This is a genomic window from Streptomyces sp. NPDC057287, assembly GCF_042667905.1.
In the GTDB taxonomy this organism is placed as follows: Bacteria; Actinomycetota; Actinomycetes; order Streptomycetales; family Streptomycetaceae; genus Streptomyces.
Map to the genome: position 1 here is coordinate 1 of NZ_JBHUYV010000029.1, position 53,957 is coordinate 53,957.

42 protein-coding genes are annotated in these 53,957 nt (G+C 70.6%); 17 read left to right on the plus strand and 25 right to left on the minus strand.

All coding sequences use genetic code 11. From position 1 onward, the window contains the following. Window positions 1-95: 95 nt before the first annotated feature. The 3 genes from ACFUNE_RS35815 to thyX form a co-directional block, all read right to left on the minus strand. Window positions 96-1,781 carry a ribonuclease J gene (locus tag ACFUNE_RS35815; RefSeq protein WP_383576852.1) on the minus strand — a complete coding sequence of 562 codons (1,686 nt, stop codon included), beginning with the start codon at window positions 1,779-1,781 and terminating at the stop codon, window positions 96-98. Between the two features lie 129 nt (window positions 1,782-1,910). Beyond that, window positions 1,911-2,810, minus strand: a complete 900-nt coding sequence (gene dapA, locus ACFUNE_RS35820; RefSeq protein WP_383576854.1) for a 4-hydroxy-tetrahydrodipicolinate synthase — start codon at window positions 2,808-2,810, stop codon at window positions 1,911-1,913. 152 nt (window positions 2,811-2,962) lie between these two features. Further along, window positions 2,963-3,700, minus strand: coding sequence for an FAD-dependent thymidylate synthase (gene thyX, locus ACFUNE_RS35825; RefSeq protein ID WP_383576856.1), 738 nt, complete (start codon window positions 3,698-3,700; stop codon window positions 2,963-2,965). Between the two features lie 175 nt (window positions 3,701-3,875). Here thyX and ACFUNE_RS35830 point away from each other — a divergent pair, with 175 nt between their 5' ends. Both ACFUNE_RS35830 and ACFUNE_RS35835 read left to right on the plus strand, forming a co-directional pair. Continuing rightward, the gene (locus ACFUNE_RS35830; RefSeq protein WP_383576858.1) at window positions 3,876-4,115 is read left to right on the plus strand and encodes a hypothetical protein; all 240 of its coding nucleotides are present in this window, start codon (window positions 3,876-3,878) and stop codon (window positions 4,113-4,115) included. A 93-nt stretch (window positions 4,116-4,208) separates the two neighbouring features. Further along, complete coding sequence (locus ACFUNE_RS35835; RefSeq protein WP_383576860.1) at window positions 4,209-4,760, plus strand: hypothetical protein; 552 nt, start codon at window positions 4,209-4,211, stop codon at window positions 4,758-4,760. 55 nt (window positions 4,761-4,815) lie between these two features. Here ACFUNE_RS35835 and ACFUNE_RS35840 read toward each other — a convergent pair whose 3' ends face one another. From ACFUNE_RS35840 to eccD, 6 genes are all read right to left on the minus strand, one after another. Beyond that, window positions 4,816-5,268, minus strand: a complete 453-nt coding sequence (locus ACFUNE_RS35840; protein WP_383576862.1) for a hypothetical protein — start codon at window positions 5,266-5,268, stop codon at window positions 4,816-4,818. Window positions 5,269-5,281: 13 nt separating this feature from the next. Continuing rightward, the gene (dapB, locus tag ACFUNE_RS35845) at window positions 5,282-6,034 is read right to left on the minus strand and encodes a 4-hydroxy-tetrahydrodipicolinate reductase (RefSeq protein WP_383576864.1); all 753 of its coding nucleotides are present in this window, start codon (window positions 6,032-6,034) and stop codon (window positions 5,282-5,284) included. 22 nt (window positions 6,035-6,056) lie between these two features. Continuing rightward, window positions 6,057-7,436, minus strand: a complete 1,380-nt coding sequence (locus ACFUNE_RS35850) for a M16 family metallopeptidase (RefSeq protein ID WP_383576866.1) — start codon at window positions 7,434-7,436, stop codon at window positions 6,057-6,059. Next, window positions 7,433-9,646 (minus strand): polyribonucleotide nucleotidyltransferase, encoded by a 2,214-nt coding sequence (locus tag ACFUNE_RS35855; protein WP_383576954.1) that lies wholly within the window; start codon window positions 9,644-9,646, stop codon window positions 7,433-7,435. The genes ACFUNE_RS35850 and ACFUNE_RS35855 overlap by 4 nt, the downstream gene beginning before the upstream one ends. A gap of 269 nt (window positions 9,647-9,915) precedes the next feature. After that, the gene (rpsO, locus tag ACFUNE_RS35860; protein ID WP_015611843.1) at window positions 9,916-10,206 is read right to left on the minus strand and encodes a 30S ribosomal protein S15; all 291 of its coding nucleotides are present in this window, start codon (window positions 10,204-10,206) and stop codon (window positions 9,916-9,918) included. Window positions 10,207-10,396: 190 nt separating this feature from the next. Then, window positions 10,397-11,899, minus strand: coding sequence for a type VII secretion integral membrane protein EccD (gene eccD, locus ACFUNE_RS35865; RefSeq protein ID WP_383576868.1), 1,503 nt, complete (start codon window positions 11,897-11,899; stop codon window positions 10,397-10,399). A 244-nt stretch (window positions 11,900-12,143) separates the two neighbouring features. Here eccD and eccCa point away from each other — a divergent pair, with 244 nt between their 5' ends. The 3 genes from eccCa (at window position 12,144) to ACFUNE_RS35880 (ending at window position 18,942) form a co-directional block, all read left to right on the plus strand. After that, window positions 12,144-16,112 (plus strand): type VII secretion protein EccCa, encoded by a 3,969-nt coding sequence (eccCa, locus tag ACFUNE_RS35870; RefSeq protein WP_383576870.1) that lies wholly within the window; start codon window positions 12,144-12,146, stop codon window positions 16,110-16,112. Window positions 16,113-16,403: 291 nt separating this feature from the next. Further along, window positions 16,404-16,997, plus strand: a complete 594-nt coding sequence (locus ACFUNE_RS35875; protein ID WP_383576872.1) for a hypothetical protein — start codon at window positions 16,404-16,406, stop codon at window positions 16,995-16,997. A gap of 874 nt (window positions 16,998-17,871) precedes the next feature. Beyond that, the gene (locus ACFUNE_RS35880) at window positions 17,872-18,942 is read left to right on the plus strand and encodes a (+)-(1(10)E,4E,6S,7R)-germacradien-6-ol synthase (RefSeq protein WP_383576874.1); all 1,071 of its coding nucleotides are present in this window, start codon (window positions 17,872-17,874) and stop codon (window positions 18,940-18,942) included. A 344-nt stretch (window positions 18,943-19,286) separates the two neighbouring features. On the opposite strand, the gene ACFUNE_RS35885 is transcribed toward ACFUNE_RS35880, so the two are convergent. The 6 genes from ACFUNE_RS35885 to eccB all read right to left on the minus strand — a co-directional run bounded on the left by ACFUNE_RS35885 (window position 19,287) and on the right by eccB (window position 26,493). Then, complete coding sequence (locus ACFUNE_RS35885; RefSeq protein ID WP_383576876.1) at window positions 19,287-19,586, minus strand: WXG100 family type VII secretion target; 300 nt, start codon at window positions 19,584-19,586, stop codon at window positions 19,287-19,289. 63 nt (window positions 19,587-19,649) lie between these two features. Continuing rightward, window positions 19,650-20,003 (minus strand): WXG100 family type VII secretion target, encoded by a 354-nt coding sequence (locus tag ACFUNE_RS35890; protein WP_383576878.1) that lies wholly within the window; start codon window positions 20,001-20,003, stop codon window positions 19,650-19,652. 76 nt (window positions 20,004-20,079) lie between these two features. Continuing rightward, entirely contained in the window at window positions 20,080-21,336 is a 1,257-nt protein-coding gene (locus ACFUNE_RS35895; protein WP_383576880.1) for a S8 family serine peptidase, read from the minus strand. A 1,752-nt stretch (window positions 21,337-23,088) separates the two neighbouring features. Beyond that, window positions 23,089-23,538, minus strand: coding sequence for a hypothetical protein (locus tag ACFUNE_RS35900; RefSeq protein WP_383576882.1), 450 nt, complete (start codon window positions 23,536-23,538; stop codon window positions 23,089-23,091). Between the two features lie 163 nt (window positions 23,539-23,701). Further along, window positions 23,702-24,952 (minus strand): type VII secretion-associated serine protease mycosin, encoded by a 1,251-nt coding sequence (gene mycP / locus ACFUNE_RS35905; protein WP_383576884.1) that lies wholly within the window; start codon window positions 24,950-24,952, stop codon window positions 23,702-23,704. Window positions 24,953-24,963: 11 nt separating this feature from the next. Continuing rightward, window positions 24,964-26,493: a type VII secretion protein EccB gene (gene eccB, locus ACFUNE_RS35910; protein ID WP_383576886.1), complete on the minus strand. Its 1,530-nt coding sequence runs from the start codon at window positions 26,491-26,493 to the stop codon at window positions 24,964-24,966. A gap of 183 nt (window positions 26,494-26,676) precedes the next feature. On the opposite strand from eccB, the gene eccE reads away from it, so the two are divergent. From eccE to ACFUNE_RS35955, 9 genes are all read left to right on the plus strand, one after another. Then, window positions 26,677-28,017: a type VII secretion protein EccE gene (eccE, locus tag ACFUNE_RS35915; RefSeq protein ID WP_383576889.1), complete on the plus strand. Its 1,341-nt coding sequence runs from the start codon at window positions 26,677-26,679 to the stop codon at window positions 28,015-28,017. Then, window positions 28,014-28,724, plus strand: coding sequence for a hypothetical protein (locus tag ACFUNE_RS35920; protein ID WP_383576891.1), 711 nt, complete (start codon window positions 28,014-28,016; stop codon window positions 28,722-28,724). The genes eccE and ACFUNE_RS35920 overlap by 4 nt, the downstream gene beginning before the upstream one ends. 85 nt (window positions 28,725-28,809) lie before the next feature. Then, on the plus strand, window positions 28,810-29,043 hold the full coding sequence (locus tag ACFUNE_RS35925) for a DUF397 domain-containing protein (RefSeq protein ID WP_383576956.1): 234 nt from the start codon (window positions 28,810-28,812) through the stop codon (window positions 29,041-29,043). Between the two features lie 395 nt (window positions 29,044-29,438). Then, the gene (locus ACFUNE_RS35930) at window positions 29,439-32,453 is read left to right on the plus strand and encodes an SCO5717 family growth-regulating ATPase (protein WP_383576893.1); all 3,015 of its coding nucleotides are present in this window, start codon (window positions 29,439-29,441) and stop codon (window positions 32,451-32,453) included. Window positions 32,454-32,650: 197 nt separating this feature from the next. After that, window positions 32,651-34,525 (plus strand): ABC transporter substrate-binding protein, encoded by a 1,875-nt coding sequence (locus tag ACFUNE_RS35935; RefSeq protein ID WP_383576895.1) that lies wholly within the window; start codon window positions 32,651-32,653, stop codon window positions 34,523-34,525. A gap of 3 nt (window positions 34,526-34,528) precedes the next feature. Further along, a complete protein-coding gene (locus tag ACFUNE_RS35940; RefSeq protein WP_383576897.1) occupies window positions 34,529-35,620 on the plus strand; it encodes an ABC transporter permease in 1,092 nt (363 codons plus the stop codon). Further along, window positions 35,617-36,537, plus strand: coding sequence for an ABC transporter permease (locus ACFUNE_RS35945; RefSeq protein ID WP_383576899.1), 921 nt, complete (start codon window positions 35,617-35,619; stop codon window positions 36,535-36,537). The genes ACFUNE_RS35940 and ACFUNE_RS35945 overlap by 4 nt, the downstream gene beginning before the upstream one ends. Beyond that, entirely contained in the window at window positions 36,534-37,595 is a 1,062-nt protein-coding gene (locus ACFUNE_RS35950) for an ABC transporter ATP-binding protein (protein ID WP_383576901.1), read from the plus strand. Before ACFUNE_RS35945 ends, ACFUNE_RS35950 begins: the two co-directional genes overlap by 4 nt. Beyond that, on the plus strand, window positions 37,592-38,593 hold the full coding sequence (locus tag ACFUNE_RS35955; RefSeq protein ID WP_383576903.1) for an oligopeptide/dipeptide ABC transporter ATP-binding protein: 1,002 nt from the start codon (window positions 37,592-37,594) through the stop codon (window positions 38,591-38,593). Before ACFUNE_RS35950 ends, ACFUNE_RS35955 begins: the two co-directional genes overlap by 4 nt. Before the next feature lie 20 nt (window positions 38,594-38,613). Here the strand turns inward: ACFUNE_RS35955 and ACFUNE_RS35960 are convergent, their stop codons facing one another. From ACFUNE_RS35960 to rimP, 10 genes are all read right to left on the minus strand, one after another. Next, window positions 38,614-39,741, minus strand: a complete 1,128-nt coding sequence (locus ACFUNE_RS35960; protein WP_383576905.1) for an XdhC family protein — start codon at window positions 39,739-39,741, stop codon at window positions 38,614-38,616. Window positions 39,742-39,818: 77 nt separating this feature from the next. Then, window positions 39,819-40,772, minus strand: a complete 954-nt coding sequence (locus ACFUNE_RS35965) for a bifunctional riboflavin kinase/FAD synthetase (RefSeq protein ID WP_383576907.1) — start codon at window positions 40,770-40,772, stop codon at window positions 39,819-39,821. A gap of 43 nt (window positions 40,773-40,815) precedes the next feature. Continuing rightward, window positions 40,816-44,370 carry a trypsin-like peptidase domain-containing protein gene (locus ACFUNE_RS35970; RefSeq protein ID WP_383576909.1) on the minus strand — a complete coding sequence of 1,185 codons (3,555 nt, stop codon included), beginning with the start codon at window positions 44,368-44,370 and terminating at the stop codon, window positions 40,816-40,818. A gap of 213 nt (window positions 44,371-44,583) precedes the next feature. Next, complete coding sequence (truB, locus tag ACFUNE_RS35975) at window positions 44,584-45,480, minus strand: tRNA pseudouridine(55) synthase TruB (RefSeq protein WP_383576911.1); 897 nt, start codon at window positions 45,478-45,480, stop codon at window positions 44,584-44,586. Further along, window positions 45,477-45,935 (minus strand): 30S ribosome-binding factor RbfA, encoded by a 459-nt coding sequence (gene rbfA, locus ACFUNE_RS35980; RefSeq protein ID WP_056792836.1) that lies wholly within the window; start codon window positions 45,933-45,935, stop codon window positions 45,477-45,479. The genes truB and rbfA overlap by 4 nt, the downstream gene beginning before the upstream one ends. Before the next feature lie 25 nt (window positions 45,936-45,960). Continuing rightward, on the minus strand, window positions 45,961-46,257 hold the full coding sequence (locus ACFUNE_RS35985; protein ID WP_376376543.1) for a DUF503 domain-containing protein: 297 nt from the start codon (window positions 46,255-46,257) through the stop codon (window positions 45,961-45,963). A 199-nt stretch (window positions 46,258-46,456) separates the two neighbouring features. Further along, window positions 46,457-49,591 (minus strand): translation initiation factor IF-2, encoded by a 3,135-nt coding sequence (infB, locus tag ACFUNE_RS35990; protein ID WP_383576913.1) that lies wholly within the window; start codon window positions 49,589-49,591, stop codon window positions 46,457-46,459. 148 nt (window positions 49,592-49,739) lie between these two features. Next, a complete protein-coding gene (locus ACFUNE_RS35995) occupies window positions 49,740-50,018 on the minus strand; it encodes a YlxR family protein (protein ID WP_383576915.1) in 279 nt (92 codons plus the stop codon). Window positions 50,019-50,163: 145 nt separating this feature from the next. Further along, window positions 50,164-51,204, minus strand: a complete 1,041-nt coding sequence (gene nusA / locus ACFUNE_RS36000; RefSeq protein ID WP_383576917.1) for a transcription termination factor NusA — start codon at window positions 51,202-51,204, stop codon at window positions 50,164-50,166. Window positions 51,205-51,206: 2 nt separating this feature from the next. Beyond that, window positions 51,207-51,704 (minus strand): ribosome maturation factor RimP, encoded by a 498-nt coding sequence (rimP, locus tag ACFUNE_RS36005; RefSeq protein WP_383576919.1) that lies wholly within the window; start codon window positions 51,702-51,704, stop codon window positions 51,207-51,209. Between the two features lie 171 nt (window positions 51,705-51,875). Here rimP and ACFUNE_RS36010 point away from each other — a divergent pair, with 171 nt between their 5' ends. From ACFUNE_RS36010 to ACFUNE_RS36020, 3 genes are read left to right on the plus strand one after another with little or no spacing between them, the layout of a single operon-like run. Further along, on the plus strand, window positions 51,876-52,400 hold the full coding sequence (locus tag ACFUNE_RS36010; protein ID WP_383576921.1) for a hypothetical protein: 525 nt from the start codon (window positions 51,876-51,878) through the stop codon (window positions 52,398-52,400). Further along, the gene (locus tag ACFUNE_RS36015; RefSeq protein WP_383576924.1) at window positions 52,397-52,891 is read left to right on the plus strand and encodes a ferritin-like domain-containing protein; all 495 of its coding nucleotides are present in this window, start codon (window positions 52,397-52,399) and stop codon (window positions 52,889-52,891) included. Before ACFUNE_RS36010 ends, ACFUNE_RS36015 begins: the two co-directional genes overlap by 4 nt. A 28-nt stretch (window positions 52,892-52,919) precedes the next feature. Then, entirely contained in the window at window positions 52,920-53,834 is a 915-nt protein-coding gene (locus ACFUNE_RS36020) for an aminoglycoside phosphotransferase family protein (protein ID WP_383576926.1), read from the plus strand. The last annotated feature ends 123 nt before the right edge of the window (window positions 53,835-53,957 follow it).

A 53,957-nucleotide genomic window follows, 5' to 3' on the forward strand; every position in this document is an offset into this window, starting at 1 on the left:
GTCCGGGGGTCTGGGAAACCGTCGGGGGGGGGGGCCCCCACCCCCCCCCGGGCCCCCCCCCGCTCCTGGTTGGCGGCCTGCCGGCGGCCGTCGGGTCAGACCTCGACGACGACCGGAAGGATCATCGGGCGCCGGCGGTAGGTGTCCGACACCCACTTGCCCACCGTGCGCCGGACCAGCTGCTGGAGCTGGTGCGGCTCCATGACGCCGTCCTGGGCCGACTTGTTGAGGGCTTCCTCGACCTTCGGCACCACGGCACTGAACGCGGAGTCGTCGATGCCGGAGCCCCGGGCCTGGATGTGAGGACCGCCCACGATCTTGCCGGACGAGCTGTCGACCACGATGAAGACCGAGATGATCCCCTCGTCACCGAGAATGCGCCGGTCCTTGAGGGAGGTCTCCGTGACGTCGCCGACGGAGAGGCCGTCGACGTACACGTAGCCCGCCTGGACCTTGCCGACGATCTTCGCCTTGCCGTCGACGAGGTCGACGACGACGCCGTCCTCCGCGATGACGATGTGGTCCTTCGGCACGCCGGTCAGCGCGCCGAGCTCGGCGTTGGCCCTGAGGTGGCGCCATTCGCCGTGCACCGGCATCAGGTTCTTCGGCTTGCAGATGTTGTAGAAGTACAACAGCTCGCCGGCCGAGGCGTGGCCCGAGACGTGGACCTTGGCATTGCCCTTGTGGACGACGTTCGCGCCCCAGCGGGTCAGGCCGTTGATCACGCGGTAGACCGCGTTCTCGTTGCCGGGGATCAGGGACGACGCCAGGATCACCGTGTCGCCCGGGACGATACGGATCTGATGGTCGCGGTTGGCCATACGGGAGAGGGCGGCCATCGGCTCGCCCTGGGAGCCCGTGCAGACCAGGACGACCTCGTCGTCCGGCAGGTCGTCCAGCGTCTTGACGTCGACGACCAGGCCCGCGGGAACCTTCAGATAGCCCAGGTCACGGGCGATGCCCATGTTCCGGACCATGGAACGTCCGACGAAGGCCACCCGGCGGCCGTACTCGTGTGCGGCGTCCAGGATCTGCTGGATGCGGTGCACATGGCTGGCGAAGCTGGCCACGATGATGCGCTTCTGCGCGTTGGCGAACACCGTGCGCAGGACGTTGGAGATGTCCCGCTCCGGCGGCACGAAGCCGGGGACCTCGGCGTTCGTCGAGTCGGAGAGGAGGAGGTCGATGCCCTCCTCGCTCAGCCGGGCGAACGCGTGCAGGTCGGTGAGCCGGCCGTCCAGCGGGAGCTGGTCCATCTTGAAGTCGCCGGTCACGACGGCCATGCCCGCGGGAGTGCGGATGGCGACCGCGAGGGCGTCCGGGATGGAGTGGTTGACCGCGACGAACTCGCAGTCGAAGATCCCGATGCGCTCGCGCTGCCCCTCGGTCACCTCAAGGGTGTAGGGGCGGATCCGGTGCTCCTGGAGCTTGGCCTCGATGAGCGCGAGGGTGAGCTTGGAGCCGATGAGAGGGATGTCCGGCTTCAGCCGGAGCAGATAGGGGACGGCACCGATGTGGTCCTCGTGGCCGTGCGTGAGGACGATGCCCTCGACGTCGTCCAGACGGTCCCGGATGGTGGTGAAGTCCGGCAGGATCAGGTCGATGCCCGGCTGCTCCTCCTCGGGGAAGAGGACGCCGCAGTCGACGATGAGCAGACGGCCGCCGTACTCGAAGACCGTCATGTTCCGGCCGATCTCGCCCAGGCCGCCCAGCGGGGTGACCCGCAGACCGCCCTTGGGGAGCTTCGGCGGGGTGCCGAGTTCAGGATGCGGATGACTCAAAAGACTCTCCTTACCACGCACGCCACGTACCGCTGAGGGCACGTGGCGCGCGTGTATTCGTGCACTTGCTGTTGTCAGGTGGTGTTTCCGCCGCGAGTGTCCTCGCGTATTCAGTTGTGAAGTCCGTGGTTAGAGCTGTACCCCACCGGCAGCCAGATCGATCTTGAGCTGGGCCGTCTCCTGTGCGGTGAGTTCCACCAGAGGGAGGCGCAGCGGGCCGGCGGGCAGGCCCTGCAGGGTGAGCGCGGCCTTGGTGGTGATCACGCCCTGGGTGCGGAACATCCCGGTGAAGACCGGGAGCAGCTTCTGGTGGATCTCCGTGGCCTTCTGCACGTCGCCGCCGAGGTGCGCCTCGATGAGCGCGCGGAGCTCCGGGGTGACGACGTGGCCGACGACGGAGACGAATCCGACGGCGCCGACCGAGAGCAGGGGGAGGTTGAGCATGTCGTCGCCGGAGTACCAGGCGAGGCCGGACTGGGAGATGGCCCAGCTGGCACGGCCCAGGTCTCCCTTGGCGTCCTTGTTGGCGACGATCCTGGGGTGCTCGGCGAGACGCACGAGCGTCTCTGTGTCGATCGGCACACCGCTGCGGCCGGGAATGTCGTACAGCATCACCGGGAGCTCCGTGGAGTCCGCGATGGCGCCGAAGTGGCGGAGGAGGCCCTCCTGCGGCGGCTTGTTGTAGTACGGCGTGACCGCGAGGAGGCCATGGGCGCCGCTGCGCTCGGCGGTGCGTGCCAGCTCGATGCTGTGCCGTGTGTCGTTCGTACCGACGCCCGCGACGACGTGGGCGCGGTCTCCGACGGCTTCCAGCACAGCCCGTACGAGCTGGTCTTTCTCCGCGTCGCTGGTGGTCGGGGACTCGCCCGTGGTGCCGTTGATGACCAGGCCGTCATTGCCTGCGTCCACCAGATGGGTGGCGATCCGCTGGGCGCCGTCGAGGTCGAGTGCGCCGTCCGCCGTGAACGGCGTGACCATAGCGGTGAGGACCCTCCCGAAGGGGGTCTGCGGAGTGGAGATCGGAGCCATGGGTAACACGCTACTCGTTGCTCGGAGCGTCGTGCCCCCTCGGGGGGACGAGGAAGAGGAGCCCGGCACTGCCTGCTCGGGGGTTCAAGCAGTGCCGGGTCCGTTTGATCAGCCTAGATGAACTTCACGAAACGCCGCAATACGGACACCGCCTACGGGGCGACCCGTCCGTTTTTGTTGAAGGCGGCATGAGTGAGCGGCATCAGGCTCTGCCAGTGCTGTTCCATCTGCTCCCCGACCATCTCGATCTCGCGCTGCGGGAACGACGGCACCTTGGCCAGCTCGTGCTGCGTACGCAGTCCGAGGAAGTGCATCAGCGACCGGGCGTTGCAGGTGGCGTACATCGTCGAGAACAGGCCGACAGGGAGCACCGCGCGGGCGACCTCACGCGCGACCCCTGCTGCGAGCATCTCCTGGTACGCGTCGTACGCCTGGCGGTACGAGTCCTCCATGGCACGGCTGGTGAGCTCGTGCTGCTCCGGGGACCCCTCGACGAATTCGTACTTTCCGGGGCGCCCCTGCTGGATGAGCTTGCGGGACTCCCCCGGGACGTAGAAGACCGGTTCGAGCTCCCTGTAGCGGCCCGATTCCTCGTTGTAGGACCAGCCCACGCGGTGCCGCATGAACTCGCGGAACACGAAGATGGGGGCGCTGATGAAGAAGGTCATCGAGTTGTGCTCGAACGGGCTGCCGTGCCGGTCCCGCATCAGGAAGTTGATGAGCCCCTTGGAGCGCTCGGGGTCCTTCGTGACCTCTTCCAGGGACTGCTCCCCGGCCGTGGACACACGGGCTGCGAACAGCACGTCGGAGTCGCTGGCCGCAGATTTCACCAGGTCAACGGTGACATCGCTGCGGAAGTGGGCCTTGGTGGGCTCGGGGGTGTCGGTCACCGGCGGGGGTCCTTCCAATTGCGTCGCTCGGGCGGCGTCCACTCTACGGGCCGTGGGGCGGAGTCCTGTCGGCGGGAAAATCTGGACCGGTTCGGCGATTCGGGGCACCGATCGGGCCTCTCGTACGTCTGACTCATTAGCAGCACCCGTCACAGAGTTCAAGGAGATCTTCCTCATGTTCCGCCGGCGTGAATCCGTCCCGTTCTCGTTCGTTGCCGAGGCCGACCGATTCCGCAGTAATGTCACTCCGCCTCCCCGCCAGCGCGCCAGTCGCTCCCAGCTGGCCTCCCGGTCCCTCGTAGGGCTCACGCTGATCGCCGGTTTCGCCGGATCGCTGCTCTTCGGGCTCCCCGCCCTCGACACCGACCGGACGCCGTCGCACGGTCAGACGTCCGAGGCCTCCCAGCACCGCTGACCCGTACGGGCCCCCTGGGGTGGTCGGCCGGGGGGCTGCTCGGTAGCCTCACCGGGCACAGCAATCGAGCGTGCTTGTGAGTGAGGATCAGTCGTGCCCCTGCCCTTCCTGACGGCCGACCGCGTATTCGACGCGGACGCAGAGGACATCGCGCTGCCGTTCGACGACCACGACAGCTGGCGGCGGCCCTACCGCCCCGGCCCGTGGCGGGTCGCGGCGGCGGCCACCCTGCTGCTGCTGTCGTCCTTCGTCCTGCTCGCCGCGATGATCATCGCGTTCGCCGGGTCGCTGTCCAGTGCCGCCGCGTGCTTCGCGCTCGCCGCGGCGGTGATCGTCTGCGCACTGCGGCTGCTGCGGGTCGGCGCCTGGGTGAGCCGGCACGGCGTACGCCGGGTGGGCTTCTTCCGCACGACCACCGTGCGGTGGGGGGACGCCGCGGCGGTCCGCACCGTGCAGCAGCCGGTGAAATGGCTCGGCTTCCCGCGCACCGTCCAGGGACAGGCCCTGGTCGTGGTGCGCAAGGGCGGCCAGCCCCTGGCTCCGCTGGCCACCGACCACAACGCGGACTTCCTGGCCCGCGCCGAGGCGTTCGAGCGTGCCACGGACTCCATCGAGGCCTGGGGCGACGAGTACCGCACCGGCTGACGGCCGGGGCCTCCGTGGGGCCGCAGGGACCCTTCACAAGCCGGTACGGCGCCGCTCAGGCGCGTACCGGCTTGTCCATGTGCAGGGCGATGGCGCGCTGCATCGCCTTACGGGCGCGCGGGGTGTCCCTGGCGTCCTGGTAGGCGACCGCCAGCCGGAACCAGCAGCGCCAGTCGTCCGGGCTGTCCTCCGTCTCCTCCCGGCGCCGCGCGAACACGGCGTCGGCGGAATCGCGGTCGATGCGCCCGGACGGGGTGCGCACCAGCTCGTCGACGGGGAGACCGCCCTCCGCGTCCAGCGCGGCGGCCAGGGCGTTGGCCCTGCGGACGAACTGGGTGTTCTTCCAGAGGAACCAGACGCCGATCACCGGCAGGATCAGCACGGCCACGCCGAAGGTGACCGTGAGCAGTGTGCCGTGCCGGATGAGCAGCACGCCCCGGCTGCCGGCCAGGACGAAGTAGAAGACCAGGACGGCAGCGGTGACGACGTAGGTGAGCTTTGCGCGCATGGGTGGGGCCCAGTCAGTTCAGGTCGAGGAAGTGTTCCAGGCCGAAGGTGAGGCCGGGAGTGGTCACCACGCGGCGGGTGCCGAGCAGGATGCCCGGCATGAAGCTGCTGTGGTGCAGCGAGTCGTGCCGCAGGGTGAGCGTCTCGCCCTCGCTGCCGAGCAGGACCTCCTGGTGGGCGAGGAGGCCGCGGAGCCGGACCGAGTGGACCGGGACACCGTCGACGTCCGCGCCACGGGCCCCGTCCAGCGCGGTGGCGGTGGCGTCGGGCTGCGGCGCCGCCCCGGCCTTCCCGCGGGCCGCCGCGATGAGCTGGGCGGTGCGGGTGGCCGTGCCGGAGGGCGCGTCCGCCTTGTTCGGGTGGTGGAGCTCGATGACCTCGACCGATTCGAAGTAGCGGGCCGCCTGCTCCGCGAAGCGCATCGTGAGGACGGCGCCGATGGAGAAGTTCGGCGCGATGAGCACACCGGTCTCCGGCGATCCGGAGAGCCAGGTGTTCAGCTGCGCGAGCCGTTCGTCGGTCCAGCCCGTGGTGCCGACGACGGCGTGGATCCCGTGCCGGACGCAGAAGTCGAGGTTGTCCATCACCGACGAGGGCGTGGTCAGCTCGACGACTGCCTGGGCCCCGCTGTCGGTGAGGGCCTCCAGCTCGTCGCCGCGGCCGAGCGCCGCGACGAGCTCCATGTCGTCGGCGGCCTCCACGGCTCGTACCGCCTCGGAACCGATGCGTCCCTTGGCGCCGAGAACGGCCACGCGCAGCTTGCTCATGTGCTCTTTCCTTACGGAGTGATTAGGAGACCGCTTCGTGGAGACGGTCCGCCTGCTTGTCCTTCAGAGGGCCGATGACCGAGAGGGAGGGCCGCTGTCCGAGGACGTCGGCCGCGACGGCCCGGACCTCGTCGGGGGTGACCGCCGCGATCTTCGCCAGCATGTCATCGACGGACATCTGTTCGCCCCAGCAGAGCTCGCTCTTGCCGATGCGGTTCATGAGCGCGCCCGTGTCCTCCAGGCCGAGGACGGTGGAACCGGCGAGCTGGCCGACGGCGCGGCCGATCTCCTCGTCGCCGAGGCCGTCCGCCGCCACGCGGTCGAGCTCGTCGCGGCAGATCTTGAGGACGTCGTGCACCTGGCTGGGGCGGCAGCCGGCGTAGACGCCGAAGAGCCCGCAGTCGGCGAAGCCCGAGGTGTACGAGTACACGCTGTAGGCGAGGCCGCGCTTCTCCCGGACCTCCTGGAAGAGGCGGGAGCTCATGCCGCCGCCGAGCGCGGTGTTCAGGACGCCGAGCGCCCAGCGGCGCTCGTCGGTCCTGGCGAGGCCGGGCATGCCGAGGACGACGTGGGCCTGCTCGGTCTTGCGGTTCAGCAGTTCGACGCGGCCCGTTGCGCGCAGGGTGCGGGAGCCCTCGCGGGGCGCCGTGGGTACGGCGTCGGTACGGCTCAGGGCACCTGCGCGTTCGAACGCCTTGCGGACCTGGCGTACGACCGTGGCGTGGTCGACGTTGCCCGCGGCGGCGACGACCAGGTGCGTGGGGTCGTAGTGCTTCTTGTAGAAGCGGGCGATCTGGCCGCGGTTCAGCGCGTTGATCGTGTCGACGGTGCCGAGGACCGGGCGGCCCAGCGGGGTGTCGCCGAGCATGGTGTGCGCGAACAGGTCGTGCACGCAGTCGCCCGGGTCGTCCTCGGTCATCGCGATCTCCTCGAGGATGACGCCGCGCTCGGCGTCGACGTCCTCGGGGGCGATCAGGGAGCCGGTCAGCATGTCGCAGACGACATCGATGGCCAGCGGGAGGTCGGTGTCCAGGACCCGCGCGTAGTAGCAGGTGTACTCCTTCGCCGTGAAGGCGTTCATCTCGCCGCCGACCGCGTCGATCGCGGACGAGATGTCGAGGGCGCTGCGCTTGGCCGTGCCCTTGAAGAGGAGGTGCTCGAGGTAGTGCGTCGCGCCGTTCAGGGTGGGTGTCTCGTCGCGTGAACCGACGTTGGCCCAGATCCCGAAGGTGGCGGAGCGGACGGAGGGCAGCGTCTCGGTGACGACCCGGAGGCCGCCCGGGAGGACGGTACGGCGGACGGTGCCGATGCCGTTGCTGCCCTTGAGAAGGGTTTGGGTACGGGCGACGGCCCGCCCCTCCGAGGAGGGGCGGGCCGTCGTCACGGAACTACGGGACGTCACTTGTCGGTGTCGTCCTTCTTCTCGTCCTCTTCGCCCTCGACCACGGGGATGAGGGAGAGCTTGCCGCGCGAGTCGATCTCCGCGATCTCGACCTGGACCTTGGCGCCGACGCCGAGCACGTCCTCGACGTTCTCCACGCGCTTGCCACCGGCGAGCTTGCGGATCTGCGAGATGTGCAGCAGACCGTCCTTGCCGGGCATCAGGGAGACGAACGCACCGAAGGTGGTGGTCTTGACGACCGTACCCAGGTAGCGCTCGCCGACCTCCGGCATGGTCGGGTTGGCGATGGCGTTGATCGTGGCGCGGGCGGCCTCGGCCTGCGAGCCCTGCTGGGCACCGATGTAGATGGTGCCGTCGTCCTCGATCGTGATGTCGGCGCCGGTGTCCTCCTGGATCTGGTTGATCATCTTGCCCTTGGGGCCGATGACCTCACCGATCTTGTCCACCGGGATCTTGACGGTGATGATCCGCGGGGCGTTCGGGGACATCTCGTCCGGGACGTCGATGGCCTCGTTCATGACGTCCAGGATGTGCAGACGCGCGTCACGGGCCTGCTTCAGCGCGGCGGCCAGGACCGAGGCGGGGATGCCGTCGAGCTTGGTGTCGAGCTGGAGCGCGGTCACGAACTGCTTCGTGCCGGCGACCTTGAAGTCCATGTCGCCGAAGGCGTCCTCCGCACCGAGGATGTCGGTGAGGGCGACGTAGTGGGTCTTGCCGTCGATCTCCTGCGAGATCAGGCCCATGGCGATACCGGCGACGGCGGCCTTGAGGGGCACACCGGCGTTCAGCAGGGACATGGTGGAGGCGCAGACCGAGCCCATGGACGTCGAGCCGTTGGAGCCCAGCGCCTCGGAGACCTGGCGGATCGCGTAGGGGAACTCCTCGCGCGACGGCAGCACCGGCACGATGGCGCGCTCGGCGAGCGCGCCGTGGCCGATCTCGCGGCGCTTGGGCGAGCCCACGCGGCCGGTCTCACCGACGGAGTACGGCGGGAAGTTGTAGTTGTGCATGTAGCGCTTGCGGGTCACCGGGGAGAGGGTGTCCAGCTGCTGCTCCATGCGCAGCATGTTGAGGGTGGTGACGCCCAGGATCTGGGTCTCGCCACGCTCGAACAGCGCCGAGCCGTGCACGCGCGGAATGGCCTCGACCTCGGCGGCGAGCGTACGGATGTCCGTGACGCCACGGCCGTCGATGCGGACCTTGTCCTTGATGACGCGCTCGCGGACCAGCTTCTTGGTCAGTGCGCGGTAGGCACCCGAGATCTCCTTCTCGCGACCCTCGAAGGCCGGGAGGAGCTTCTCGCCCGCGATCTCCTTGATGCGGTCCAGCTCGGCCTCGCGCTCCTGCTTGCCGGCGATGGTGAGCGCCTTGGCGAGCTCGGTGCTGACGGCCTTGCTGAGCGCCTGCAGGACGTCGTCCTGGTAGTCGAGGAAGACCGGGAACTCGCCGGTGGGCTTGGCGGCCTTGGAGGCGAGGTCGGACTGGGCCTTGCAGAGCGCCTTGATGAAGGGCTTCGCGGCCTCGAGGCCCGCGGCGACGACCTCTTCGGTCGGGGCCTCGGCGCCGTCCTTGACGAGCTGGATGGTCTTCTCGGTGGCCTCGGCCTCGACCATCATGATCGCGACGTCGCCGTCCTCGAGGACGCGACCGGCGACGACCATGTCGAAGACGGCGTCCTCGAGCTCGGTGTGCGTCGGGAACGCGACCCACTGGCCCTTGATCAGGGCGACGCGGGTGGCGCCGATGGGGCCGGAGAAGGGCAGGCCCGCCAGGATCGTGGAGGCGGAGGCGGCGTTGATCGCGACCACGTCGTACAGGTGGTCGGGGTTGAGCGCCATGATCGTCTCGACGATCTGGATCTCGTTGCGCAGGCCCTTCTTGAAGGAGGGGCGCAGCGGGCGGTCGATCAGGCGGCAGGTGAGGATCGCGTCCTCGGAGGGCCGGCCCTCACGGCGGAAGAAGGAGCCGGGGATCTTGCCGGCCGCGTACTGCCGCTCCTCGACGTCCACCGTGAGGGGGAAGAAGTCGAGCTGGTCCTTGGGCCGCTTGGAAGCGGTGGTGGCCGACAGCACCATGGTGTCGTCGTCCAGGTACGCGACGGCGGAGCCGGCGGCCTGCTTGGCCAGGCGACCCGTCTCGAAGCGGATGGTGCGGGTGCCGAAGGTACCGTTGTCGATCACGGCTTCGGCGTAGTGGGTCTCGTTCTCCACTAGTGATTTCTCCATACTCGTCGTCTTTCGTCCTGCCGCCCGTGTGGCGGAGGACGGTGCGGAGAAGCGCACCGTGTGCGGGCCGGTCTTCGATCGAAGCTCCCGGGCGTTGCCCCGGGGGCCACTACCGAGGACCGGCGGCGGCCGTGGCGCGCCTCTCCTCGTTCTGGTGTCGTGCGTCCAGGTTACTGAGCCGGACCCGGGTCGCGCACGTACAGCAAAGGGAGCGGCCCCCTGGAATCGGGGTACCGCTCCCTCTCACAGCGTACTTACTTGGCGCCGCCGGCCGCACCGCGGCGGATGCCGAGGCGGTCGACGAGCGCACGGAAGCGCTGGATGTCCTTCTTGGCAAGGTACTGCAGAAGACGGCGACGCTGGCCGACGAGGATCAGCAGACCCCGACGGGAGTGGTGGTCGTGCTTGTGCGTCTTGAGGTGCTCCGTCAGGTCCGAGATCCGGCGGGAGAGCATGGCGACCTGGACCTCGGGGGATCCGGTGTCACCCTCCTTCTGGGCGAAGTCGGACATGATCTGCTTCTTCGTAGCGGCGTCGAGCGGCACGCGTACTCCTCATTGATGTTCGATGCGCCCACGAGTGCCCCTGGTCTGGATCTCAGGGGAGCTTCCATGACTCGGAGGCGAAGGTCCGATGAGCGCAGCCCTCAGGATGATCCCGGAGGCGCGTACACAAACGGCCGTCACACAGCGTACCAGCCGCTGCGACCCCGTCCGTCCGTCGCGCCGGGGCGGATCAGCTGGTGAGTGCGCGGATCGAGTGGTAGACGTCGAAGACGGCGAGGCACAGCGGCAGCAGCGTCAGGAGCACGAAGGCCTCGGCGACCTCCAGGAAGCGGCCCCAGAACGGGGTGACTCCCTTGCGCGGCACGATCAGCCCTATGGCGGTGATCAGGGCGGCGACGCCGGCGACCGCGGCGGTGAGCCAGATCGTACGGATGTCGAGTCCGGCGCCGTCCCCCTGGAGCGCCTCGCGGATCAGATCCACCGGCGGGTTGAGCGACAGCCCGAGACCGAGGAGCACAAGTGCGGCGAGGCCGGCTCCCAGGGCGCAGCCGACCTGGGCCGTGTAGCGGAACAGGTGGGCGCGCATCAGCATCGCGACCCCGGTGGCGAGTGCCAGCAGCTGACCCCAGATGCCGTCCGAGAAGCCCAGCACCGCGGCGGCCCCCACGGCCACCAGTGCGCACCCGCCGACCAGGCCGACGAGCAGTTCGTGGCCGCGCCGCGCCTGGGCGGCGATGCGGTCGGCGTCGACCGGTCCCTGCGGCGCGGGGTCGGACGTGCCGTAGTCGCCGACGGTGGTGCGGGGCGGCTCGAAGCCGATCGGGAGGCGGGCGAAGCGGGTGGAGAGCCCGGGCAGGAACGCGAGGAGCCCCACGGAGAGCGGCGCGCACACGGCCGCGGTCTCGGCGGGCTCCATGCCGGTCAGGATCGCGACGAAGGTCACCAGCACGCCGATGGTGGAGGCGAACACGAAGGCGACGAACGTGCCGTCCCCCTCGGGGGCGGCGATCATGAGGATCACCGAGGCCACCAGCACTGCGGCGCAGGCCAGCAGGAACTGGAGCCTGCCGATGCCCTGTCCCTCGCTGAGCGGCAGCAGCCCGGCACCGGCGACCGCGGCGTTGGCGAGCACGCCGATCCCCAGCGCGATGGACGAGCCCCGGTCCGCGTACACACGTGCGCGCACGCACGCCAGCGCCAGCAGGAGTACGGCGGTGACGGCGGCCAGGATGCCGGGCAGGCCGTTCATGTCGTGGTGGATGTCGGAGGTCCACAGCACGAAGCCGAGCAGGACCAGCAGGACCGACCCGCCGAAGAGCCCGGCCGTACGCATGAGGCTGTCGCCCCAGAGGGTCCGGTCCCGCGCGACGGCGGTGGCGACGGCGTCGGAGACGTCGTCGAAGACCGCGGGCGGCAGCGATTCCGAGAAGGGCCGCAGGGACAGCAGCTCGCCGTCGAGGATGCGCTGGCCCGCCAGTGTGCGTCCGCTGTCCAGGACGGTGCCGTCACGGCGCACCAGGTGGTAGCCGACCGGCGCGCCCTGGGCGGGGCTCTGCCCCGACAGCCGGAGGATCTCCGGGTAGAGGTCGGCGACGGCGATGTCCTCGGGCAGCGCCACGTCGACGCGGCTGTCGGGCGCGACGACCGTGACCCGGCAGAAACCGGTTCCGTTGCCGGCCGGAACTCCGGGACCCGGCCGACCGGATCCGGTAGCCGCCGTTTGGGCCGTCATAGTCACGTGCTGCTCCCCCTCATGCTTCTCCTGGACCTCCGGCACGCACCCCTTGGATCACGGGCTCGGACTCCGTCCCGAATGACCCATTTTTTTGCGGTAGTTAGCGGATGCGTACACGCGTCGCGACACCCTACCGCCCTCGGGTCACCGGGCACGCCAGTAGGATCCTCCCGCGGACGGAACCCGTCGCCACGGGGGCGCCGATAGGAACAGTTCCGTCCGGCAAGGGAATTGGTGAGCTGTGAGCCAGATTGTCGTCAAGCGCCCACCGCGGGCCCTCCCCTCCGAAGTTCCGGGCGAGCAGGTGCAGTTGCAACCTCCGCCCGAGTTGCCTCGCGGGCAGCAGGAGGGGGTGATGATGCAGCTGCTGCCGATGCTCGGCATGGGTGGTTCCGTCGTCTTCTTCTTCATGACGCCGAACCCGATCATGCGGATCATGGGCATGATCATGATTGCGTCGACGGTCGCGATGGCCGTCGCGATGATCATCCGCTTCCGCCGGGGCACCCAGGGCCAGCTCGCGGACATGCGGCGCGACTATCTGAAGTATCTGACGCAGACCCGTCGCGCCGTGCTGAGGACGGCCCGGGAGCAGCGCGACGCGCAGTTCTACCTCCACCCCTCCCCCGAGCAGCTGTGGGCGCTCGTCGCCGAGGGCAGCCGGGTGTGGGAGCGGCGCGTCGGCGACGCGGACTTCGCACACGTACGCATCGGCCTGGGCAGCCAGGAGCTCGCCACGCCCCTCATCGCGCCCGACACCGCGCCGGTCGATGAGCTGGAGCCGCTGACCGCCGGGGCGATGCAGCAGTTCCTGACGACCCACAGCACGCTGGACGGCCTTCCCATGGCTGTCTCGCTCCGCGCCTTCTACCACCTGACGATCAGCGGCGAGGCGGAGTCCGCGCGCGCCACGGGCCGCGCGATGGTCGGGGCGCTCGCCTCGCTCCACTCCCCCGAGGACCTGATCATCGCCGTCGCGACCGACCGTGACGCCGCCCCGCGCTGGGACTGGACGAAGTGGCTCCCGCACGTCCAGGTGCAGGGCGCGATCGACGGCGCCGGCAGCCGCCGCCTGATCAGCACCAGCGTCCCGGAGCTCGAGGAGATGCTCGCGGGCCGCCTCGACGGCCGGCCCCGCTTCCAGCCCGGCGGCCAGCCGCTCATGGACCAGCCCCACATCGTCGTGGTGCTCGACGGAGAGTCCGTACCCGCGACGTCCGCGCTCGCGTCCGCCGAGGGGCTCCAGGGCGTGACGGTCGTCGAGATCGTCACGGGCCAGGTCAACGGCGCGCGCGGCGGTCTCTCGATCGTGGTGGACCCCCACGCGCTGCAGCTGGAGTCGGGGCACGGCCTGGTCTACGACGGCGTCCCCGACCTGCTGAGCCACGAGGCCGCGGAGGCGCTGGCCCGCCAGTTGGCCCCGCTGCACGTGGCCTCGGGCGGCGACGACGACGAACCGCTGCTCGCCAATCTGGAGTTCACCGATCTGCTGAATCTCGGGGACGCGGCCTCGGTCGACGTGAGCCGGACCTGGCGGGCCCGCTCGCAGGCGGAGCGCCTCCGGGTGCCGATCGGTGTCGGCGAGGACGGCACCCCGGTGATGCTGGACCTCAAGGAGGCGGCTCAGGAGGGCATGGGGCCGCACGGTCTGTGTGTCGGCGCCACCGGCTCCGGCAAGTCCGAGCTGCTCCGTACGCTCGTACTGGGCCTGGCCGTCACCCACACCTCGGAGACGCTCAACTTCGTCCTCGCGGACTTCAAGGGTGGCGCCACCTTCGCCGGCATGGCGCAGATGCCCCATGTCGCAGCGGTGATCACCAACCTCGCGGACGACCTGACGCTGGTGGACCGCATGGGCGACTCCATCAGCGGTGAGCTCAACCGCCGCCAGGAGATGCTGCGCGACGCGGGCAACTACGCCAACATCCACGACTACGAGAAGGCGCGGGCCGCGGGTGCTCCGCTGCAGCCCATTCCCTCCCTCGTCCTGGTCATCGACGAGTTCAGCGAGCTGCTGACGGCCAAGCCGGACTTCATCGAGATGTTCGTGCAGATCGGGCGCATCGGCCGTTCGCTGGGCGTCCATCTGCTGCTGGCCTCGCAGCGCCTCGAGGAGGGGCGGCTGCGCGGCCTGGAGACCTACCTGTCGTACCGGATCGGTCTGCGGACGTTCTCCGCGGGCGAGTCCCGGGCCGCACTCGGCGTCCCCGACGCCTACCTCCTGCCCAACGTCCCCGGTTCGGGCTACCTGAAGTACGGCACCGACGAGATGGTGCGCTTCAAGGCGGCGTACGTCTCCGGTGTGTACCGCTCGGGCTCGCAGCCTGCGGTGTCCTCCGGCCCTCTGCCGGTGGACCGCAGGCCCGTGGTCTTCACCGCGGCCCCGGTGCCGGTGCGCTACGTGCAGCCGACGGCGCAGGCCGGTGTGCCCGAAGCGCGCAAGGCCGAGGACGACGCCCTGGCCGACACCGTGCTCGACGTGATCGTGCGCAGGCTGGAGGGCCGCGGGGCCTCCGCGCACCAGGTGTGGCTGCCCCCGCTGGACAATCCGCCGTCGCTGGACGAGCTCCTGCCCGGGCTCTCCGCCGTCGAGGGCCGGGGACTCACCCAGCCCGGGTTCGAGGGCTCGGGACGCCTCGTCGTACCGCTGGGTGTGGTCGACAAGCCGTACGAGCAGCGCCGCGACACGCTCTACCGGGACTTCTCGGGAGCGGCCGGCCACATGCAGATCACCGGTGGCCCGCAGTCGGGCAAGTCCACACTGCTGCGCACGCTCATCGCGGGCTTCGCCCTCACGCACACGCCCCACGAGGTCCAGTTCTACGGCCTCGACTTCGGTGGCGGCGGCATGGCCTCGGTCTCCGGCCTGCCCCATGTCGGAGGCATCGCGTCCCGGCTCGACCCCGAGCGGGTACGGCGTACGGTCGCCGAGGTGTACGGGATCATGGCCCGCCGCGAGGAGTACTTCCGCAGCGCGGGCATCGACTCCATCGCCACCTTCCGCAGGCTGCGTGCACGCGGCGAGATCTCGGTGACCGACCAGCCGTGGGGTGACGTCTTCCTGCTCATCGACGGCTGGGGCAACTTCCGCACGGACTACGAAGCCCTCGAATCGGCCGCCGTCGACATCGCGCAGCGTGGCCTCGGCTACGGCATCCACCTGATCGTCACGGCGTCGCGTTCGATGGAGGTCCGGGCCAACCTGAAGGACCACCTGATGAACCGGCTCGAACTGCGGCTCGGTGACGTCATGGACTCCGAACTGGACCGCAAGGCAGCCGTCAACGTGCCCCCGGGCGTACCCGGACGCGGCCTCACGCCGGAGAAGCTGCACTTCATGGCCGCGGTACCGCGGATCGACGGCATCAACTCCGACAGCGACCTCTCCGAGGCCACGGCGGCCATGAACCAGGAGGTCGCCCGGCACTGGACGGCGGCGCCGGCCCCGGCGGTCCGCCTGCTCCCCCGCGAACTCCCGGCGCACGACCTGCCGGCGGGCTACGCGCAGCCCGAGCGGGGCATCGCGTTCGGTATCGACGAGAACAACCTGGAGCCGGTCTTCCTCGACTTCGAGCGGGACCCGTTCTTCCTGGTGTTCGGTGAGAGCGAGTCCGGCAAGTCCAATCTGCTGCGCCTGCTCATCAAGCAGCTGACCGAGAGGTACGACGGGAGCACCGCCAAGTTCTTCGTCATCGACAACCGGCGAGCGCTCCTCGACGTCACTCCGGCGACGCACCTGGCGGAGTACGTGCCCATGTCCAACAACATGGAGCACCACGCGGACGCACTGTACGACCTGATGAAGCGCCGTACGCCTTCCCCGGAGGTCACGGCCCAGGAGCTGCGCGACCGCAGCTGGTGGAGCGGCCCGTCCGTGTACGTGGTCGTCGACGACTACGACCTGGTCTCGACGTCCAGCGGAAACCCGCTGGGCAAGCTCACGGAGATGCTGCCGTTCGCCCGCGACGTCGGCGTGCGGTTCATCATCGCCCGCAACACGGCGGGGGCGGGCCGAGCCCTGTACGAGCCCTTCATGCAGCGGATCCTGGAACTGGGCGCTCAGGGCCTGATGCTCTCGGGCGACCCCATCGAGGGAGACATCCTCGGCAACCTGCGACCGCGCCCGATGCCTCCGGGGCGCGGGGTCTTCGTGACCCGGCGACGCGGCAACCCGCTGGTGCAGTCCGGACTCATGGACAGCGAGCAGTAGGGGTTTCGCAGCGGCAGGACGGGCGGGCGGGCGGTGCAGCGGCGACAAGCCGCCACCCCGCCCGCCTCGACGTGTGGGGCGGGAGGACGCCGCCACCGGAGAGAGAATTCAGGAGTGGCACACAGATGCGGCTCAACAAGGCAGAGCCGGGCGGCGGCGGGAGCAAGAAGGGCGACCTCGCGGTCGACCAGACAGATCGCTCTCGGGCGTCCGGGACGAAGCCTCGAAGTTGAACTCGCGCTTGTGGAAAGTGCGAGGCATGGCATACAGGAACAGGCGGGTGGTTGAGCAGTGATTGCGCTGGTCGTTGTGCTGGCTGTCGGACTCGTCGCCATGGGCTGCGTCAAGGCGGACCGGGTCCGTGGGTGGCGTGAGTCGTTCAATCCCTCAGCACCCGACATTCCCGATTCCGCCTTCGTTGCCGCGCGCGTCGTCCTCTTCGGGATGGCAGGGGTCGGTGTGTTCACCGCGTTCCAGTTCCTGGACGTCGTCGCCGATGCGGAGTGGAGCGATGACGAACTCGCCGGCGCGGTCAGCCAGGCCACGGAAGAGCTCGACGGCACTTCGCGTTTTGGCGACATCTTCGGCGATGACAGCGGTTTCGATCAGGAGATCGCGAAGATGATCGAGGAAGAGGTCGTCGAGAACGGCGATGGTGGCGCCCCTCAGAGCGGTGTGGACGCCGGCGCCGCAGCCTCCAACAAGCCTTCCGACGCCGAGTACACGGTCACGGCCTCGGGCGCCGACGCGGCCTTCTGCGTGCACGTCGTACGGACACGGTCGAAGGACGGGGACTACGAGCCCCCTGGTGTGGCAGGCGGCCCCAGCTCCGTAACCGTCCCTGAATACGACTTCGCGGTGACGAGCCGCGAAGGCGAGTGCTGAGCGCGCCCCCTCCCCAGCATCACCTTTCAGCGGGACTTCTCCGCCCAGGACTCGTCCCGTTTGAGACGGATGAGGCCGGTAGGGCATGACCGTCGCGGGCTCTGTCCTGTGGCGACTCGCGCAGTGTCCCTACCCCCTTCGTATGGCAGGCCCTGGGCCGATCGCCACGCTCCGTCCGAAGCTCTCCAGAGCTTGAGCACGGCCCGGGACAGCGTCTGGAACGACAACAAGCCCCCTCGCTGACCGACTGCGGCGCAAGGTGGACGAGGTGCGAGGGCTCGGGTCTCTTCGCGAGGGCTCGGGTCTCTTCGCGAGGCCTCGGGTCTCTTCGCGAGGCCTCGGCTCGTCTGCTCCACTTGCTCGACCTGCGACGTAGCGCCCGCATCTACGTCCCTCTCCGGTCCCAGGTGAGGCGGTCTCGGCATTGCTGGTGTGATCACGGCTTCGGAGCCTCCCTGGGTGGCCCGTGCACCGGGCTCGGAATGGTCCTACCCGGCGGTGGTCGATCAACGGTCGAGTCCGCTTGAGTCGGCCACCGGCGGCGGTTGCCACGCCGACTGCGGTGCACTCGGCCGTACGGGGTCCGGAGTGGGCGGAATAGGCTACTCCAGCCGCAGATCGGCAATACCCGAACTGACAAGAGGCGCTTTCGGGCCAACGACACACCAGAATCGAGCAACGGCAAACGGTGCGTGATCAACCACTTTCGTACGTCTCACGGACACCGGAGAGGCAGCCGGGCGCCCGATCCGAGGCTGAAAAGCACAGCCGTTCGCCAGCCAACCAGGCCTGAAACGGGCGTACCCGTTCCCCGTGCACCTTGCTAACTTCCGGGGCTCAGAGGCAGTGAAAAGCACATGTGAAAGGGCGGTACATGACCTCCCCAGCTCCAGCGCCGAAGATCCCTCAGCTGTGGGTTCCGCTCCCCTCAGGAATCCACCCGAGTTGGCGTGAGATCGACGAAGCATCGGCCGCCTGGCTCGATCGCTTCGGCCTCTACTCCGACCGAGCCCAGCGCGAGCGGCTGACGCGTATCGCCGTGGGCGAGATCACCAGCCGCGGCGCCCCCACCGGGCGTCTCCCGGCCTTGCAGTGGACCTCGGACTTCCTGATGTGGCTCTTCGCGTTCGACGACGAGTTCTGCGACGAGGGCCCGTCCGCAGCCTCCCCGGACGCCACCCTGCTCATCATCACCAAGCTGCAACGCGTCGTCGAAGTGCCCTGGGCGGCCCCCGCAGACGACAGCTACAGCGCCGCCCTGAACGAGTTACGTCTGCGGCTCGACAAGCTGACGACACCCGTGCAGACAGCCCGGTGGGCATCCAGTTTTCGTGCCTATCTCCAGGGACAGATCTGGATGGCCGCCAACAGCGCCCACGGGCGGATTCCCAGCCTCTCCGACCACCTGGCGGTCCGGCTCGACTCCTCGGGCGTCAAGATCTTCTCGACACTCAGCGAGATCATCCACGGGTACGACCTCCCCGCAGCCGACTACGAGCGTCACGAGGTCCGCGGATTCGTCGAGGTCTTCGCCTCGATCATCGGGTGGTCCAACGACCTGGTCTCGTACCACAAGGAGCGCCGGCGGAGCCAGGACGGATACGGCAACATCGTCGACCTGATCGCTTACGAACGGGGCTGCTCCCTCGAAGAGGCGGTGAACGAGACCGCCGTGATGCACACCCGTGCCATGGCCCTCTACCTCCGCCTCCGCGACCAGATCCTGCAAGGTGCCGGCCCCGAACTCCATCGGTGGATCACGGACTGCGACTCCTGGATCCGCGCGGACTACGACTGGTCCCTGACCACCAATCGCTACGTCAATCCGGAGGACCCCGCCGACCTTCCCGCCGGCAGCGCCGCATCGCCCTTCCAGGCTTGGGAAGCCGACCAGCCTCTGCCGATCGCCAGCATCGCGTGGTGGTGGACCCTGCTGGAGGACTGATGCCCCTGGGGCGGTGGAGACCGCCCCCTCGGCGGAGGGGAGAGAGACCGCTGGCGCCGGAGAGGTCCGCGGCGCAGGCCATCGTGAGGCGAAGGATCGCAGACCTCGAAAGTGAGGTCGTCCGCGGACAGCAGGCCATTGTCTTACCCCAACACACCGTCGAGTGCCGGCATCGCCATCTCGACGGCTGCCCGGACCGCACCCACTTCGCCCGGGATCCTGAGCCGTCCCCGCTGTGAGGTCCGACCAGCCACCCGGCAGGTGGCTGGTCGGCGGTATGACACAGGTCAGGGTGGGCACCTCCCGTGCGTGCCCACCCTGACCTGTTCGCACTCTGCCGAGACCTAGTCGAAGTTGGCCCTCGCCCGCTTGTCACCGGCGTGGTAGGCGGTACCGGCGTCACGCACCTTGCGAGAGATCTCGGTCAGGGCTGCGTGGATCGCCTTGGCGTCGCGCTCCCAGCTGACCTGCGAAACGTCGAACGCCGACTTGGCCTCGCCCACCCAGAGCTCGGAGGCGCTGGCAACCATCCGCTTGATGGACCTGAGGTCCTCGTCAAGCTGCCTGCTCTGCCGGTCGATGTCCCCGGCGGCCTGCTCCAGGCTCGCGTAAGTGACAACCATCGTGCCGTCGTTGGTCGGCATGCGGTCCTCCAGTTCAATCTGGTTCGGTGTGATGGCCCGTACGCGGTACGGGTACAGCAAGGATCAGAGGTAGTTGATGGCCGACGTCTTGGCCTCCGAGCCACCCGAGTGGCCGGCGACGACGTCCACGCCCTGGAGCGCCTGCCTGATGTCGTCTTCGGTGTTGCCCGAGATGGTCCGGGCCGCCTTGATGGCTTCCTGATAGTTGACCAGCCGGATGGCGATGTCGCCCATCTTCCGGTTGATCTCGTCCTGCTTGCCGTTGAAGGCGCTGGCGCCGATACCCTTCCAGGCGCCTTCCAGGCTGTCGATCGTGGCCTGCAGCGTCTTCACCTGGCTCTTCACGGAGTCGAATCGCGTGGTGAGCTCGTTCTCCAGCTTGAGGAGCATTTCATCTGAAAGCTTCTGATCTGCCATAGTGCTGGCTTCCTTCCTGGTGCTCTTGTTCGGTCCGGCGTCAGCGCCGGGGGTGCATGTGAGGAATTGGGGTCGGTCAGGCGGTACGGCGCTTGCGAACGAGCGCGAAGGCGCCTCCGCCGAGCACGAGAACGACTGCCACCCCGCCGATAATCAGGCCCAGTTGGCTGTCGTCGTCCTTCTCCGTGCTGGAGCCTGCCATGGCAGCGTCCTCAGCCTTGTCCTTCTTCTCAGGCTGTGACGAAGCTGATGCGGAGGGGGCGGCTGACCCTGCGGAGCCGGACGTCTTCTCCTTGGTGAGAGGACTGACGTCCGGGGCACCGGGCTCTCCCTTGCCCTTCAGGATGTTCATGGAAGGGCGAATCAGACCGTGGCCGAGGTACTTACTGAGTGTGCCTTTCTCCCAGTCACGGCTAGCAGTGTCGAAGAGAACGTTAAGAACTTGGTTGGCGGTCCAATCGGGGTGGACGGACCACACCAGAGCTGCGGAAGCGGACGCGATGGCGGTGGCCGCACTCGTACCACCATCGCCATCACAGTATTTTTGGAATGTTTCATCGCACCAATACGGAATATCGTTTCCCGGAGCTGCGACATCCACGGTGCTCCCGTTTTGGGAGTACTCAGCCACTTTCCCTTCACTGTCGGCCGAGGAGACGCCGACGACCTCTGGATAGGCCGCAGGGTAGATCTCCTCATTTCCCTTCTTTGCCTCATTGCCGACAGCGGCAAAGAAAAGCTTCCCCTTGCTTTGCGCGTACTTTACCGCTTCAATCTCTCGGTCCATCTTAAATTCACTGCCGAATGACATGCTAATGATCTTCACATCGCTGTCAGCGGCGGCTCGAATCGAGTCAGCGGTGTCATAAGCATTGACTGAATTCTCATTCTGGAACTGCGTGTCAGCGACTCGCATCGGGACGATCTTCGCCCCCGGGGCAAGTCCTTTCAGCCCCCCACCGTTTCCAGTACCGGCAATCAGTTCGGCCATGGTGGTGCCATGACCGTTGTAGTCGTCGGTTTCGTCGCCCTCAGCGCCTGTTGCGTCAAGCCCCTTGAGGACCTGGCCTTTCAGGGACGGCGTCGATGAGTTGACCCCAGTATCGATGACAGCGACCTTGACACCTCTACCCGTAGTTGTCTTCCACATCTCATCGGCCTGCATGGCGCTGAGGTACCACTGCTTGGATTGCACATCCGCTGCAATGGCTGAGGGCGCCAGACCCGCGAAGCCCACACTCCAGGTGGCGGCCACAGCAATCGTGCCGAGCAGGCGCCCTCTCAAGGCGAGAGTCATGCGGCGCTTTCGGGTCTGGCTCATCCCTGCTGTCATCCTGACTTCCGAACCTTCCGTATACCTACTCGATCACCGGCGGTGCGACGCCACGTCGGCCGGCCTCCCACGTCTCTCTGTCTTCAGTCAGGTAGTCCGGGCGCGGCGTGCCATCGTCCTGGTCCTCCTCGTTGGCATCCTTCCGACCTGCGGGGCCGCGCACCAGGCCCGCACCCCCGGCAGTGAAGCCCTTCCCAGCCGTGCCAGGCCGAGCAGCGCCGCCCCGCGGTGTACCCACAACTCCGTTAGTACTGGCAGTGCCCCGCCCACCAGTACGGGAGGCACTGTTCGTTCCACCAGCTCCGACGACACCACGCTGGCCAGCGCCGCCGGATCGCGGCGCTCCTCCAGTTCCGACTACCGTGCCTCGCGGAACACTTCGGGCTCCTCCAGAGGCGCCCGAAATGGCACGCTGCGGGGTCCCCCCAACGATGCCGCCCGCTCGGCCGGCACGCAGGCCTGAAGCTCCAGGCGCACCGGCACGACCTGTTGCCGTGGGCCTGCCACCAGTAACACCAGATCGACCGGCAGCAGGGGACTGCGCTCCGCCGACCCCGCGCCCGGCGGTTCCGGAGGCCGAGCCCCCGCCCATCGACGACGGCCGTCCCACAGGAGATCCACCGCGGCCGTTGGCGGTAGAACTGCCGGGCGCTTTAGCTGCGTTGTTTCCAGCCTGGCCGACAGCTCTGGCTGCGCCTACTGGACCTTGGAAACCCCTGGAGCTACCCGTCACGGGATTAACGAAGCCGGGCGCCAAGAGGGATGGCGAGCCTCCCCCAGGCACAACAGCATTCGTAGTGGGCGGCGGCGCAGGTGTGCCTGAAACCGTCACCGGGGCTGGCGGCGCAGCGACGCTATTGATCTCTGTCGACGTGCTCTGGTCCAGGACAGGCGCCACTGCCGACGGCACCTCGTAGCCATGGCCGTTTGCCGGGGACCCTTGGCTGCCTGCTGTCACAGCATGCGCCGCCACGCCTCCGGAGCTGGCGCTTCCTGATGAATCAGGGCCTGTGACACCGTCAGGCCCCTCCCCTCCGCGCCTGCCGGTCGAGGGCCGCGGCATCGCCACATCAAGCTTCTTCTCGAACCGCGGCGGCTCCTGTGCCGCCAGCGTCTCCTCCGAAACCGCGTAGTACGAAGCCAGCCGGTTCGCCTGGTTGATTGCCTCCTGGCGGTCCTTCTCGACCTTCACTGCCGCCGCGTACTCCGCGTTGCCCTCGACCCGCTTCGGAGCCTCGATCTCGTCGGGAGACTTACGGCTCAGGCGGCTGTCCCTGGGCGGGAGCGAGCTGCGGACCGAGGCGAGGCCCGTGCCCGCGACCGTGATCTGTGTGCCGGCCGTCTGAGCGAACTCGCCCAGCTTGTAGGCGTGGGCGACCAGACCCGTACCCCAGTCCCTGAAGGCCGTGCCGGACTCACCCTCCCAGTCGACACCTTCGATGAAGCCGCCAAGCTCCTCGGCAGCGGCGTTGAGCGAGTTCCTTGCCTTCAGGATCGCCTCGCCCGCCTTTTCGAGGTGCTCCGGATTGGAGTTCTCGATCAGGTCGATCATCGCGTTGAGCTCGTGCCCCTCGAAGGACGTCCGCCCCGAGGAGCCCCCGAAGCCGAATGCCTCCATCACGCCCTGCATCTGGCGTGTGACATCCGTGACGACCAACTGCCCCTGGACGCGCTCCGTGTCCTGCTGCTTCTGTTCTGCGGGAGTCAGTTCCGGGGGAGTCTCGGAACCCTGTGCCGGCTTCTTCGGCTCACTCATTCGGCTGCCCACCCCGCGTCACTCTGCTTGTCGGCGTTCTGCTCCGGCTTGGGCGTCTTCTCCGCCTCTGCCCGCTCGTGCTTCTCCCGCTCCTTGTCCAGGCCCGCCTGGATCTCGTAGAACCGGCGCCGCGTGTCGTCGTCCACGTTGTCGAAGCCGACCGCCGCCGCGTGCACGCCGAGGCTCAGGTATTCGATCTGGTCGCCCAGGGACTTGGAGAGCGTGACGAGCGACTCGTGGACGCGGTTGTACTGGGTGTAGAGCCCGTCGGCTTCCGCGAAGCATGCGTTCTGGCCGCTGAAGGAGGTACGCGACACCGTCTGCGCCGCAACCTTCGACTTCCCGGCCGGTGAACTCTCGAGCTCCGTCAGCAGCGCGTTCACGCTCTTCTGGAACTTCTCCAGGGCGCCTACGCCCTTACGGAGGTCCCCTTTGCCCTTGGTCACGTCGCTGCCCTTCCCCGTTTCCCCGTTTGCACAGTCCGTTTCGCGTTGCTATCGCACCCGCGTGAACATCACTGGCCTCATCACATCACTCTAGCCAATGGCACTGACAGGACCAACTGTCTTGTCCATCACGTGACTTCCGGACGCCGCCTGCCGTCCGGGGTCACGCGCCGCCCGGTCGTCCCTGCCGTCGCCGCCTGTCGCGCATGGCCACGGCCGTACCCGCTATGGCGGCCACCAGGACTCCCCCGCCCACCACGACGTAGGTGGCGAGTCGCGCGTTGCGTTCGTCGGCGGTCTCGCCCAGGTGGAACGCTGCCGGCATCGGCGCCTCGCCCTTGCTCATGCCCTCGTGCGCCACCGGCTTCTCGATGGGCTTGTCGTCCTCGGTCAGCGCGCGCACCGGGTCGACGACGCCCCAGCCGACCAGGCGGTCGTGGCCCGCGATCGAGCGTTCCGCCGTCTGCTCGATCTGGGCGACGATTTGCTCCTGCGTCCAGTCCTGGTGCTTGGCCTTGATGAGTGCCGCGACCCCCGCGACGTACGGGGCCGAGAAGCTGGTCCCGTTGTCGGAGCAGTGCCCTCCGCCCGGAACCGTGGAGATCATGTCCACGCCGGGGGCCGCGACGCCCACGAACTCGCCGGACTGGGAGAAGGCTGCCCGTTCGTTGTTGCGGTCCGAGGCGGCGACGGCCAGGACCCCGGCGAACGAGGCCGGATAGGTCTCCTTGACGTTGCCGCCCAGGCCGTCGTTGCCTGCCGAGGCGACGATCACGACCTCCTTGGCCAGGGCCGCGTCCACCGCCTGCTTCAGGACGGACGCGGGTTTCACCGCGTTGGCCGTGTCCTGGGAGATGTTGATGACGTCAGCGTCCGCCTGGACGGCGTGCTGGATGGCCAGGGCAAGCGTCTCCGCCGTCCCGTGGCCCTCGGCGTCGTTCTGCTGGATCGGGATGATCGTCGCGTCCGGGGCCAGGCCGGTGAAGCCGGTGCCCTTCGCCTCGCGCGCGGCGATGATGCCGGCGACCTTGGTGCCGTGGCCGACGACGTCCGTGGTGCCGTTCTCCTTGCCGCGCTCGATCTTGCTGCCGTTCTCGTCCTTGAGGTTCTTCGGCAGGAAGTTGCGGCCGCTCCCGGTGTCCACGGCTTTCGTGAGCTGCTTGTTCTTGACGTCGACGCCGGTGTCGATGACCGCCACCCGTACGCCCTTGCCGGTGGACTGCTCCCACAGTTCGTCCATCAGTACACGTTGGAGGGCCCAGGGCCGGCCCGTGTACATCTTCGAGTCCGGGCCGAAGGTGCACTGGGTGGAGTCCTCCGCGGCTGCGGGAAGCACCGGCAGCGAGACCAGGAGGACGGTGGTGGCGGCCGCTGCGGTGAGCAGACGCCGTCGGGAGGAAGAGTGCGTGGTCACGTGGTCGCTCCTCACGAACCCTGCGGCTGGCGTGCGGCGCCGGTCGAGAGCCGGGGTCCCGTCGGCAGGAAGGCGGACCACGCAGCCGGAATGGGCGCGGGGTCGACGTCCTTGAACCCGAGCTGGTTCTGCGCCTGCTGCGCTTCCTGCTGCCTCTGCTCCCTCTCCTGCTTCGTGCCGGACTCACCGATGCCGGAGTCGTCCTGCGCGCTGTCGCCGTTGGACTGCATCGCATAGCGAAGGCCGGTGTCGGTCACCAGGAAGAGGGGCCCGGACTCCGGGCTGGATCCCTTGAACTGCCGGAAGAGCTGGCCGGATCCGGGGGTGACGTAGGCGCTGCTGGAGCCGGTGGGGAGCGTCGCGGGGAAGCTCGTGCCCGCCCAGGTGCTGAGCGTGCTGGCGCCGTCCTTGTCGGAGACGCCGCGCAGGACGTTGCAGACGGTGTTGCGGCTTCCGCTCGTCATGCTCGTGGAGTTGACGGGCTTCGGCTCGTTCGCGGGCCAGTCCCGCTCCTGTCCGAACGCCTCACCGGGCTCGAAGGCTCCGGCACTGACGTGCTTGACCTTGCCGTTCGGGTTCAGGTTGACCAGGGCGCGACTGTTGAGGAGGAGTTTGGCGACGAAGTCGGACACCGGGGCGACCCTGCCCGGCAGAACCACGTACTGCTGGGTCCTCGTGCCGGCGGTTGCCGCGAGGACCATGCCCACCTTGTTGTCCTCGGGGCGCAGCTGGCCCGGAACGCCCGCGTCGGTGCCGGGGGTTCCCTCGATGGAGGGGAAGGAGACGGCGTCCCCCTTGTGCAGGGTGGCGAGCCAGTCGGCGGACACCCGCTGGGCGCGGCCCTCGGCGACCAGGGTGCGCAGCAGCAGCTCGTCGTTGTCCACCGCGTACGCCTTACCGGTGGCGTCGACGAGGTAGCGGGTCTTCTCCGGTCCGGGGCCCTCGACGTACATCACGTCGCCGCCACGAAGCTTGCTCGCGCCGTCCGTCTTCGTCTGCTCGCGCTCCGCGAGGACGAAAGCGGCCTTCTGGATGGCCCTGCCGCCCTCGCCGGGCCGTTCGCAGACCGCCCAGCGCTTCGTGGAGCCTGCTTCGGTCTTGTCGGGCAGGCGGTCGGGGGCGTACGGAATGCCGAGCGTGGCCCCGTGCGGGATCTTGCCGCTGTCGAGGACCGATTCGTCGACGTTGACGACCGTGCCCTTGTCGGGGGCGAGGAGCAGCTTGGCGCTGGACATGTTCAGCACCGGGTGGAGCTGTGTCTTGCCGTCGGTCGTCAACACCACGTAGCGCGTGGTGGATTTGCTGGCGATGATGACGTTCTCGTAGGGGGTGTCCCACTTCTGCGGTGCCACGGGCTTGAACATGCCCCAGGCGCCGAACACCGCCAGGGCGACTGCGCCGACGATCACTCCGGGCACCACCGCGCGAAGAGGTCGCGGGGCCCCCTCTTCCGAACCGGACGGGTGGGGCTGCAGGAACTGTGCGACCAACCTCCGCTTCGCGAAGGTGTAGGCATTGAGTTCGTCCCGCCGTGATGCCATGTGCGCGCTGCCCCTTCTCCCCAGTGGGCGACCAGGTTCCCACACCCTCCGCGGGCCGCTGCCCCCGACCGGGACCCCTACTATGCCTGTTGGCACTTGGCTCTCACCGCTCAGGTAGGGTGATCGCCCGATCAACGCCCGTGAAAAAAACGGTGAATACGGACACGAGGGGGCAACGCGGCGATGGGTGCAGCGACGGGGGAGCGCACGAGGCGGTCCGCGCACCGAACGCCCGGCTCTTCCCGGCGGCAACGAAGCAACGGGTCGGACGGGGCAGCTGCCCCGAGGTCGGCGGACGCCCCCGCGGCGACCACGCTCCATTCGATCTCCAGGACAGGTCGCGTCGGGCCCGCGCTGCGGCAGATGGTGCTCGTCGAGGCGGCCCTGGCCGTCGCGGTGGTGGGCGCCGCACTCGGCGGTGCGTGGATGATCCCCGCCGGTGTGATCGCCTGTCTGCTGATCCTTCTCGCGGTGGTACGCCGACGGGGCCGGGCCGTGCAGGACTGGCTGTCGACGGTGTCGTCCCTGCGCAACCGCAGGCGGACGGCGGCCGCACCGCCCGCCGAGACGGAGCCGCAACTGGCACCGGTGGCGGAGAACGTTCCGGGATTCGCTCCCTACATCTACGTGGACGGCGCCCGCCGCACGGTGGGCATGGTCGGGGACGGCACGTTCCTGACCGCGGTCGTACGGGTCGAGGCGAGCGGTGAGTCGCTCCGCCAGGCGATGGGCGCCCGTGCCCTTCCGCTGTCCCTCCTGGGCGACGCGCTCGCGGTGGACGACATCGTGCTGGAGTCCGCGCAGCTGGTGCAGCAGGTACGGCCCGCTCCGGCTCCGCACCTGCCGGAGCGGTCGGTGGCCCGGCTTTCGTACGGACCCCTCCAGGACCGGACCGGGGCGCCCGCGCTGCGGATGACCTGGGTTGCGGTGAAGCTGGATCCGGAGCTGTGCCGGGAGGCCGTCGAGGCACGCGGCGGCGGAATCGGAGGGGCCCAGCGCTGCCTGGTGCGGGTCGCGGACCATGTGGCGAGCCGGATCACCGGCGCGGGTTTCCGGGCCGCGGTGCTGGACCAGGACGAGCTGAACTCCGCCGTGGCGACGTCCGCGTGCGCCAACCCCATCCTGTCTGCCCGCGCCGGACGCCCCGATGCGGCGCCGCAGCGGCGGACGGCCGAGACGGCCCGGGTCTGGCGCTGCGACGACCGCTGGCACACCACGTACGCGGTGGACCGCTGGCCCGAGCTGGGCCGGGGCGCCACTCCGCTCCCGCGGCTCGTCGCGCTGCTGACCTCGGTGCCGGCGTACGCGACGACGTTCAGCCTGACGGTGCGCCGCGGTACGCACCAGGGCCATGTGTCCGTGCGTGGCCACGTACGGATCACCGGCGGTTCGGACACCGAACTGGTCGGAGTACGAAGGACATTGGAGCAGGCCGCACGGCACGCGGAGGTCGGCCTCGTACGGCTGGACCGCGAACAACTGCCGGGCGTCCTGGCCACGCTCCCGCTCGGAGGCGCGCAGTGACACAGCGACTCAGCCCGAGGCGGGGCCTGCTCGGCCCCCGTCACGCGGGCCACACCCTGGCGGCGGATCACCTGGGCGCGCTGTCGCTGCCCGTGGGGGACGACGGTGTGATCATCGGCGACGACGCCGAGGGCCGCCCGCAGATGATCGGGTTCCACCGGCCCGCGCCGTACGACGTCGTGCTGATCGGCGGGCTGTGGACCGCGCAGGTGCTGGCGCTGCGCGCTGCCGGTACCGGTGCGCGGGTGGCGGTCGAGACGGGCCGCACCCAGGCCTGGACGACGCTGGCCCAGGCGGCGGGCGCCGGTCTCGAGTGCATCTCCCTCCATGACGTGGGCAGGGTCCCGCCGACCGGGGCCACCGTCGGCAGCCCCGTGGTGGTCGTGCGCGACTGCGGCATGCGTCCGCCCCGCGGCCGGGTGGTGTCCTCGCCGTGGCAGTCGGTGCTGACGCTGCTGCCCTATCTGAGCCCCGTGGCGCCCCGGTTGATGCGGTCGGCGACGCTCGTGGGCATCCAGCGGGTGTCACCTGCCGAGGCGGAGCAGATCGGCCGGATCCTGGGGCTCGCACGGACGGAGAGCGAGGCGCTTCCCACCCTGGCGGACGGTGTCACGCTCTGGGTGGCCGGCCGCGACCGCCACTGGGTGATGACCAGCGCGACGGACGTCGAGACCGGCTTGCTGGGCACGGCTCGCCGGATGGACTGATTCCTGTCCCGTTCGGACCCCGGGCGCGCCGATTTTCAGGATCATGGCGGGTGGACGACGCCAGTTCGACGGAAGGGACGTGCCCATGGGCACCCAGCAGGAAAAGGAAGAGCTCTACGCTCTCGACATCTCGGGTGCGGAGTGGCTGAGCGCACCCGGTACCGAGAACGTCGAGGAACGGGTGGAGATCGCCCACCTCCCGGACGGCGCGGTCGCCATGCGCTCGTCGCTGGATCCGGAGACCGTGCTGCGCTACACGGAGGCCGAGTGGCGTGCGTTCGTGCTGGGAGCGCGGGACGGCGAGTTCGACCTCAAGTAGACGAGCGTAGGCGCGGGGGCGGCTGTCACGGACGGTCGTCCCCGCGCTGTGTCCGGCCGCGTGCCTTCGCCGTGTCCGGTCGAGCGCCCCTGTGTCCGGCTGCGTGCCCTCCAGGGTCCGGTCACACCCAGGAGCGTGACAAATGGCCCGTTCCCTCACGATCCGGGGTACTCGCTCCGCCCGCTGCCCGAACGTGACCTACAGGACAGTCGCCGCTGGGGGATACGGCCTGCCGTAGTGCGCCTCATGGCGATTAGGGTGGGTGGGGGCGCGCCAGAGGAACCTGCGGACAGGCACTGCGCGTCGCAAGGGGGAGAGCCGGGCGGACCGGACAACGGGAACGGTCGCCCCCACCCACCACGGCACAAGGGTGCTCGACCACACCAGGAGGCAAAGTGAACGGCGATCGGGACGAGATCAGCGGGGGATGGAACACGCCCGTCGACGAGTCGTCCGACGCGGATCCCGCCGAGATGACGGGTGAGTTCACCATCGACTACACCCCTCCCGCCTGGTACACGCAGAACGCGCCGGGCGACTCCTCGGGGGGAGCGGGGTCGCACCTGGCGCCGCCTCCGCCGCCGCAGGGGGCACCTCTGCCCGCACCGGGACTTCCGGCTTCCGGCGGATTCGAGCCCGGCTGGCCGCCGGCTCCGGCAGCGCCGACCGCCTCGTCCGAGCCGCCCTCGCCCTCCTTCGAGCCCGCGCCTCCGGCACCCGCAGCACCGGCGCCCGCGTCGCTGCCGACACCCGCTCCGGCTGCTGCACCCTCCGAAGGGCCGGACCCGGTGAGCGGCGCGTCCGGCCCGTTCGGCGGTGGCGACGTGGAGAGCGGCGCAACCATGCGGTTCTCCCCCGCCGCGCTGAAGCAGGAGATCGCCGAGCGCGAGGCGGCCAAGTCCGAGGCGGCGGCGTCCGGTTCCGGTGATTCCACCGAGCCCGCGCCTTCGGCCGCCCCGTCCGAGGACGGCGGCGAGGAGCCTGCCGGTCCGGTGGGCGCGAACGACTCCACGGAGGGCGACGAGACCGGCACTCCGGAGGCCGACGCGGCACAGGACTCCGTGCGGCCCGCCGACGACGCCCCGGAGACGGGCGACGAGCCCTCCGCCGCGCAGGCAGGCACCCAGGCCGAAGGACCCGCGGACTCCGCACCCGACGCAGCGCCCCAGGACGCACCTCCCACGGGCGCACCGGCCGCCGAAGTGTCCTCCGAAGAGGCGCCCCAGGACACCGCGCCGTCGAACGCCCCCGCACCGTGGTCCCCCGCGCCGCCCGCGCCGGGCGCCCTCCCCCCACTGCCACCAGCCTTCCAGCCGGCCGCGCAGCAGCCGAGCGCACCCCGGTCCGCCCCGCAGTGGCCCGCGCAGCAGCCCGCCGCCGCTCCGGCCGCAGAGCCGCAGGGAGGCTACGGATTCCCGCAGGCCGCGCAGGGCGGCTACGGGTTCCCGCAAGCACCCGCACCGCCTGCCCCGCAGGCACCCCAGCAGCACGCGCAGCCGTCCCCGCAGGCACCCCAGCAGCCCGTACAGCTGCCCCCGCAGGCGCCTCAGCAACCGGTCCAGCCCAACACGCAGTCTTCGCAAGGGGGTTACGGCTTCCCGCAGGCGCCGCAGGAGAGCGGCTACGGATTCCCGCAGCAGGCACAGCAACAGCAGTTCCCCGCGCACGGCGCACCCCAACTGCCCCCGGGCGCCCAGCCGCAGGGGGGCTACGGCTTCCCGGCTCCGCAGCCGCCCCAGCAGCCGCAGTTCCCCGCGCAGGGCTCACCGCTCCCCCCGCAGATCCCTCAGCAGCAGGCCCAGGGCACGCCGAACCTGCCTGCTCAGCAGCAGCAGCAGCCCGAGGCCTACCAGCCCCAGCCGCCCGCCCCGCAGGCGCCGCCCGTCGACCCGCGCACCGGGTCCGCGTGGCCGACGCCGGTCACCCACGACCAGCGCGAGCGTTCCGTCCCCGGCGCCCCGCTCGGTTACACGGCCGCGGTGGAGCTGTCGTCGGACCGGCTCGTCCGGGGCAAGCAGAAGGCCAAGAGCAGTCGCAACCCCTCCTCCGCCTCCCGCTTCAAGCTGGGCGGCAAGAAGGAGGAGATCGAGCGGCAGCGCAAGCTCGACCTGATCCGTACGCCGGTGCTGTCCTGCTACCGGATCGCGGTCATCAGCCTCAAGGGCGGCGTCGGCAAGACGACGACGACCACGGCGCTCGGATCCACCCTGGCCACCGAGCGGCAGGACAAGATCCTCGCGATCGACGCCAACCCGGACGCCGGCACGCTCGGCCGCCGGGTACGCCGCGAGACCGGGGCCACCATCCGCGACCTGGTGGGCGCGATCCCGTACCTCAACTCGTACATGGACATCCGCCGCTTCACCTCGCAGGCGCCCTCGGGCCTGGAGATCCTCGCCAACGACGTGGACCCGGCGGTCTCCACGACCTTCAACGACGAGGACTACCGCCGGGCGATCGATGTTCTGGGCAAGCAGTACCCGATCATCCTCACCGACTCGGGCACCGGCCTGCTCTACAGCGCCATGCGCGGCGTACTGGACCTCGCCGACCAGCTGATCATCATCTCGACTCCGTCCGTCGACGGCGCCTCCAGCGCGTCGACCACGCTGGACTGGCTGTCGGCGCACGGCTACGCGGACCTGGTGCAGCGGTCCCTGACCGTCATCTCCGGTGTCCGCGAGACCGGAAAGATGATCAAGGTCGACGACATCGTGCAGCACTTCGAGACGCGGTGCCGCGGCGTGGTGGTCGTGCCGTTCGACGAGCACCTGTCGGCGGGCGCGGAGGTCGACCTCGACATGATGCGCCCGAAGACCCGAGAGGCCTACTTCAACCTCTCCGCGCTCGTCGCGGAGGACTTCCAGCGGGCTCAGCAGCAGCAGGGGCTGTGGACGGCCGACGGCAGCAACCCGCCCCCGCAGTTCGCGCCGCCGATGCCGGGGCACCAGACGCCGGGTCAGCAGGTGCCCGGCCAGCAGCAGTACGCGCCGCAGCAACAGCCGGGGCAGCCGTACCCCGGACAGCCGCAGCCGGGCCAGCCCTACCCCGGACAGCCCTACCCCGGGCAGCCGCAGCAGCCGTATCCGCCCCAGCAGCCCTACGGGGGCCAGCAGCCCCACGGCGGACAGCAGCAGCCGTACGGGGGGCAACAGCCCCCGGCCCAGCAGCCCGCCGCGCCGCAGCAGCCGTACCCGCCGCACCCCGGTCCGGGTGCGCAGTACAACGGCTGGCAGCAGTTGCCGCCCGCCCAGGGGCAGCCCGGCGGGAATCCGGCCGGGCCGCCTCCGCCGCCCGCGCAACACGATGGCCAGGCACATCAGTCCGGACAGCCCGAACTGCAAGGCCCCGTTCCGCCCGGGGGCCGGCAGCAGCAGCCTCCGCAGCCGCCGCCGGCGCCTCAGCAGTAAGGCAGTAGAGGTCTAAACCAATGAGGGCTCGCACCGTTCGCACGGTGCGGGCCCTCATCGCATTCCCGCAGACCACACGCGGTTTGGCCGACCGTTGACGTGACTCGACCGCCGCTGATAAACCTTCGCTTCACCAGCTGGCGAACCAGAGATCTGCCCGCCTTCACCATGCGAGTCACGACGCGAGGTCCACGTCCATGGTCACAAGATTCCCTCCACGTTCCTCCCGCCCACGCGGCCGTCTCCGCATCCTTCTCGCCTCCGGAGCCGCCGCCCTGGCGCTGGCCGCCGGATCGGTCGTCCCCGGAAACCCGATCGGCCCCGCCCCTCAGGAGGCGCAGGCGGCTGACGGCACGTCGACCCTCACGGTCGCGGTCGCGCAGAGCGTCGACTCCCTGAGCCCGTTCCTCGCGCAGCGGCTGCTCTCCACGAGCATCAGCCGGCTGATGTACGACTTCCTGACCAACTACGACGCCAAGGACAGCCACACGGTCCCCGGCCTCGCCACCGAGTGGACACCGTCGGCGGACAAACTGACGTGGACGTACACCATCCGCACCGACTCGAAGTGGTCGGACGGCGAGAAGGCCACCGCCGAGGACGCGGCCTGGACCTTCAACACGATGATGACCGACGAGGGAGCCGCGACCTCCAACGGCAGCTTCGTCTCCAACTTCAAGAAGGTGTCCGCGCCCAGCCCGGACAAGCTGGTCATCGAGCTGAAGAAGCCTCAGGCGACGATGACGGCGCTGGACGTGCCCATCGTGCCCAAGCACGTCTGGGAGAAGGTCGGCGACTTCTCGAAGTTCAACAACGACACGAAGTTCCCGATCGTGGGGAACGGTCCGTTCATCCTGACGGACTACAAGGTCGACAGCTACGTGAAGCTCAAGGCGAACAAGGACTTCTGGCGCGGCGCGCCCAAGTTCGACGAGATCGTCTTCCGGTACTACAAGGACCAGGACGCAGCGGTCGCCGCCCTCCGAAAGGGTGAAGTTTCCTTCGTCGCCGGCAGCCCGAGCCTGACCCCCGCTCAGGCCGCTTCGCTGAAGACGGCGGACAACATCAAGGTGAACGACGCCCCCGGCCGCCGCTTCTACGCACTGGCCACCAACCCGGGCGCGCAGACCAAGGACGGCAAGAAGTTCGGCGACGGGCACGCGGCGCTGCAGGACCAGAAGGTCCGTCAGGCCCTGTTCATGGCCGTGGACCGCACGACCATCATCGACAAGGTGTTCCAGGGCTACGCCATAGAGGGCGAGGGCTACATCCCGCCCCGCTACGGCTCGTACTTCTGGAAGCCCGAGGCCGGGCAGAAGCTCGCCTACGACCCGGCGAAGGCCGGCGCCCTCCTCGACGAGGCGGGCTACAAGAAGAACAGCTCCGGCAAGCGGGCCGGCAAGGACGGCAAGCCGCTCGACTTCCGCATCCTGTGCCACGCCACGGACCCCAACGACAAGGCGATCGGCAAGTACCTCCAGGAGTGGTGGGGCGACCTCGGTGTCGGCCTGAAGGTCGACTGCCGCGACAACGTCTCCGACCCCTGGTACGCCGGTGAGTACGATCTCGCGTTCGACGGCTGGTCCGTCAACCCGGACCCCGACTTCGTCATGTCGATCCACACCTGCGCCGCTCTGCCGGCCAAGGCGAAGGAGACCGCGCAGACCGACAACTTCATCTGCGACAAGCAGTACGACGAGCTCTACGCGAAGCAGACGGCGGAGTACGACCCCGCCAAACGGGCCGACCTCGTGAAGCAGATGGAGTCGCGGCTGTACGACACGGGATACATGAACGTCATGGCGTACCCGAATGCCGTCGAGGCCTACCGCACCGACCAGATCAAGTCCATCACGACCATGCCGTCGGACGCGGGCAACATCTACGGTCAGGACGGTTACTGGAGCTGGTGGTCGGCGGTCCCGGCCGCCGGTGCGTCGGACGGTTCGTCCGGCGACAGCGGCAGCTCGACCGGGGTCCTCATCGGTGTCGGTGTCGCCGTAGTAATCCTCGCCGGTGGCGGGCTGCTGTTCGCCATGCGTCGTCGTTCCACCGCGGAAGACCGTGAATAGTCCATGAGCACAGAAAGCACTCCCGCGCTCCTGAAGGGCGCGGCGGGCGTGGACGCTGTGCAGACCGACGGCCCGGCTCCGGCCGGGCCGTCGGCCCGCAGTCCACGCGCCCGCAGCACGACCGCCTATCTCCGCTACGCGGCGGGCAAGCTGGCCGGTGCGGCCGTCTCGCTGTTCGCCGTGCTCGTCACCAGCTTCTTCCTGTTCCGCCTGATCCCCGGCGACCCGGTCAAGCAGATGACCGGCGGCCGGCAGGTGTCGAACGAACAGATCGCCGCGATGCGCAAGGAATTCGGCCTGGACCTGCCGCTGTGGCAGCAGTTCACCGAGTACTGCGGCAAGGCCCTGACCGGGGACTTCGGTACGTCGTACCAGTTCCGCGCCCCGGTCATGGACAAGATCTCCGAGGCGCTGCCCGCGACGCTGCTGCTCACCGGCACCGCGTTCGTGATCTACACGGCCATCGGCATCTGGCTCGGTGCCAGGTCCGCCTGGCGCAACGGCTCGGCCGGCGACCGCTTCCACACCGCGTTCGCCCTGACGCTGTACTCGGTGCCCTCGTTCTGGCTCGGGCTGCTCCTGATCGTGACCCTGTCGGTGGGCATCGGTCCGATCCCGGGCCTGTTCCCGACCGGCGGCATGGAGTCGGGCAACTCCAGCGGCTTCGGATACGTCCTGGACGTCGCGCACCACCTGGTCCTGCCGGTGGTGACGCTCGTCGCCGTCGAGTACGCACGCACCCTGCTGGTGATGCGGTCCTCGCTGCTCGACGAGATGGGCAGCGACTACCTGACGACGGCCCGTGCGAAGGGGCTGCGTGACGACCTCGTACGCCGCCGTCACGCCGTGCCGAACGCGATGCTGCCGACGGTGACGCTGCTCTTCGTCAACCTGGGCAACACGGTGGCGGGCGCCATCCTGGTGGAGACGGTGTTCTCCTGGCCCGGCCTGGGCGGGCTCTTCTACCAGGCCCTGAGCGTGCCCGATCTGCCACTGGTGCAGGCGCTCTTCTTCATCTTCGCCGCCGCGGTGATCCTGATGAACACGCTCGCCGATGTGATCTATCCGCTCCTCGATCCCCGGGTGGGCCGATGACGACCACGACCGACGCCACGCGTGCCCTGAGCCCGCGTGCGCTGACCTGGACCCGCAGGCGCCACGCGGCGGCCCGCTTCTGGCAGCAGTACCGCACCCACAGGTCCGGCCTGGCGGGCCTCACCGTGCTCGCGCTGATCGCCCTGGCCGCGCTGGCCGCCCCGCTGCTGGTGGGCGCGACCTCCCAGAGCGTCACCGACGCGCCGGGCGGCCCGTTGGAGTCCCCGAGCGCGGAGTTCCCGCTCGGCACCGACCAGTTCGGCCGCAGTCTGCTCGCCCTCCTGGTCTGGGGGACGCGGGTGTCGCTGACCGTGGGCCTGCTCGCCGCCTTCCTGTCGGTGGCCATCGGGACCCTGGTGGGCATCACGGCCGGCCACTTCAAGGGCTGGTACGGCAACGTCGTCATGCGGATCACCGACTGGTTCCTGGTGATGCCGACGCTGGTCCTCGCGATCGCGCTGGCCACCGTGCTCTCGCGGTCCCTCTGGACGACGGTCCTCGCCATCGGGGTGACGACCTGGCCGACGACAGCGCGGCTCGTGCGCGCGCAGACGCTGTCCGTGGAGTCCCGTCCGTACATCGAGCGCTCCCAGGCGCTCGGCGGCGGCCACGGCCACATCATGTCCCGCCACGTGCTGCCCAACGTGATGCCGCTGGTGCTCGCGCAGACCACGCTGGTGATCTCCACCGCCATCCTCACCGAGGCGACCCTGGCCTTCCTCGGCCTCGGCGATCCGACGATCGTCTCCTGGGGCGGTCTGCTCCAGGACGCCCGTGAGGCCGGAGCGGTCAGTTCCGGCAACTGGTGGTACCTCGCTCCGCCCGGACTCGCCATCGCGGTCGTCGCCCTCGCGTTCACGCTGTGCGGCCGCACCATCGAGACCGTGCTCAACCCCAAGCTGGGGGTGTCCCGTTGACCGCTGTGAAGACCGAGAGCGTTCCCAAGCCGGAGACCGGGCAGCCGTTGCTCGACGTCCGGAATCTGCATGTCACCTACGGCTCGGGGGCCTCGGCCGTCCCTGCCGTGCGCGGTGTCGACCTGCGGGTGGAGGCGGGCCAGAAGCTCGGCATCGCCGGGGAGTCCGGCTGCGGGAAGTCGACCCTGGCGCTCGCCCTGCTGCGCCTGCTGCCCCCGTCCGCGACCCTGAGCGGGGAGATCCTGCTGGACGGCGAGGACATCCTCACCATGAAGTGGGGCCGTCTCCGGGCCGTGCGCTGGGCCGGGGCGTCGATCGTGTTCCAGGGCGCGATGCACTCGCTCAACGCCGTGCACCGCGTCGGGGACCAGATCGCCGAACCGATCCTGCTGCACCGCAAGGCCACCCCGGCAGCTGCGCGCAGGCGCGCCGGTGAGCTGCTGGAGCAGGTGGGGCTTCCGGCCGCGCGTGCGGACGCCTATCCGCACGAGCTGTCGGGTGGTCAGCGCCAGCGCGTGATGATCGCCATGGCGCTGGCCTGCGACCCGCGGCTGATCATCGCCGACGAACCCACCACCGCCCTCGACGTGATGATCCAGGCCCAGATCCTGCGGCTGATCGAGCAGCTCGTCAGCGACCAGGACCTCGGTCTGATCATGATCAGCCACGACCTGGCGGTGCTCTCCGACACCTGCGACCGGCTGTCGGTGATGTACGCGGGCAGGGTCGTGGAGGAGGGCCCCGCCAAGCAGGTGTACGAGAACGCCCGGCACCCGTACGGCGCCGCCCTGTCGGCCGCCTTCCCCCGGATCGGCGACCTCGCGTCCCGGCACGCGCCGCGCGGTCTGCCGGGCGATCCGCCGGACCCGTCGGCGCTGCCCTCCGGCTGTGCGTTCCATCCCCGGTGCCCGGTGGCGCTGGACTCCTGCGCCACCGAGGACCAGGAGCTGAGGGTCGCCGGCCCGTCCCGGCGGGCGGCCTGTGTGCTGGTGGAACCGGACGCCACCGCGCCACCCGGTCCGCTCGGCGGCGCCGAGGAAGCAAGGAGCACCTCATGACCACCACTCCCCCTGCACCCCTGCTCAGCGCCGAGGCGCTGGAGGTCGCCTTCCCGGGCCGTCGCGGGGCGGCGACCGCCCGTGCGGTCGACGGGGTCGACCTCGACATCCGTCCCGGCGAGATCGTCGCCCTGGTCGGTGAGTCGGGCTGCGGCAAGACGACGCTGGCCCGTTCGCTGATGGGCCTGGTGGCGCCGACGGCCGGCCGGGTCACCTTCGGCGGCGAGCCGCTCGCCTACTCGGGCCGGGCGCTCAAGGCGTACCGCAAGCGGGTGCAGCTGGTGCTCCAGGACCCGAGCGGCTCCCTCAACCCCCGCCACACCGTGTACGAGGCGGTCGCCGAGGGCCTGCGCATCCACGGCTACGCGGGTGACGAGCACGCGGCGGTGTCCGGGGCGCTGGCGCGGGCGGGGCTGCGGCCTCCGGAGCGGTTCTTCCTTCGCTATCCGCACGAGCTGTCGGGCGGTCAGCGCCAGCGTGTCGTGATCGCGGGCGCGCTGGTCCTGGAGCCGGAGCTCATCGTGGCGGACGAGCCCGTGGCCTCGCTGGACGCGTCGGTACGCGGTGAGATCCTGGCGCTGCTGCTGCGCCTGCGCGACGAACTGGGCCTGTCGGCACTGGTGGTGACGCACGATCTGGGGCTGGCGTGGAACATCGCGGACCGGGTCGCCGTGATGTATCTCGGCCGGATCGTGGAGACGGGTGACGTCGAGCAGATCCTCACGTCCCCCCGGCACCCGTACACCCAGGCGCTGCTGTCCGTGCTGCCGGAGGCGGACGGCGAGCCCGTGATCCTTTCGGGCGAGCCGCCGGACCCCTCGAAGGTCCCGTCCGGCTGCCGCTTCCACGCCCGCTGCCAGATCCTCGCCTCGGGCGAGGCGGAGCGTGCGGGCGTCGCGGACGCGTGCCGTACGAAGGATCTGCCGGTGCTGGAGGGTGACGGCAGGACGCAGGTCGCCTGCCACTGGGCCGCGGCTGGCGTGGAGGCGGTCTCGTAGCCCGCTGCGGCGGGGGTCCGTCACCCGGGGCCGGGCCCCCGGGTGACGGGGGCGTGGTGGATCGTGCCCGTCAGCTCCCCCAGGGGGCGGCCCGTTCCGCCCCAGCGGTGCTGGATGATCTCCGCGGCGATGGAGACGGCCGTCTCCTCCGGCGTACGGGCTCCTAGGTCGAGGCCCACGGGTGACGCGAGGCGGGACAGCCCCGCTTCGTCCACCCCGGCCTCCCGCAGCCGGGCGATCCGGTCGGCGTGGGTGCGCCGGCTGCCCATCGCACCGATGTACGCGGCGGGTGTGCGGAGCGCGGCGGCGAGCAGGGGGACGTCGAACTTCGGGTCGTGGGTCAGGACGCAGACGACCGTGCGCCCGTCCACCCGGGTCGACTCCAGGTAGGTGTGCGGCCATGCGCAGACGACCTCGTCGGCCGTGGGGAAGCGTTCCCGGGTGGCGAAGGCCGGGCGGGCGTCGCAGACCGTCACCCGGTAGCCGAGGAAGGCGCCGATCCGCGCCGTGGCCGCCGCGTGGTCGATGGCTCCGAAGACGAGCATGCGGGGCGCGGGAGCGTACGTCTGGACGAAGACGGTGACGTCCTGCATCCGGCGCTCACCGCGCGGACCGTACCGGACGGTGCCGGTGGCTCCCTGGGCGAGCAGCCCGCGCGCGTCGTCGGTGACGGCCGCGTCGAGCCCCTCCTCCCCGAGCGAACCGCTGGTGCGGCCGCCGAGGACCAGGCGGCGGGCGCCCGGCGGAGCGGCTCCGGACACCACGGTGGCGAGCGCGACGGGCTCCCCGGCGGCGACGAGGTCGGCGAGCTCCCGCAGCCCGTCCCGGTCGGCCGCGGTGACACAGGGCCGGATCAGGACATCGATCGTGCCGCCGCAGGTCAGCCCGGCGCCGAAGGCCTCGTCGTCGCTGATGCCGTACGTCCTGAGCTGCGTCTCACCCGTGGTGAGCGTCTCGGTGGCGACCTCGTACACGTCGCTCTCCACGCAGCCGCCGGAAACGCTGCCCGCCACCGTGCCGTCGGCGGTCACCGCCATCGTGGCGCCGGGGGCCCGTGGCGCGCTGCCCCGCACCGCGACGACGGTGGCCAGCGCGAAGGGCGTACCGGCGGCCTGCCAGGCACGCAGTTCCGACAGCAGTTCACGCACGGGCGGAGGTCCTTCCGGCTCGACGGCTCCTGCACCCGACGATGCCCCGGTCCCGGCCCGCGCACCACAGGAAGGCGTCAGGCGCGTTCGTACGCCGCGACCAGCTCGCTGGACCGCTTCACGTCGGCGGCCATCGCCACGAGCAGGTCGTCGATCGAGTCGAACTTCAGCATGCCGCGCACGTAGGCGAGGAAGTCCACCGCCACGTGCAGCCCGTACAGGTCGAGGCCGACCCGGTCGATCGCGTACGCCTCGACGGTCCGCTCGGTGCCGTCGAACTGCGGGTTCGTGCCCACGGAGATCGCGGCGGGCATCGCCTCGCCGTCCACCGTCAGCCAGCCCGCGTAGACACCGTCGGCGGGAATCGCCGTGTGCGGCAGGGTCTCCACGTTCGCCGTGGGGAAGCCGAGCTCCCGGCCGCGCTGGGCTCCGCGCACGACGACGCCCTCGACACGGTGCGGGCGGCCGAGGATCTCCGCGGCGCCCGCCATGTCGCCCTCCGCGACGAGGCGGCGGGTGAGCGTGGAGGAGAACGGCTCGCCACCGCCGGCGTCACCGCTCACGTAGAGGTCGATGATCTCGGCCTCGTAGTCGTACGTCGGACCGAGCTCGGCCAGATAGGCCACATTGCCCGCCGCCCGGTGCCCGAAGCGGAAGTTGGGGCCTTCGATGACCAGCTTCGCGTGCAGCTTGTCGACGAGCACCTTCACGATGAAGTCGGCGGGCGAGAGCTTCGAGAACTCCGTGGTGAACGGCAGGATCAGCACCGCGTCCACCCCCAGTCCGGCCATGAGCTCGGCACGCCGGTGGTGCGGTGCGAGCAGCGGCGGGTGCGTGCCGGGGCGGACGACCTCGCTGGGGTGCGGGTCGAAGGTGACGACGACGGAGGGAACGCCCAGCTCCCGCGCCCGCTCCACGGCCCGGCCGATGATCAGCTGGTGCCCGCGGTGCACCCCGTCGTAGGAGCCGATGGTGACGACGCTGCGTCCCCAGCCCTCGGGGATGTCCTCCAAGCCACGCCAGCAGTGCACTGTGACCGCTCCTCGCCCGAACCTGTGTACGTGTGTATGTCCATTACGCAGGTCTAAGACTGCCATGCTCACGTCCCGCGGCCTGCATCGGCATCGGGATCCCGGGCCGCGACCCGCCCATGGCCTCCATCGTCCGCCGGGCTCCGGGGCCCACGACGGCGGCCCACTCCTGCGGGGCGTCGGTCAGCCACCGGGTGACGAGGGCCGCGAATCCGGGAACGTCCCGGGCGATTTCGACCAGCCCGCGGTCGAAGCGGTCCACGCCCTCGGGGGTGCGCACGAGGAGCATCCCGGTGCGGTGCACCAGAGCCCGTGTGCGGGCCTCGGGGCGGCGTCCGGAACCGGCCGCCGCCGCCCGCAGCAGGGCGTCGAGGACCTCGGGGTCCCTCCCGGCCTGCTCGAACTCCAGCAGCACCTCCAGCAGCTCGGCCCGCAGCGGCCTCGAAGCCGCGGTACCGGGGGCGGCGAGCACCCGGGCCAGCGCGGCACGCACGTCCGGCGGCGCGGGGCGGTCCCGGAGCAGCACGGTCATCATCGGCAGGAGCAGCGCCCGGGCGGCCGGGCTGTGCTCCAGTCTGAGGTCCACGTACGCGGCGACCTGCGCCCCTGCGTCCTCCCCCGACCGGCCGGGGCTCTCGATGTAGTGGCGTACGAGACCGGGGGCGTGCAGCGCCAGGGCGGGGGTGTCCAGGGAGGCCAGCTCCCGCAGTACGCCGTCCGCGGGCCGACCGGCCAGCGACAGGCGGGCGCGCAGCGCGGCGAGGACCGGCTCGGGGTACTTGGGGAACACCTCCGTCAGCAGGTCGAGCGGCAGCCGGGGGTCGCCGGCGGCGAAGATCCGCAGGGCCTGCGGCAGGTGGCGGCCGCCGGTCCTCGGGTCCCGGACGAGGACGGTGAGCGCCTGGGCGTGCAGGGCCGTGTCGTCCGGGCGGGCCAGCAGGGTGAGTGCCGCGCCGCGCAGCAGGACGCGGTCGGCGTCGGTGAGGGCGTGAGCGGCGGTGAGGACGGCGTGGAAGGCCGCCGCGGCGCGCCGCGCGGGCCGCTCCTCGTCACGCGCCCACCGGTCGACGGCGCGGCAGAGGGCGGCCGGCTCGTCCTCCGCGAGGGTGGCGAGCAGTTCGGCGGCGCGCGGATGGTCGGCTTCGACGAGCGCCTCGGTCAGGTCGTCGACGGCGAGGTCCCGGCGGGCGTACAGGAGGGCCTGCGCGGCCGAGGCGACGGTGAGCCGCATCGGCACGCCGTCCTCGGCGGGCAGGGGGCTCTCGTCGCCGAACCAGCGGCACAGCAGCGCCTGGACGGCCCGGGGGTGGGCGGCCAGGCGCCGGGCGACGGCGTCCAGATACCGTTCGCCGCCGTCCGCGCGGGAAGCCCCGTCGGCGGGCAGGAGCCTGCGCAGGAGGTCGATCCGGGCGTCCTCCGGCAGCCGGATCCGGCGCCAGAACCACGGCCCGAATTCGGCGTACGGACCGAGGGCGGCCCGGCCGCCGGACAGGGAGCGCCGGGCGATACGGCCGGCGAGCACGCGCAGCACCCCGAGGCAGGGCCGGGCGTCGGGCACCCTGAGCAGGCTCTCCCGGAGCAGGCGGGCCGCCCACCAGGCGGCGTCGGTGAGCCGCTCCTGCGTGCTGGGACCGGGCGGCAGGCGGTCCATCGCCTCGATCAGGTCGGCCATGCGGTGGGCCAGCGCCGCGGGCCCCTGCCGCCGCTCCAGCAGGAGCATCGCCTGCAGCACCGGGCCGATGCGATGGCGCGGCACCGGGAGGTTGCGGGGTTCCGCGGAGCCCTGCGGGACGGGGGCCGGCGGCGCGGACGCCCCGTCCGCGTGCCAGCGGTGGACCAGTGAGTGCAGTGCCGCGTCCAGGTCGAGGTGCGCGCCCTGCACCCAGTCGCCCAGCTCCTCGTGGGCGAAGCGGTATCCCGCACCCGCCGGGACGAGCAGCACCTCGGTGAGGACCGCCGAGGCCCAACCCGTGCGCCAGGGGAAGATCTCCTCGAACGCTTCCCGGTCCAGCTCGCCCTGCCCCGGCCCGAGGCAGCGCCTGGCGGCCTCGTGAACCTGGCCCGCCACCTTCGCCGCGAGTCTGCGGACCGCCGCGCCCCGGAGCCTGGGTTCGGCCTCGGCGCCGATCCGGACGGCGATGCGGAGGCAGGCGAGGTCGAGGTGGGCGGCGAAGACCTCCTCCCTGCCGGGCGTGCCGGGAACGTCGGGGGGCAGCGCCTCCCGCACCTCGGCGAGCAGCCGCAGGGTGAGGGGATGCCGGTCGTGGCCCGGCGCGAGCGTGCCGGCCGGGATGCCGTAGCGCTCCCATGCCCGCTCGGCCTGTTGCGCCGTGAGGTCACCGAGCCTGACGGCGGGCGGCAGCCCTCCGGCCGGCCGCTCCGGCCGGTGCAGAGCGCCCGGTGGGTACAGCGCGCCGGTGATCTCCCAGTGCTCGGGGCGGCAGGCGACGACCATGCGCACCTGGTGGGCCAGGAGCCAGCCAGCCGTGGCACCGGCCCACCCGGCGAGCCGGTGGGCCAGCAGGGGCGGCATCTCCTCGGGGCCGTCGACGACGACGAGCAGGGGGTTCCCGGAGGCCGCGGCCAGGGCGGCGACCCGCTCCGGGGTGGCCGCGTCCATGGCGCCCGGGGCCCCGGCGGCGCTGATGATCCTCCCGGAGCGCTGGAGCGCCTGGGTCATCGCGTCGGCGACCGAGGTGTCGTCGGCCATCAGATCGGCTCCGCGCAGCCAGAGGGTGAGGGCGGGCACGGGCCCGCGGGCACGGCGGTCGGCCAGCGCGGCGAGCTCCGTGGTGCGGCCGGTCCCCGGCGCGCCGACCAGGCCGAGGACGGGCCCCGTGCCGGCCTCGAAGGCGGCGAACTCGGCGCTGATGTGCGGGCGTTCGACGGCCTCCGTGCCACAGGGCCGGCTGTCGGTGTGGCCCAGCGAGGTGGCGGTCAGCTGCAGCGCTCCCGCGAGGTTGAGATCGCGGCCGTACCCGGGGACGCCGCTCGCGTTGCGCCGGAGCACCTCGGCCAGCGCCCCGGGGGCGTCCTCGTGCGTCAGCGGCAGCGCCAGCCCGGCGGTCTCGCGCCCGGCACTCAGCGCCGTCGAGAGCACTCCCAGGACGGCGCCGGTGCGCGGGTCGGTCACGGGCCCTCCGACGGCGGCCCCACCGGAGCGCAGCGCGTCGCGCCCGTCCGTGCCGAGGGCGAGCTCCAGGGCCTCGCTCACCGGGTGGTCGCGCCCGTTCTCGGTGTACGTCGCCGGGGTCGTGCCGAGCACCCGTGCCTCGCGCCAGCCGTGGGCGGCGATCCGCACGTAGGCGCCCGTCCCGATCTCCTCGCGTAGGGCGATGGGGAGTGGCTCCGCCCCCAGGGTTCCGGGGCCGCCGGTGCGCAGGAGGGCGAGCCCCAGGGAGGGCATCGCGATGATGTCGTCGGGGCCGACGGCACAGCTGCGGCCGTCCGGGCCGTGCAGCGTCAGGGCCTGCGAACGTGCGACGGCCTGGTGGCTGGTGACGACCGTGCCCCGGTCGTCCGCCACGAATCCGGTCCCCCGCGGCCGGCCGGCCTGATCGCAGATTCTCACCAGTGTCGACCGGTCCCCGCTGCCCATGGTCCGACCGTAGGTCCAGGGTGATCGGCACGAGAAACTCAAGAGGCGAAAGCGCCCCCCTCACACCCCTCTGTCACTCCGAGCGCCCGTCCATTGGGGTGAATTCCTCGGTGCTCGTGGACAGGAATGGCCGCGGGAGGGGGATCGTGGAGCGGGCACGCACCGGGGGGACTGCCCGCTCCACGATGGGGGTCAAACCCTCGTGGGCCGTCGTCAGGCGAAGACGGCGAGGCTCTTGGCCTTGCCCTTCTGCTCCTCGACGAGCACCAGGAACGCCCCGTCGGGCCCGAAGACACCGACCGGCCCGGGCGGATACGCCGGCATGTCCAGCCGCACGCCGTTGAGCAGCAGTCCGGCGCGCTTCGCGTCCACGTCCCAGCGGGGGAAGGCCGTAGCGGCGGCCTCGGCCACCGGCATCACGGTCAGCTCCTCCTGGTGCTGGTCGAGCGTGCGTGCCGCGTCCAGTCCGTACGGACCGACGCGGGTGCGCCGCAGCGCCGTCAGGTGCCCGCCGACGCCGAGCCCGGCGCCGAGGTCGCGGGCCAGGGCGCGGATGTACGTACCCGAGGAGCACACGACGGAGACGACCAGGTCCACGACCGGGGTGCCGTCCTCCGCGACCGCCTCGCGGACGTCGTAGACGCGGAAGGACGAGATGGTCACCGGGCGGGCCGGGATCTCGAACTCCTCGCCGCCGCGCACCCGGGCGTAGGACCGCTTGCCGTCGATCTTGATGGCGCTGACCTTGGACGGCACCTGCATGATCGCGCCGGACAGGGCGGCGACCCCGGCATCGATGCCCTCCCGGGTCACCCCGGAGGCGTCGGTGGACGAGGTGATCTCGCCCTCCGCGTCATCGGTGACGGTGTCCTGGCCGAGCCGGATCGTCCCCAGGTACTCCTTCTCGGTCAGCGCGAGATGGCCGAGCAGTTTGGTGGCCCGCTCGACGCCGAGGACGAGGACGCCGGTCGCCATCGGGTCCAGCGTGCCGGCATGGCCGACCCGCCGGGTGCGGGCGATGCCGCGCATCTTGGCCACGACGTCGTGCGAAGTGAAGCCGGACGGCTTGTCGACGATGACAAGGCCGTCCGGCGTTTTGTTCTGCGTCATGCGGAAGGTGAGCCCTCGCCGTTCTCGTCCTCGTCCTCCGGCTTGCGGTACGGGTCCGCTCCGCCGGCGTACGTGGCACCGGAGGACGCCTCACGGACCTTGGCGTCCGAGGCGCGTGCCCGGTCGAGCAGGTCCTCGATCGCCTTGGCGTTGTCCGGCAGGGCGTCCGCCACGAAGGCCAGGGTGGGGGTGAACTTGGTCCCCGCCGCGGCACCGACCGCCGAGCGCAGGATTCCCTTGGCGCTCTCCAGCCCGGCCGCCGCGCTGGCCCGCTCCTCGTCGTCGCCGTAGACCGTGTAGAAGACCGTGGCCTCCCGCAGGTCGCCGGTGACACGGGTGTCCGTGATGGTCACGTGCGTGCCCAGACGCGGGTCCTTGATACCGCGCTGCAGTTTTTCGGCGACCACCACCTGGATGAGGTCCGCCAGCTTCTTTGCCCGCGCGTTGTCGGCCACTGGTCCGTCTCCTTCTGATACGTGCTCAGTCTTCTTCGTCGTTGTGCAGCCGCCGCCGTACGGACAGCAGCTCCACCTCCGGCCGGCCCGCGATCATGCGTTCGCACCGGTCGAGTACGTCTGTGAGGTGCCCGGTGTCCCCGGAGACCACGGCAAGACCGATCTCGGCCCTGCGGTAGAGGTCCTGGTCACCCGTCTCCGCGACGCTCACCGCGAACTTGCGGTGGAGCTCGGCGACGATCGGGCGGACGATGGAGCGCTTCTCCTTCAACGACCGTACGTCGCCGAGGAGCAGATCGAAGGACAGTGTCCCCACATACATGTGTGTCCGGATGTCCCGCCGGTTCGGGTTCGGGGGCCCGGGGAGCACCCGGGCTGGCACAGCCGCGCCCCGCCGTCACTCGGCGGGGACACCCGAACCGTACACGGAACGGCCGGGGCCGATCGACGGAAATACGACCCGTCGACCGGCCCCGACCGTGCAGGAGGGCCCGGGGGTCTCCCCCCGGGAATCCCGTTGATCAGCCTCGCGGCTTCTCGCGCATCTCGTACGTCGCGATGACGTCGTCGATCTTGATGTCGTTGAAGTTTCCGAGGTTGATACCACCCTCGTAGCCTTCGCGGATCTCGGTGACGTCGTCCTTGAAGCGGCGCAGACCGGAGATGTTGAGGCTCTCCGCGATGACCTTGCCATCGCGCAGCAGGCGCGCCTTGGTGTTGCGCTTGACCTCGCCGGACCGGACCAGCACACCGGCGATGTTGCCCAGCTTGGACGAGCGGAAGATCTCGCGGATCTCCGCGGTGCCGAGCTCGACCTCTTCGTACTCCGGCTTGAGCATGCCCTTGAGGGCCGCTTCGATCTCTTCGATCGCCTGGTAGATGACCGAGTAGTACCGGACGTCCACGCCTTCGCGCTCGGCCATCTGCTCGGCACGCCCTGCGGCGCGCACGTTGAAGCCGATCACGATGGCGTCGGAGCCGGTCGCCAGGTTGATGTCCGACTCGGTGACCGCACCCACACCGCGGTGCAGGATCCGGATGTCGACCTCTTCACCGACGTCGAGCTGGAGCAGCGAGGACTCGAGAGCCTCCACCGAACCGGACGCGTCGCCCTTGATGATGAGGTTGAGTTCCTGGACCAGACCTGCCTTGAGCGCCTCGTCCAGGTTCTCCAGGGAGAACCGGACACCCTTGCGGGCGAAGTTGGCGTTGCGCTCGCGGGCAGCACGCTTCTCGGCGATCTGACGGGCCGTACGGTCCTCGTCGACGACCAGGAGGTTGTCGCCGGCACCCGGGACGTTGGTGAGACCCAGGACCAGGACGGGGGTCGACGGACCCGCTTCCTGGACGTTCTGACCGCTGTCGTCGAGCATCGCCCGGACACGGCCGTACGCGTCGCCCACGACCACCGTGTCACCGATGCGCAGCGTTCCGCGCTGGACCAGGACGGTCGAGACGGCACCGCGACCGCGGTCGAGGTGGGACTCGATCGCAATACCCTGCGCGTCCTGCTCCGGGTTGGCCCGCAGGTCGAGCGAGGCGTCGGCGGTGAGGACGACGGCCTCCAGGAGCGCCTCGATGTTGAGGCTCTGCTTGGCGGAGATGTCGACGAACATGGTGTCGCCGCCGTACTCCTCGGCCACCAGACCGAACTCGGTGAGCTGACCGCGCACCTTGGTCGGGTCGGCGCCCTCGACGTCGATCTTGTTGACCGCGACCACGATCGGCACCTCGGCCGCCTTGGCGTGGTTCAGCGCCTCGATCGTCTGGGGCATCACACCGTCGTTGGCCGCCACCACGAGGATCGCGATGTCGGTCGACTTCGCACCACGTGCACGCATGGCGGTGAACGCCTCGTGACCCGGGGTGTCGATGAAGGTGATCTTGCGGTCCTCGCCGTTGACCTCGGAGGAGACCTGGTAGGCACCGATGTGCTGGGTGATGCCACCGGCCTCGCCCGCGACGACGTTCGTCTTGCGGATCGCGTCGAGCAGTCGGGTCTTACCGTGGTCGACGTGACCCATGACGGTCACGACCGGCGGACGGGAGACCAGGGCCTCTTCGCCGCCCTCGTCCTCGCCGAACTCGATGTCGAAGGACTCGAGCAGCTCGCGGTCCTCCTCCTCGGGGCTGACGATCTCGAGGACGAAGTTCATCTCGTCCGCGAGCATCCGCAGCGTCTCGTCGGGAACGGACTGCGTCGCAGTGACCATCTCGCCGAGGTTCATCATCACGCCGACGAGCGACGCCGGGTTCGCGTTGATCTTCTCCGCGAAGTCCGTGAGGGAAGCACCGCGCGACAGCCGGACAGCCTGCCCGTTGCCGCGAGGCAGCATGACGCCGCCCACCGACGGGGCCTGCATGGACTCGTACTCCTGGCGCCTCTGCCGCTTCGACTTACGGCCACGACGCGCGGGACCGCCGGGACGGCCGAACGCACCCTGTGTGCCACCACGGGCACCCGGGCCGCCGGGACGTCCACCGAAGCCGGGACGACCGCCGAAGCCGCCGCCACCACCGGGACGGCCTGCGCCGCCACCGCCACCGGGGCCACCGGGACGGCCTGCGAAGCCGCCACCGCCGCCACCGGGACCGGCCGGACGGCCTGCGAAGCCGCCGCCACCGGGACGACCGCCGCCGGCACCGCCGGGACGACCGCCGCCGGCACCGGGACCACGGCCGCCGCCACCGGGGCCGCCACCGGGACGCGGGCCCGCAGCGGGACGCTGCGGCATCATGCCCGGGTTCGGGCGGTTACCCGAAGGCGCACCACCCGGACGCGGGGACTGCGGACGGGGCATGCCCCCCGGGGACGGACGTGCGCCACCCTGGCCCTGGGGGCGCGGGGCGCCACCGGGACCACCCTGCGGGCGCGGGGCGCCGGGGCGCTCCTGACCGCCGCCGGGGCGCGGGGCACCGCCGGGACGGGGCGCCTGGGGGCGCGCCATGCCGGTGGAACCGCCGGAGGTGAAGGGGTTGTTGCCCGGACGGGGACCGGCCGGACGTGCGCCGCCGGGACGCGGTGCGCCCTGGCCCGCGGGACGTGCGGGGCGGTCTCCGCCACGCTCGCCGCCGCGCTGGCCGCCGTCACGCTGGCCACCGTCACGCTGACCGCCGGCCGGAGCCGGACGGGCGGGGCGGGGGCCGGGTGTGGCGCCCGCGGGACGCGGGGCCTGGGGCTGCTGCTGCGGGGCGGCCGGCTGGGCCGGAGCCGGAGCCGAGAACTCGGCAGCGGGGACCGGGGTCACCGGGGCCGCCTTCGGCGCGGGCTTCGGGCCCGGACGGGGTCCGCCGGACTGCGCGGCCGGCGCGGAGGGCGCCGCTGCCGCGGGGGTGCTGCTCGCCGGGGTCTCCGCGGCGGCCGGCTTGGGGGCCGGGACGCCGGGCTTCGGGGCAGCGGGACGTGCCGCGGCGGCCGGAGAAGGCGCCGCGGGCTTTGCGGGGGCGGCCTTGCGAGGCGCGCCCGGCTTTGCAGCGGACTTGCCGGCGTTGCCGCCGGGACCCTGCAGTGCGTCAGTCAATTTGCGTACAACCGGCGCCTCGATCGTCGAGGACGCCGAACGGACGAATTCACCGAGTTCTTGGAGCTTGGCCATGACGACCTTGCTCTCGACGCCGAACTCCTTGGCGAGTTCGTATACCCGGACCTTAGCCACTTCGCTCCTTTTAGGTCCGGGTTACCGCCGGACCGTCGCTACTTCATGGGCGTACTCATCGCGTACTCATCGAGTGCTCATCGCAATCTCGACCTACTTCCAACTCGCGAGGTACCTGACCGCACGGGGACCCGTGCCGTTCACTTTCCTACGGTGTCACCCGCTCGACGAACCGCTGCAGTGCCGCGGAATCGAACGGCCCCTTGGCCTTGAAGGCCCGGAGGAATGCCCGGCGGCGGACCGCCAGGTCGAGACAGACAGAGACGGGGTGTACATACGCACCCCGGCCGGGCAGCGTACCGCGTGGATCAGGGACAACTTCACCCTCGTCCACCACGATGCGCAGCAGCTCGCTCTTGGCCGCCCGCTCCCGGCATCCCACACAGGTTCGCTCGGGGCAAGCGCGGGCTTGCGTCCGGCCAGACACGACTAAGTCTACCTCCCCGCACCGACCTCACCCCTTTGGGGCAAAAATCGAACGGATGTTGTCGTGATCTCAGCGCTCGGGGCGCCGTGATCTATTCCTTCGGACGCGGTCACGGCCCGCCTCGCGGACCGGACCCCGCCCGGGTTCAGCCGCGCTCGGACCGCTCACGGGCGCGCTCGGCGCGCTCACGGTCGGCGATGTCCCGCTCGGCACCGGTCTCGGTGTCCGGCCGGATGTCGATGCGCCAGCCGGTGAGGCGTGCGGCGAGGCGGGCGTTCTGCCCCTCCTTGCCGATCGCCAGCGACAGCTGATAGTCGGGCACGGTCACCCGTGCGGACCGGGTCCCGAGGTCCACGACCTCGACTTCGCTCACCCGCGCGGGTGACAGGGCGTTGGCGACCATCTCGGCCGGGTCGTCCGACCAGTCCACGATGTCGATCTTCTCGCCGTGCAGCTCCGCCATGACGTTGCGCACACGGCTGCCCATCGGGCCGATGCAGGCGCCCTTGGGGTTGAGGCCGGCACGGGTGGAGCGTACGGCGATCTTGGTGCGGTGGCCGGCCTCGCGGGCGATGGCCTCGATGACAACCGAGCCGTCCGCGATCTCCGGGACCTCGAGCGCGAAGAGCTTCTTCACCAGGTTCGGGTGGGTGCGCGAGAGCGTCACGGACGGACCGCGCACGCCCTTGGCCACCCGCACCACGTAGGTGCGCAGGCGCAGACCGTGGGTGTACTCCTCGCCCGGCACCTGCTCCTGCACGGGCAGGATCGCTTCCAGCTTGCCGATGTCGACCAGGACGTTCTTCGGGTCCTTGCCCTGCTGGACGAGGCCGGTGACGACGTCGCCCTCGTGGCCCGCGTACTCGCCGAACGTCCTGTCGTCCTCGGCGTCGCGCAGCCGCTGCAGGATGACCTGCTTGGCGGTGGTCGCGGCGATACGGCCGAATCCGGACGGCGTGTCGTCGAACTCCTTGGGCTCCTGGCCCTCCTCGAGCTCGGCGGGGTCGTCCTTCGCCCACACCGTGACATGGCCGGCGGCGTCCAGCTCGACGCGCGCACGGCGGTGGCTGCCGTCGGTGCGGTGGTACGCGATGAGGAGGGCCGACTCGATCGCCCCGACGAGCACGTCGAAGGGGATCTCCTTGTCCTGCGCCAAGCCCTTCAGAAGCTTCACATCGATGTCCACGGCTACGCCTCCTCTTCCTTCTTGTCCTTGCGGTTGAATTCGATCTCCACGCGCGCCTTGGCGATCTCGTCGAAGGCGACACGGCGCGCCGTGGGCTTGCGGCCCTTGACGCCCGGCACTTCCAGATCGAGCCCCTCGTCGTCCACCCCGAGGATGCGGGCCACCAGCTCGCCGCCCTCGCCCAGGGTGATTCTGGCCAGCCGGCCGGTGGCGCGTACGTAGTGGCGGTGCTCGGTCAACGGGCGGTCGGCGCCCGGAGAGCTCACTTCGAGGACGTATTCGCCCTCACCCATGGCATCGGTCTCGTCCAGCGTCTCGGAGATGCCGCGGCTGAGCTCCGCGCAGGTGTCGAGCTCCACGCCGTCCTCGGAATCCACGATGACCCGCAGCACCCGGCGGCGGCCCGCCCGGGACACCTCGATCTCCTCGAGATCCAGCTCCTTGGCGCTGACGAGCGGCTCCAGCAGTTCGCGCAGCCTGTCGCTCTGGGTGGTGCTCATCCGGGTGACTCCTCGGCCGCGTGTGCTGTTGTGGGGATCGTCGCGTGTCAGGTCAAAGGGTATCCGGTCCGCAGGGGTGTTGCCGTCCGCCTCCTGCCCGGCCGCGGGTACGCTCACTTCCGGTGATCACTTCACGTCAGAAACTGTCAGAAACCAGGCTGAAGGAGACAAGTGCGCCGCACGGGGACGACGCGCAGGAGTGCGCTCACCGCTACGGGAGCCTTCGCCCTGGGTGCGGTACTGACGGGCTGCGGAAGCGGTCCGGAGACACCGGGGGCCTCCGCGGGGGCCGACGCGCGTGCCGCCTCGCTCCGCGCGGGGAAGGCGCTCCGGGCGGCCGCCGCCCGTGACAGCGGCTCGCTGCTCACCCGCTACGAACAGGCCGCGGCCGCCCACCCGGTGACGGAAGCCGGGCTCGCACCGCTGCAGGCCATCGTGCGGGAGCACCTGACGGCGCTGGGCGGCCCCGCGAAGGCCGCGAGCGGCTCCCCCGCCCCCACCCCGCCCGCGGGCGCCACCGACGCGCGGGCGGCCCTGAGGGAGCTGGCGGCCGAGGAGCGCCGGGTCGCCGACGGCCGCGCCGCGGCGCTCCTGAACGCCGAACCGGAACTGGCCAGGCTGCTGGCCTCGCTCTCCGCGGCAGGCGCGGCACACGCCTACCTGCTCACCGAACTGGCCAAGGAGACCGCGTCATGACTCAGGCGGCCGGGACGGACGGCACGGAGGAGACCCTGCGGGCCACACAGGCCGCGCTCGCCGCCGAGCACGCGGCGGTGTACGGGTACGGCACGCTGGGCGGCCGGCTGGAGGGCGGCCGCCGCGACGACGCGACAGCGGCCCGTGACGCTCACCGGTCCCGGCGCGACGCGCTGACCCGCACGGTGCGCGACCTGGGCGGTGAGCCGGTGGCGGCGGACGCGGCGTACGCTCTGCCCTTCGCCGTGCGGGACCCGGCGACCGCCATGCGGCTCGCCGCCGTACTGGAGGACCGGGTCGCCGGCGTGTACTCCGACCTCGTCCGGGCGGCCCGGGGGCCGCTGCGGCAGGACGCCGCGGGCGCGCTCCGGGAGGCCGCCGTACGCGCGGTGCGCTGGCGCGGCACCGGCGTAGCCTTTCCTGGGCTCGCCGAGAAGGCCGCCCCGGCCGACAACACGGCGGAGGCGGGCGCCACGGGTGTCACGCGCTGAGCACGCTCTGAAAGGGAACAAGGCACGTATGGGTTTCGAACCGCCGCAGCGTCTGGTGCGAGCGCTCGGCGAGACGTACGGGGACGCGGCCGCCGCCGAGTGGCTGGGGCAGCTCCCCGCGCTCACCGACGACGCGCTCTCCGCGTACTCGGTCTCCCTCGACCGGGTGTGCGCCCCCGGCGGGCGGACGGGCCTCGTCCTCCTCGTGCACCGCGCGGACGGCACACAGGCCGTGCTTAAGATCGCGCCTTCCGGTGCCGGGCCCGCGCTCGAGCGTGCGGCCCTCGCGCACTGGAACGGCTGGGGCGCGGTCGAGGCGCTCCCCGCTCCGGACGCCCCGGTTCCCGGGGACGCCCTGCTGCTGGAGCGGCTGCACCACGAGGTCTCCCTGCGCTCCCTGCCCGAGGCCAAGGCCCAGTTGGAAGCAGCCGGGACGGTGCGGCGGCTGTGGGTCGACCCGCCGGCCGGCCACGCCTTCGAGACCGTCACGGAGCGCACCGCCCGGCAGGTGGAGCCCATGCGGGCCGCCGCCACGCGGGACCCCGCGCTCGAACCGCTCGTCTCGGCGGCCCTGGCGGCCCGCGACGAGCTGGTCCAGGACTCCCCCGAGCACTTCCTGCTGCATGGCAACTTCCGCCAGAGCAAGGTGCTTTCGGGCGAGCGCGCCCCGTGGCTCGCGGTCGGTCCGGAGCCGCTGACCGGCGAGCGGGCGTACGACCTCGCCCGCCTGGTGCGTGACCGGGTGGAGGACCTGATCGCCTCGCCCGGCGGCGCCGCGACGGCCCGTCGCCGGGTCAAGAAGCTCGCCGAATCACTGGAGATCGACCAGGCGCGACTGCGCGGCTGGACGCTTTTCCGGGCCGTCGAGTCCGGCACGCGCGCGCTGACGGCGGGGCGCGAGCAGGACGGCGAGCTGTCGCTGGAGTTCGCGGGCTGGCTGTAGCCGGACGCACGGAGGGGGGGCCCCCCCCCCCCCCGGGGCCCCCCCCCCCCCCCCCCCGGATCCCAACGTGGCGGCGGGGCGCGCGTCCCCCCACCCCCAGTGGGGGCCACCCCACCCCCCCCC

Bases quoted from the DNA above. Each gene is read 5' to 3' on its own strand.
- dapA (WP_383576854.1), bottom strand. From the start codon at position 2,810: ATGGCTCCGATCTCCACTCCGCAGACCCCCTTCGGGAGGGTCCTCACC.
- ACFUNE_RS35830 (WP_383576858.1), top strand. From the start codon at position 3,876: ATGTTCCGCCGGCGTGAATCCGTCCCGTTCTCGTTCGTTGCCGAGGCC.
- ACFUNE_RS35840 (WP_383576862.1), bottom strand. From the start codon at position 5,268: ATGCGCGCAAAGCTCACCTACGTCGTCACCGCTGCCGTCCTGGTCTTC.
- dapB (WP_383576864.1), bottom strand. From the start codon at position 6,034: ATGAGCAAGCTGCGCGTGGCCGTTCTCGGCGCCAAGGGACGCATCGGT.
- eccD (WP_383576868.1), bottom strand. From the start codon at position 11,899: ATGACGGCCCAAACGGCGGCTACCGGATCCGGTCGGCCGGGTCCCGGA.
- ACFUNE_RS35880 (WP_383576874.1), top strand. From the start codon at position 17,872: ATGACCTCCCCAGCTCCAGCGCCGAAGATCCCTCAGCTGTGGGTTCCG.
- ACFUNE_RS35885 (WP_383576876.1), bottom strand. From the start codon at position 19,586: ATGCCGACCAACGACGGCACGATGGTTGTCACTTACGCGAGCCTGGAG.
- ACFUNE_RS35890 (WP_383576878.1), bottom strand. From the start codon at position 20,003: ATGGCAGATCAGAAGCTTTCAGATGAAATGCTCCTCAAGCTGGAGAAC.
- ACFUNE_RS35895 (WP_383576880.1), bottom strand. From the start codon at position 21,336: ATGACAGCAGGGATGAGCCAGACCCGAAAGCGCCGCATGACTCTCGCC.
- eccB (WP_383576886.1), bottom strand. From the start codon at position 26,493: ATGGCATCACGGCGGGACGAACTCAATGCCTACACCTTCGCGAAGCGG.
- eccE (WP_383576889.1), top strand. From the start codon at position 26,677: ATGGGTGCAGCGACGGGGGAGCGCACGAGGCGGTCCGCGCACCGAACG.
- ACFUNE_RS35925 (WP_383576956.1), top strand. From the start codon at position 28,810: ATGGGCACCCAGCAGGAAAAGGAAGAGCTCTACGCTCTCGACATCTCG.
- ACFUNE_RS35935 (WP_383576895.1), top strand. From the start codon at position 32,651: ATGGTCACAAGATTCCCTCCACGTTCCTCCCGCCCACGCGGCCGTCTC.
- ACFUNE_RS35940 (WP_383576897.1), top strand. From the start codon at position 34,529: ATGAGCACAGAAAGCACTCCCGCGCTCCTGAAGGGCGCGGCGGGCGTG.
- ACFUNE_RS35945 (WP_383576899.1), top strand. From the start codon at position 35,617: ATGACGACCACGACCGACGCCACGCGTGCCCTGAGCCCGCGTGCGCTG.
- ACFUNE_RS35955 (WP_383576903.1), top strand. From the start codon at position 37,592: ATGACCACCACTCCCCCTGCACCCCTGCTCAGCGCCGAGGCGCTGGAG.
- ACFUNE_RS35970 (WP_383576909.1), bottom strand. From the start codon at position 44,370: ATGGGCAGCGGGGACCGGTCGACACTGGTGAGAATCTGCGATCAGGCC.
- truB (WP_383576911.1), bottom strand. From the start codon at position 45,480: ATGACGCAGAACAAAACGCCGGACGGCCTTGTCATCGTCGACAAGCCG.
- ACFUNE_RS35985 (WP_376376543.1), bottom strand. From the start codon at position 46,257: ATGTATGTGGGGACACTGTCCTTCGATCTGCTCCTCGGCGACGTACGG.
- rimP (WP_383576919.1), bottom strand. From the start codon at position 51,704: ATGAGCACCACCCAGAGCGACAGGCTGCGCGAACTGCTGGAGCCGCTC.
- ACFUNE_RS36015 (WP_383576924.1), top strand. From the start codon at position 52,397: ATGACTCAGGCGGCCGGGACGGACGGCACGGAGGAGACCCTGCGGGCC.
- ACFUNE_RS36020 (WP_383576926.1), top strand. From the start codon at position 52,920: ATGGGTTTCGAACCGCCGCAGCGTCTGGTGCGAGCGCTCGGCGAGACG.